At 61.1% G+C, this 56,710-nt stretch carries 55 protein-coding genes (2 of these 55 only partly in view); 25 read left to right on the plus strand and 30 right to left on the minus strand.

The features are described from left to right. A protein-coding gene (gene phaZ, locus ACGKZZ_RS10945; protein WP_411223599.1) for a polyhydroxyalkanoate depolymerase crosses the window boundary here: on the minus strand, positions 1-237 show its start. 1,047 nt of this gene lie to the left of the window's left edge; the window shows 237 of its 1,284 coding nt (coding positions 1-237); its start codon is at positions 235-237; its stop codon lies beyond the left edge, outside the window. Between the two features lie 110 nt (positions 238-347). Between phaZ and ACGKZZ_RS10950 the strand changes: the two genes are divergently transcribed. The 3 genes from ACGKZZ_RS10950 (at position 348) to phaR (ending at position 3,460) form a co-directional block, all read left to right on the plus strand. Beyond that, positions 348-2,141: a PHA/PHB synthase family protein gene (locus ACGKZZ_RS10950; RefSeq protein ID WP_411223600.1), complete on the plus strand. Its 1,794-nt coding sequence runs from the start codon at positions 348-350 to the stop codon at positions 2,139-2,141. Positions 2,142-2,265: 124 nt separating this feature from the next. Next, positions 2,266-2,715 carry a phasin, PhaP gene (locus tag ACGKZZ_RS10955; protein WP_411223601.1) on the plus strand — a complete coding sequence of 150 codons (450 nt, stop codon included), beginning with the start codon at positions 2,266-2,268 and terminating at the stop codon, positions 2,713-2,715. A gap of 184 nt (positions 2,716-2,899) precedes the next feature. Continuing rightward, positions 2,900-3,460, plus strand: a complete 561-nt coding sequence (phaR, locus tag ACGKZZ_RS10960; protein ID WP_411223602.1) for a polyhydroxyalkanoate synthesis repressor PhaR — start codon at positions 2,900-2,902, stop codon at positions 3,458-3,460. Between the two features lies 1 nt (position 3,461). Here the strand turns inward: phaR and ACGKZZ_RS10965 are convergent, their stop codons facing one another. From ACGKZZ_RS10965 to ACGKZZ_RS11030, 14 genes are all read right to left on the minus strand, one after another. Next, entirely contained in the window at positions 3,462-4,766 is a 1,305-nt protein-coding gene (locus ACGKZZ_RS10965; protein ID WP_411223603.1) for an NAD(P)/FAD-dependent oxidoreductase, read from the minus strand. Between the two features lie 74 nt (positions 4,767-4,840). Further along, entirely contained in the window at positions 4,841-6,205 is a 1,365-nt protein-coding gene (locus ACGKZZ_RS10970) for a glutamine synthetase family protein (RefSeq protein WP_411223604.1), read from the minus strand. Continuing rightward, a complete protein-coding gene (locus ACGKZZ_RS10975; RefSeq protein WP_411223605.1) occupies positions 6,202-6,885 on the minus strand; it encodes a type 1 glutamine amidotransferase in 684 nt (227 codons plus the stop codon). The genes ACGKZZ_RS10970 and ACGKZZ_RS10975 overlap by 4 nt, the downstream gene beginning before the upstream one ends. Positions 6,886-6,950: 65 nt before the next feature. Then, the gene (locus ACGKZZ_RS10980) at positions 6,951-8,285 is read right to left on the minus strand and encodes a glutamine synthetase family protein (protein WP_411223694.1); all 1,335 of its coding nucleotides are present in this window, start codon (positions 8,283-8,285) and stop codon (positions 6,951-6,953) included. A gap of 82 nt (positions 8,286-8,367) precedes the next feature. Continuing rightward, positions 8,368-9,174: an ABC transporter permease gene (locus tag ACGKZZ_RS10985; protein ID WP_411223606.1), complete on the minus strand. Its 807-nt coding sequence runs from the start codon at positions 9,172-9,174 to the stop codon at positions 8,368-8,370. Continuing rightward, positions 9,171-10,052: an ABC transporter permease gene (locus ACGKZZ_RS10990; RefSeq protein WP_411223695.1), complete on the minus strand. Its 882-nt coding sequence runs from the start codon at positions 10,050-10,052 to the stop codon at positions 9,171-9,173. The genes ACGKZZ_RS10985 and ACGKZZ_RS10990 overlap by 4 nt, the downstream gene beginning before the upstream one ends. A gap of 81 nt (positions 10,053-10,133) precedes the next feature. Continuing rightward, positions 10,134-10,862, minus strand: a complete 729-nt coding sequence (locus ACGKZZ_RS10995; protein ID WP_411223607.1) for a transporter substrate-binding domain-containing protein — start codon at positions 10,860-10,862, stop codon at positions 10,134-10,136. 17 nt (positions 10,863-10,879) lie between these two features. After that, positions 10,880-11,662, minus strand: a complete 783-nt coding sequence (locus tag ACGKZZ_RS11000; protein ID WP_411223608.1) for an ABC transporter ATP-binding protein — start codon at positions 11,660-11,662, stop codon at positions 10,880-10,882. 147 nt (positions 11,663-11,809) lie between these two features. Beyond that, complete coding sequence (locus ACGKZZ_RS11005) at positions 11,810-12,250, minus strand: TerB family tellurite resistance protein (protein ID WP_411223609.1); 441 nt, start codon at positions 12,248-12,250, stop codon at positions 11,810-11,812. A 44-nt stretch (positions 12,251-12,294) separates the two neighbouring features. Further along, positions 12,295-12,978, minus strand: coding sequence for a hypothetical protein (locus ACGKZZ_RS11010; protein ID WP_411223610.1), 684 nt, complete (start codon positions 12,976-12,978; stop codon positions 12,295-12,297). Further along, positions 12,978-13,742: a 23S rRNA (adenine(2030)-N(6))-methyltransferase RlmJ gene (locus ACGKZZ_RS11015; protein ID WP_411223611.1), complete on the minus strand. Its 765-nt coding sequence runs from the start codon at positions 13,740-13,742 to the stop codon at positions 12,978-12,980. Before ACGKZZ_RS11015 ends, ACGKZZ_RS11010 begins: the two co-directional genes overlap by 1 nt. 452 nt (positions 13,743-14,194) lie before the next feature. Further along, a complete protein-coding gene (locus ACGKZZ_RS11020; protein WP_411223612.1) occupies positions 14,195-15,838 on the minus strand; it encodes a CTP synthase in 1,644 nt (547 codons plus the stop codon). 229 nt (positions 15,839-16,067) lie between these two features. Beyond that, on the minus strand, positions 16,068-16,439 hold the full coding sequence (gene secG, locus ACGKZZ_RS11025) for a preprotein translocase subunit SecG (RefSeq protein WP_411223613.1): 372 nt from the start codon (positions 16,437-16,439) through the stop codon (positions 16,068-16,070). Between the two features lie 88 nt (positions 16,440-16,527). After that, positions 16,528-16,923 (minus strand): DUF6524 family protein, encoded by a 396-nt coding sequence (locus tag ACGKZZ_RS11030; protein ID WP_411223614.1) that lies wholly within the window; start codon positions 16,921-16,923, stop codon positions 16,528-16,530. Between the two features lie 165 nt (positions 16,924-17,088). Here ACGKZZ_RS11030 and ACGKZZ_RS11035 point away from each other — a divergent pair, with 165 nt between their 5' ends. Together ACGKZZ_RS11035 and ACGKZZ_RS11040 are read left to right on the plus strand one after the other, a co-directional pair. Next, the gene (locus ACGKZZ_RS11035) at positions 17,089-18,384 is read left to right on the plus strand and encodes an adenylosuccinate synthase (RefSeq protein ID WP_411223615.1); all 1,296 of its coding nucleotides are present in this window, start codon (positions 17,089-17,091) and stop codon (positions 18,382-18,384) included. Between the two features lie 16 nt (positions 18,385-18,400). Next, a complete protein-coding gene (locus tag ACGKZZ_RS11040; protein ID WP_411223616.1) occupies positions 18,401-18,622 on the plus strand; it encodes a DUF2842 domain-containing protein in 222 nt (73 codons plus the stop codon). 26 nt (positions 18,623-18,648) lie between these two features. Here the strand turns inward: ACGKZZ_RS11040 and ACGKZZ_RS11045 are convergent, their stop codons facing one another. Together ACGKZZ_RS11045 and ACGKZZ_RS11050 are read right to left on the minus strand one after the other, a co-directional pair. After that, positions 18,649-19,233, minus strand: a complete 585-nt coding sequence (locus ACGKZZ_RS11045) for a DoxX family protein (RefSeq protein ID WP_411223617.1) — start codon at positions 19,231-19,233, stop codon at positions 18,649-18,651. Between the two features lie 195 nt (positions 19,234-19,428). Next, entirely contained in the window at positions 19,429-21,714 is a 2,286-nt protein-coding gene (locus ACGKZZ_RS11050; protein WP_411223618.1) for a hypothetical protein, read from the minus strand. A gap of 139 nt (positions 21,715-21,853) precedes the next feature. Here ACGKZZ_RS11050 and ACGKZZ_RS11055 point away from each other — a divergent pair, with 139 nt between their 5' ends. Further along, the gene (locus tag ACGKZZ_RS11055; protein ID WP_411223619.1) at positions 21,854-22,537 is read left to right on the plus strand and encodes a thiamine diphosphokinase; all 684 of its coding nucleotides are present in this window, start codon (positions 21,854-21,856) and stop codon (positions 22,535-22,537) included. Here ACGKZZ_RS11055 and ACGKZZ_RS11060 read toward each other — a convergent pair. Both ACGKZZ_RS11060 and ACGKZZ_RS11065 read right to left on the minus strand, forming a co-directional pair. Beyond that, on the minus strand, positions 22,461-23,405 hold the full coding sequence (locus tag ACGKZZ_RS11060; protein ID WP_411223620.1) for a DMT family transporter: 945 nt from the start codon (positions 23,403-23,405) through the stop codon (positions 22,461-22,463). The genes ACGKZZ_RS11055 and ACGKZZ_RS11060 overlap by 77 nt on opposite strands. A 102-nt stretch (positions 23,406-23,507) precedes the next feature. Further along, positions 23,508-24,881: an L-serine ammonia-lyase gene (locus tag ACGKZZ_RS11065; protein ID WP_411223621.1), complete on the minus strand. Its 1,374-nt coding sequence runs from the start codon at positions 24,879-24,881 to the stop codon at positions 23,508-23,510. A 141-nt stretch (positions 24,882-25,022) separates the two neighbouring features. On the opposite strand from ACGKZZ_RS11065, the gene ACGKZZ_RS11070 reads away from it, so the two are divergent. The 7 genes from ACGKZZ_RS11070 (at position 25,023) to ACGKZZ_RS11100 (ending at position 31,814) form a co-directional block, all read left to right on the plus strand. Further along, entirely contained in the window at positions 25,023-25,262 is a 240-nt protein-coding gene (locus ACGKZZ_RS11070; RefSeq protein ID WP_411223622.1) for a hypothetical protein, read from the plus strand. 112 nt (positions 25,263-25,374) lie between these two features. Then, on the plus strand, positions 25,375-26,163 hold the full coding sequence (gene rpiA, locus ACGKZZ_RS11075) for a ribose-5-phosphate isomerase RpiA (protein ID WP_411223623.1): 789 nt from the start codon (positions 25,375-25,377) through the stop codon (positions 26,161-26,163). A gap of 134 nt (positions 26,164-26,297) precedes the next feature. Beyond that, a complete protein-coding gene (locus tag ACGKZZ_RS11080; protein WP_411223624.1) occupies positions 26,298-27,737 on the plus strand; it encodes an FAD-dependent oxidoreductase in 1,440 nt (479 codons plus the stop codon). Positions 27,738-27,809: 72 nt separating this feature from the next. Continuing rightward, entirely contained in the window at positions 27,810-28,973 is a 1,164-nt protein-coding gene (gene hflK, locus ACGKZZ_RS11085; protein ID WP_411223625.1) for an FtsH protease activity modulator HflK, read from the plus strand. Further along, positions 28,973-30,010, plus strand: coding sequence for a protease modulator HflC (gene hflC / locus ACGKZZ_RS11090; RefSeq protein ID WP_411223626.1), 1,038 nt, complete (start codon positions 28,973-28,975; stop codon positions 30,008-30,010). Before hflK ends, hflC begins: the two co-directional genes overlap by 1 nt. Continuing rightward, entirely contained in the window at positions 30,007-30,198 is a 192-nt protein-coding gene (locus ACGKZZ_RS11095) for a DUF2065 family protein (protein WP_411223627.1), read from the plus strand. The genes hflC and ACGKZZ_RS11095 overlap by 4 nt, the downstream gene beginning before the upstream one ends. A gap of 227 nt (positions 30,199-30,425) precedes the next feature. Beyond that, a complete protein-coding gene (locus ACGKZZ_RS11100; protein WP_411223696.1) occupies positions 30,426-31,814 on the plus strand; it encodes a DegQ family serine endoprotease in 1,389 nt (462 codons plus the stop codon). A gap of 69 nt (positions 31,815-31,883) precedes the next feature. On the opposite strand, the gene prpE is transcribed toward ACGKZZ_RS11100, so the two are convergent. The 3 genes from prpE to ACGKZZ_RS11115 all read right to left on the minus strand — a co-directional run bounded on the left by prpE (position 31,884) and on the right by ACGKZZ_RS11115 (position 34,999). Then, on the minus strand, positions 31,884-33,776 hold the full coding sequence (gene prpE / locus ACGKZZ_RS11105; protein ID WP_411223628.1) for a propionate-CoA ligase PrpE: 1,893 nt from the start codon (positions 33,774-33,776) through the stop codon (positions 31,884-31,886). A gap of 237 nt (positions 33,777-34,013) precedes the next feature. After that, positions 34,014-34,538, minus strand: a complete 525-nt coding sequence (locus ACGKZZ_RS11110) for a peptidoglycan-binding domain-containing protein (protein WP_411223629.1) — start codon at positions 34,536-34,538, stop codon at positions 34,014-34,016. A 59-nt stretch (positions 34,539-34,597) separates the two neighbouring features. Beyond that, positions 34,598-34,999, minus strand: a complete 402-nt coding sequence (locus ACGKZZ_RS11115; protein ID WP_411223630.1) for an OB-fold nucleic acid binding domain-containing protein — start codon at positions 34,997-34,999, stop codon at positions 34,598-34,600. Between the two features lie 169 nt (positions 35,000-35,168). On the opposite strand from ACGKZZ_RS11115, the gene ACGKZZ_RS11120 reads away from it, so the two are divergent. Next, a complete protein-coding gene (locus ACGKZZ_RS11120; RefSeq protein ID WP_411223631.1) occupies positions 35,169-35,492 on the plus strand; it encodes a 2Fe-2S iron-sulfur cluster-binding protein in 324 nt (107 codons plus the stop codon). Between the two features lie 85 nt (positions 35,493-35,577). Here the strand turns inward: ACGKZZ_RS11120 and ACGKZZ_RS11125 are convergent, their stop codons facing one another. Further along, positions 35,578-36,318: a YebC/PmpR family DNA-binding transcriptional regulator gene (locus ACGKZZ_RS11125; RefSeq protein WP_411223632.1), complete on the minus strand. Its 741-nt coding sequence runs from the start codon at positions 36,316-36,318 to the stop codon at positions 35,578-35,580. Between the two features lie 127 nt (positions 36,319-36,445). On the opposite strand from ACGKZZ_RS11125, the gene ACGKZZ_RS11130 reads away from it, so the two are divergent. After that, positions 36,446-37,186: a glutamine amidotransferase gene (locus ACGKZZ_RS11130; RefSeq protein ID WP_411223633.1), complete on the plus strand. Its 741-nt coding sequence runs from the start codon at positions 36,446-36,448 to the stop codon at positions 37,184-37,186. A 39-nt stretch (positions 37,187-37,225) separates the two neighbouring features. Here ACGKZZ_RS11130 and ACGKZZ_RS11135 read toward each other — a convergent pair whose 3' ends face one another. From ACGKZZ_RS11135 to xseA, 3 genes are all read right to left on the minus strand, one after another. After that, positions 37,226-38,941, minus strand: a complete 1,716-nt coding sequence (locus tag ACGKZZ_RS11135) for an SLC13 family permease (protein WP_411223697.1) — start codon at positions 38,939-38,941, stop codon at positions 37,226-37,228. Positions 38,942-39,091: 150 nt separating this feature from the next. Then, positions 39,092-39,904 carry a YmdB family metallophosphoesterase gene (locus ACGKZZ_RS11140; protein WP_411223634.1) on the minus strand — a complete coding sequence of 271 codons (813 nt, stop codon included), beginning with the start codon at positions 39,902-39,904 and terminating at the stop codon, positions 39,092-39,094. Between the two features lie 90 nt (positions 39,905-39,994). Next, entirely contained in the window at positions 39,995-41,545 is a 1,551-nt protein-coding gene (gene xseA, locus ACGKZZ_RS11145) for an exodeoxyribonuclease VII large subunit (protein ID WP_411223635.1), read from the minus strand. 91 nt (positions 41,546-41,636) lie between these two features. Between xseA and purD the strand changes: the two genes are divergently transcribed. The 8 genes from purD (at position 41,637) to ACGKZZ_RS11185 (ending at position 50,013) form a co-directional block, all read left to right on the plus strand. Continuing rightward, positions 41,637-42,899, plus strand: coding sequence for a phosphoribosylamine--glycine ligase (gene purD, locus ACGKZZ_RS11150; protein ID WP_411223636.1), 1,263 nt, complete (start codon positions 41,637-41,639; stop codon positions 42,897-42,899). Beyond that, positions 42,900-43,493: a LysE/ArgO family amino acid transporter gene (locus ACGKZZ_RS11155; protein ID WP_411223637.1), complete on the plus strand. Its 594-nt coding sequence runs from the start codon at positions 42,900-42,902 to the stop codon at positions 43,491-43,493. It begins immediately after the preceding gene. 52 nt (positions 43,494-43,545) lie between these two features. Then, entirely contained in the window at positions 43,546-44,463 is a 918-nt protein-coding gene (locus ACGKZZ_RS11160; RefSeq protein ID WP_411223638.1) for a DMT family transporter, read from the plus strand. A gap of 121 nt (positions 44,464-44,584) precedes the next feature. Further along, positions 44,585-44,782, plus strand: a complete 198-nt coding sequence (locus ACGKZZ_RS11165) for a hypothetical protein (protein WP_411223639.1) — start codon at positions 44,585-44,587, stop codon at positions 44,780-44,782. Positions 44,783-44,869: 87 nt separating this feature from the next. Beyond that, positions 44,870-45,319 carry a methyltransferase family protein gene (locus ACGKZZ_RS11170; protein WP_411223698.1) on the plus strand — a complete coding sequence of 150 codons (450 nt, stop codon included), beginning with the start codon at positions 44,870-44,872 and terminating at the stop codon, positions 45,317-45,319. 136 nt (positions 45,320-45,455) lie between these two features. After that, a complete protein-coding gene (locus ACGKZZ_RS11175; RefSeq protein WP_411223640.1) occupies positions 45,456-47,027 on the plus strand; it encodes a Re/Si-specific NAD(P)(+) transhydrogenase subunit alpha in 1,572 nt (523 codons plus the stop codon). Positions 47,028-47,039: 12 nt separating this feature from the next. Next, positions 47,040-48,536, plus strand: coding sequence for an NAD(P)(+) transhydrogenase (Re/Si-specific) subunit beta (locus ACGKZZ_RS11180; RefSeq protein WP_411223641.1), 1,497 nt, complete (start codon positions 47,040-47,042; stop codon positions 48,534-48,536). A 178-nt stretch (positions 48,537-48,714) separates the two neighbouring features. After that, positions 48,715-50,013: a DUF3422 family protein gene (locus tag ACGKZZ_RS11185; protein ID WP_411223642.1), complete on the plus strand. Its 1,299-nt coding sequence runs from the start codon at positions 48,715-48,717 to the stop codon at positions 50,011-50,013. A gap of 63 nt (positions 50,014-50,076) precedes the next feature. Here ACGKZZ_RS11185 and ACGKZZ_RS11190 read toward each other — a convergent pair whose 3' ends face one another. Then, entirely contained in the window at positions 50,077-51,633 is a 1,557-nt protein-coding gene (locus ACGKZZ_RS11190) for a Ppx/GppA family phosphatase (RefSeq protein WP_411223643.1), read from the minus strand. Positions 51,634-51,841: 208 nt separating this feature from the next. Here ACGKZZ_RS11190 and ACGKZZ_RS11195 point away from each other — a divergent pair, with 208 nt between their 5' ends. Continuing rightward, positions 51,842-51,997, plus strand: a complete 156-nt coding sequence (locus tag ACGKZZ_RS11195) for a hypothetical protein (protein WP_411223644.1) — start codon at positions 51,842-51,844, stop codon at positions 51,995-51,997. Between the two features lie 42 nt (positions 51,998-52,039). Here ACGKZZ_RS11195 and ACGKZZ_RS11200 read toward each other — a convergent pair whose 3' ends face one another. From ACGKZZ_RS11200 to ACGKZZ_RS11210, 3 genes are read right to left on the minus strand one after another with little or no spacing between them, the layout of a single operon-like run. Continuing rightward, positions 52,040-54,217, minus strand: a complete 2,178-nt coding sequence (locus ACGKZZ_RS11200; RefSeq protein WP_411223645.1) for an RNA degradosome polyphosphate kinase — start codon at positions 54,215-54,217, stop codon at positions 52,040-52,042. Positions 54,218-54,252: 35 nt separating this feature from the next. Next, entirely contained in the window at positions 54,253-54,948 is a 696-nt protein-coding gene (locus ACGKZZ_RS11205) for a chromosomal replication initiator DnaA (protein WP_411223646.1), read from the minus strand. Then, the gene (locus tag ACGKZZ_RS11210) at positions 54,949-56,016 is read right to left on the minus strand and encodes an AI-2E family transporter (RefSeq protein WP_411223647.1); all 1,068 of its coding nucleotides are present in this window, start codon (positions 56,014-56,016) and stop codon (positions 54,949-54,951) included. It lies immediately after the preceding gene. Between the two features lie 181 nt (positions 56,017-56,197). Between ACGKZZ_RS11210 and proS the strand changes: the two genes are divergently transcribed. Beyond that, a protein-coding gene (gene proS / locus ACGKZZ_RS11215) for a proline--tRNA ligase (protein WP_411223648.1) crosses the window boundary here: on the plus strand, positions 56,198-56,710 show its start. 840 nt of this gene lie beyond the right edge of the window; the window shows 513 of its 1,353 coding nt (coding positions 1-513); it begins with the start codon at positions 56,198-56,200; the stop codon falls past the right edge of the window.

The raw sequence follows: 56,710 nt of genomic DNA on the forward strand, positions 1-56,710 counted from the left end.
TTCGACGAGGTGATCGCGGTCATCATGGGTAAATGTGCGAATCCCCCAGTCGGGTTTGACAACCATTCTTTCGAACGTGCGTTCGGTCACTTCACCCCACGCGGCCATCCACTGCATGCCGGGGTTGGGCATCATTGCCCATGCAGGGTAGGAAGCCATTGTCCGAGCGGTTGCGCCAAGCCATTGATAAGTATTACGAAAGGTCTCCATGAGATCATATGTCACCATGTAGCGCATTTGGGCGTCTCCTAAATTGCAGCCCACGAATCGAGCCAATTAGTCGCTTTGCCTCCCCGCGCCCGCGACGTTATTCTGCATGGCAGCATAGATAGGGGGGATTAAACGACATGACAACAACCGACGTTGCAACGCCAGAAATGAGCGCAGAACTTGAGGCAAATTTGCAGAAAATCGAGGCTCTGACGCAACGCCTCATGTCCGCGATTTCGAGCAAGAAACAGATCAACCCCGCGCTGCATGGCCCCGATTCGGCGTTGTATGGCAAGGCGATGCAGGCCTATTGGCAGGAATGGCTGCAAAACCCGGCCAAGATCATCGAGCATCAGATCGAGTTCTGGGGCAAGTCGGTCACCCATTATGTCGAGGCGCAACAGGCTTTGGCCAAAGGCAAGTTGCAGCCCCCCGAAAACCCCGGACCGCAAGACAGGCGTTTCAAGAACCCTCTCTGGGACGAGCATCCGTATTTCAACTTCATCAAGCAGCAATATCTGATCAACGCCGACGCGATTCGCAGTTCGGTCGAGAAAATCGAGGATCTCGACGCGACCGAGAAGAAGCGTTTGCGCTACTTCGCCCAGCAGATCGTCGATATGTTTGCCCCGACCAATTTCCTGGCAACCAACCCCGACGCCTTGCAGAAAGCTCTTGAAACCGAAGGCGAGAGCCTCGTCAAAGGGCTCGAGAACCTTGTTGCGGATCTCGAGGCGAACAACGGTGAACTCGTGGTCCGCCTGGCGGATGAAAGCGCGTTCGAGATCGGGACGAATATCGCCACCGCCGAAGGCGATGTCGTCTATCGCAACGACATGATGGAGGTGATCCAGTACAAACCCACCACCGAAAAGGTGCGCGAGACGCCGATCGTGCTGTTTCCGCCGTGGATCAACAAATTCTACATTCTGGATCTGAAGCCCGAGAACTCGTTTATCCGCTGGGTTGTGGATCAGGGCTATACCCTGTTCGTTGTGAGCTGGATCAATCCCGATGAGAGCTACAGCGATGTGGGGCTCGAATCCTATATCGAGGACGGCTATCTGCGGGCGATCGAAGAAGTGAAGTCCATCTGCGATGTCGAGAAGGTCAACGCCATCGGTTATTGCATCGCCGGGACAACGCTCAATCTGACGCTCTCGCTCATGAAGCAGAAAGGCGACAAGTCGATCAAATCGGCGACATTCTTTACCACGCTCACCGATTTCTCCGATCAGGGAGAGTTCACGCCGTTCCTGCAGGATGATTTCATCGACGGGATCGAGGCAGAGATCGGCGAGACGGGAATCCTCAAGTCCTTCATCATGGCGCGCACGTTCAGCTATCTGCGCTCGAATGACCTCGTCTATGGACCTGCGATCAAAAGCTACATGATGGGGGAAACTCCACCCGCGTTCGATCTTTTGTACTGGAACGGGGATGGCGCGAACCTTCCGGGCAAAATGGCGATCCAGTATCTGCGACGCCTGTGTCAGGACAATCAATTTGCCGAAGGCGGGTTCGACCTGATGGGCCACACGCTCGATCTGAAGGATGTCGACGTGCCGATTTGTGCAATCGCCTGCGAGACCGATCACATCGCGGCATGGAAGGATTGCTATCGCGGCGTGCAGAAGGCGGGATCAAACTCAAAGCAGTTTATCTTGTCCGAGTCGGGCCACATCGCGGGGATCGTCAATCCGCCGACCAAGAAAAAATACGGTCATTATACCAACGACGACACCTCGCTGGCCGCGGATGACTGGCTTTCAAGCGCCGATTACACCGAAGGCTCATGGTGGCCGCGCTGGGAGTCCTGGATTGCCAAACGGTCAGGAAAGTGGGTCAAGGCACGGGAAACCGGGGATAAATCGCATCCATCACTTGGTCCGGCGCCCGGAACCTATGTTTCCGTAAAGGCCTCGGCCTGATCTTCCGGTAAAAATTTGCTGCAGTGCAGAAAAAAGACTTGAAATGCCGCACTGCAGCATGTAAATACTCCTCATCTGCAAGACACAGCGGGGTGGGCCCGCAAAGCAGGAAAGGATTTTTACAATGGCTAAGACAAACGACATGACCGCGACCCTGAAAGAGATGATGGGTTCCTTCCCGGTTGACACGAAGTCGATGGAAGACGCATTCAAAACAACGGCAACTCTGAACGAGAAGCTGTCGAACGTGGCTCTGGAAGCTGCTGAGAAATCGTCCGAGATTTCCTCCAAGTGGACAAAAGACACGCTGAACAAGATCGCCGACATGAACAAGGCAAAAGCAGAGCCGGCCGATTACGCAAAGGCGATCACCGATTTCGCTTCTGCCCAGGCTGAAGTTGCTGCCGAGAACATGGCCGCTTTCGCTGAGATCGCGAAAAAAGTCCAGATGGACACAGTTGAGCTGATGATGGCTGCTGGCAAAGACCTCTCCGAGGACGCGACTGCCGCTGTCAAGAAAGCAACTGCCGACGCGACAACAGCTGCCAAAAAAGCGACTGCAACTGCAAAGTAAGTCGTAATAGTTTAGCGTTCTCTCCTCCCAATCAGGAACGCTATTCTTGGGCCGGATCCGCAAGGGTCCGGCCCTTTTTCGTGCGGTAAGGGCTGGCGCTGCGATCACGTTCCATGAACGCTTTCATTTTGCGCGACATGGGCTTAAGCTGCATTGCAGCAAAGTCATCCCCAAGGAGGCCAGTGTGGCCGAAGAACCAAAACCGCTCCTGATCAAGCGCTACGCGAGCCGGCGGCTCTACAACACCGAAACATCCGATTATGTGACCTTGGAGGATATCGCCCGTTTCATCCGCACTGGGCGGGAAGTTCAGATCGTGGACCTCAAATCGGGGGATGATCTGACACGCCAGTATCTCCTCCAGATCATCGCCGAACATGAAAGCCGCGGTGAAAGCGTCCTGCCCACAAATGTGCTGAACGATCTGGTGCGCAGTTATACTTCGTCGGCCACCAGTGCCGTGCCACAATTCCTTGCCGCCAGTTTCGAGATGTTCCGCGACAGCCAGTCCAAGTGGATGGAGAAAATGAACAAGGCCAACCCGATGACGGGGATGCCGGGGTTCGACGCGCTTCAGGCGCAACAGGACGCGTTTCTCAAAGCGATGACCGGGGGCATTGCGCCGCCGTTTCCAACGTCCGACGCCCCCGATGCCGACGCCGATCCGCAAGACAGCGACGATCTCGATGCGATAAAAGCTCAGCTGGCCGAATTGCAGAGCAAGCTCTCAAAGCTCGACAAGTAAGCTAGACCCCCAAGCGGTCGCGCATCGCGTACCAAGACATCGCCAACGTCAGCAGTGGTGTGCGGAACATGCCACCACCGGGGAAAGCGGAATGTGGAATATCGTTGAACGCCGCAAACCCTTCCGACGGGCCGCGCGTGGCTTCGGCCAGGAGCTTGCCCGCTTGTACCGCGTTTCCGACGCCGTGTCCTGAATAGCCCGAGGCCGACCACACGTTGGGCCGCACCCGCGCCAGATATGGCATCCGCTTCATCGTGATCGCCAGCGTGCCACCCCACGCGTAGTCGATCTTGACGTCTCGCAGATGGGGGAAAACGGTTGTCATCGGCTTGCGAACAAGGGCTGCGATATCGGATGGAAACCGATAGCCATAACTCTCACCGCCACCGAAAAGCAGGCGCTTGTCATGGCTCAGGCGAAAGTAATTCACCACAAATCGCGAATCCGCGACCGCGACATCTCGGCTCAGAACCTTTGACGCGTCCTCTCCCAATGGCTCTGTGGCGACGACATAGTTGTTGATCGGCATGACACGCGACGTGACGGTGCGATCCAGCCCGCCCAGATAACCATTGCCTGCCAGGATGACCTGATCGGCGATGACATGACCGGCGTCGGTGCGCACGGTTGCCTTGTCGCCATGCGCGATGTGATGCACATGACTGCGTTCATGGATGCGGACCCCGGCCTTCTCCGCCGCCTCGGCCAGCCCCAGGGCAAGGCGCAAGGGATGCAGATGTCCGGCCCCCATATCGAGGATTCCGCCCTTATAGTCGGGTGACGGGCACAGCGCGTGAAACGCTGTTTCGTCCAATGACTCTATCTCGCAATAGCCATAGCGCCGGGCCAGATGGGCGGCGTATTCGTGCAGATCGCGCACGTCCGATATGCTTGATCCCGACCAGGCCAAGCCGTCTTGCAGATAGCAGTCGATCCCATGCCGCGCGATCAATTCGCGCACCAGCGCCTTTGCATCCTCGCCAAGATCCCAAAGACGGCGCGCGGATGTCGATCCCAACATCTTTTCCAGCGCGATCTGATCCTGCCGCTGCCCGGACCCCAGTTGCCCGCCATTGCGACCAGACGCCCCGAATCCGACGCGGTGAGCCTCAAGCAGAACCACATCCGCGCCCATTTCCGCCAGATGCAGCGCCGCCGACAAACCGGTATAGCCCGCGCCGATGACACAGACATCCGCCGTGGTCGCGCCCTCGAGCGGTGCGAACGGCGCCAGGGGTTCAGTGGTCGCGGCGTACCAGCTTTGCGGATACGTGCCCCGTTTATCGTTGCTGAAGAGCAGGTTCAATTCTCGGCTCCTGTTTTCATCTTGCCGGATAAACTCCGGGGGTTTGGGGGCTGGCCCCAAAAGGCTGACTTGGTCTAGACGTTCAGCAAAAGATGTTCGCGCTCCCACGGGCTGATGACTTGCAGGAATTCCTCGTATTCCGCGCGCTTGACAATGGAATAGACGCGGCAGAATTCCGGGCCAAGAACTTCGTGCAGCGCGCTCGCCTCGTCGAAAAGATCAAGCGCGTCACCCAGAACCTGGGGTATGTCGCCGTCGCCCTCATAGGCATCGCCCTTGAACTGTTTTGAGGGCCATTGCTCGTTCATCAACCCCAGATACCCGCAGGCCAGAGACACCGCGATCCCGAGATACGGATTGCAATCCATTCCCGCCAGACGGTTTTCCACCCGGCGGCTTTCGGGGCCGGACAAGGGGATGCGGATGCCGGTGGTGCGGTTGTCGCGCCCCCATTCGAGGTTGATCGGCGCGGCGTTGTCCTTGACGTAACGGCGATAGCTGTTGACGTAGGGCGCAAGCACCGCGATCGCTGCCGGCAGGTGGGTTTGCAAACCGCCGATAAAGTGGAAAAACGCATCCGTTTCGCCGCCCTGCGGGCCGCTGAAGATGTTGCGGCCGGTCTCGATGTCCATGATCGACTGGTGAATGTGCATGGCACTTCCGGGCTCGTTCTCGATCGGCTTGGCCATGAAGGTGGCGAAACAATCGTGGCGCAATGCGGCCTCGCGGATCAACCGTTTGAAATAGAACACCTCGTCGGCAAGTTTGATCGGGTCGCCGTGCTGCAGGTTGATCTCAAGCTGTCCGGCTCCGCCTTCCTGCGTGATGCCGTCGATCTCGAATCCCTGCGCTTCGGCAAAGTCGTAGATATCATCAATGACAGGACCGAATTCATCGACGGCGGTCATCGAATAGGCTTGTCGCGCGGCGGCGGGGCGGCCCGAACGGCCCATCATCGGCTCGATGGGCTTGGCCGGATCGAGGTTCCGCGCGGTCAGGAAAAACTCCATCTCCGGCGCGACGATCGGCTCCCATCCCTGATCACGGTAAAGCTGGACCACCCGTTTGAGCACATTGCGCGGCGCGTACGGAACCGGGCGGCCCTTGCGGTCATAGGCGTCGTGGATCACCTGCAAGGTCCAGTCGCCTGTCCAGGGCGCCGCAGTGGCGGTGCTCATGTCGGGCTTGAGGATCATGTCGCGTTCGATGAAGCCGCCATCCTTTTCGTCCGCGGCTTCACCCCAATCGCCGGTGATGGTCTGGAAGAAGATCGAATCCGGCAGGTGAAAATACTCCTGACGTGCGAATTTCGACGCGGGAACCGCCTTGCCGCGGGCGATGCCGGGCAAATCGGCGATGATGCATTCGACCTCGTCCAGACGCTTGCCCTCAAGATACAGCGCTGCCGGTTCGGGCAATGTGGCGGTCCATTCGGTCATGACAGGCGTCCTTCGCGGAAAAATGTGGCGAACTGTTCGGCCATGCGTTCACTGTCGAGTGGCCGGCCCATGCGCGCCGAGGCCTCGTTCAACAGCGGATCGGGAACAAGCCCCTTGCCGCGCGTCTCGATCAGGCCTTGAATGAAGTCGTCGCCGTATTCAGGGTGCGGCTGTACGGTATAGGCCTTGCCCGGATAAAGCAGAGCCGCGTTGGCGCAATAGTTGCTGGTGGCGACGACCTGGGCGCCTTCGGGCGCGGTGATGACCTGATCCTGATGCCACGCGTTGATCGTCATGGTTTCGTCACCGAAGGTATAGTCGTGCTGGCCCACGACCCAGCCGCCCTCGAATTTATTGACCTTGCCACCCAAGGCCTGCGCAATGATCTGGTGGCCGAAACAGACGCCGACCAGCGGGCGACCGGCGTCGATGATGTCGCGGATCAGCTGTTCCAGCGGCGGTATCCAGTCGTGATCCTCATAAGCGCCGTGCCGCGATCCGGTGATCAACCAACCATCGGCATCTTCGGGCCCGTCCGGAAATTCATTGGTGACGACCGACCAGCTTTGAAAGTCAAAGCCCTGACCGTCGAGCAGCCGTTCAAAGAACTCCGGGTATTCGCCGAAGGTCCCTTTCAACTCGTCAGGGGCCAGCCCGGTTTGCAATATTCCGATTTTCATGAAGCACCGATATTTGATTGGTTTGATCATGCTACGCCGCCCACTCGAAGCGGGCAAGGCGACGCTCAGACCGTGTCGAGATAGATTTCCACGCGCTCGGCCGGCGTCAGGTCTTCCATGTAGCGGATTTCCTGTTTCTTGGTGAGAACGAGGTTGCGGATCAACTCGGCCGGAAAGATGCGTGGCATGATCGTGCTCTGCTCAAACGCGGCCACGGCTGTGGGCCAGTCGCCCGGAATTTGCGGCAGATCGAGCGCATAGGCATTGCCGCGCACCGGTTCGGGCGGTTCGACCGCGTCTTCGATGCCGACCATTGCCGCACCCAGAATGGCGGCAAGCGTCAGATAGGGGTTCACATCTCCACCCGCGACGCGGTGTTCGATCCGGCGCGCCGCCGGACTTCCCGATGGCACGCGAATGGCCGTGGTGCGATTCTCGTAAGCCCATGCAATGCCGGTCGGCGCATGTGCTTCGGGCACCAGCCGTTCATAGCTGTTCAGATGGGGGGCAAACAGCAGAGTGCTGTCATGCATCGCGCTCAGGCAACCCGCGATGGCATGGCGCAACATGTCGGTGCCCTTGTCGCCACCATCGTCAAAGACATTGTTGCCGTCCTCGTCCAGAACCGAGAAATGCGTGTGCATGCCCGAGCCGGAATAGTCGGGGTAGGGCTTGGCCATGAAGGACGCCGCAAAACCGTGGCGGCGCGCCAACCCCTTGACCAGCATCTTGAAAAGCCACGCATCGTCAGCGGCGCGCAGGGCGTCGTCGCAATGCATCATGTTCATCTCGAATTGGCCCAGACCGGCCTCGGAAATGACCGTGTCGGCCGGAATGTCCATGGCCTCGCAGGCGTCGTAGAGATCGGTAAAGAACCGGTCGAACTGGTCGATCAAACGCACCGACAGGATCTCGCCCGCCTTGCGCCGCTTGCCGGATCGGGGCGACGCGGGCACCTGAAGGTTGCGGGTGCTGTCGTCGATCAGGAAGAATTCCAACTCCATCGCCACCACCGGCGTCAGGCCGCGCGCCTTGTAACGTTGCACAACATCGTTGAGCGCATGGCGCGGATCGCCCTCATAGGGTTTGCCGTTGTCGCGGTACATCCACAGCGGCAACAGCGCGCTTGGCGCTTCGAGCCACGGCATCGGCACAAAGCCCCGTTCGGTGGCGCGCAGCACGCCGTCGGCATCGCCGGCATCGAACACCAGCGGGCTGTCGTCGATGTCTTCGCCCCAGATATCAAGGTTGAGGACCGAGAGCGGAAAGCGGGTTCCGCCCTCGACCGCCTTGTCGGCGAAACGAGTCGGGATCCGCTTGCCGCGCGCCTGACCGTTGAGATCGGAGGCGGCCACGCGGATGGTCCGCACTTGCGGGTTTTTTCGAAGCCAGTTTCGGATTTGCGCGTCCATCGGGGTCACTATGCCAGAATTTGATCAAATTCAGAGATAGTCGGGACGACCCCGATTTAGCAAGGAAAATTCAACGGATCAGGTTGAGTTTCAGCCTCATCCGGCCCCGCACATCGCTTGGCAAATGCCGGTTCAGGCGGCGATTTATCAATCCGAAGATGCTGATGATGACCAGCGTCAGAAGGATGAAATAGAAGGCAAGGATGGGGTAGGGGATGAATGGGTTGAACGTCTTGTCGGCAAAGTAATTGGCATAATAAAGCGCGTCGCCACGTTGCTGCCAGGCGGGAAACCCCGAAAAGTAAACCAGCGTCGTGGCGTGAAACAGGAAGATCGCCTCGTTCGTATAGGCCGGCCAGGCGAGCCGCAACATGGTGGGCCACGTGATCCGCCGGAATCGCGTCCAGCCGGACATGCCATAGGCATCCGCGGCGTCGATATCGCCCTTGGGCACCGATTGCAGCGCGCCATAGAAAATCTCGCCCGAATAGGCGGCTGTGTTGAAAAACAGAACAACCAGCGCGCCGAGCCAGGCGGATGTGAACGGATCAAAGACCGACGAGACAGGCTTGAGCGCGACGAACAGGAAATAGGCAAAGAAGAACTGGATGAACAGCGGTGAGCCGCGAAACAGGAAGATGAACCACGCGCTTGCCTTGCGGATCACCGCGTTGCGTGACGCCTTGCCCAAGGCGACTGCGGTTGCCAGAAAAAACCCAGCAGTCAGGGACAGGACGCCGAAATAGATGTTCCAGATCATCCCCGAGCCGATCAGCGTGAATTGCTGGCAGGTCGTGAAATTGTCACGTGGCAGCAACCGCTCGCCAATCCCGACCGAGCGCAGCGCGTAATCTGCGATGGTCTCCCAGCAACTCATGCCGCTTTCCTTTGCGCGTCACCGCCCAGCGTTGCCTGACCCCGCGTGAGCCGCGTCATGAGTTTGTCCAGAATAACCTCGGACAGCCGCGTGAACGCCAGATAGAACACCAGCAGCGCAAGAAAGTACCACACGCGCCAGTCGCCATGCGGATAATCGGTGAATCGGGGTGTCTTGGAGCCACCCAGTTCGCGCGCCCAATACACGATGTCCTCGACCCCGAGCAGGAACAGCAAAGGCGTCGCCTTGATCAGAACCAACCAGAGGTTCGACAGGCCGGGCAGCGCAAACACCCACATCTGCGGCACGAGAATGCGCCAATAGACCTGCCTGCGATTCATGCCGTAAGCCTCGGCGGTTTCAAGCTGTGCGCGGGGCACTGCGCGCATCGCGCCGTAGAGTACATTCGCCGCAAACGCCCCGAACACGATGGAGAACGTCAGGACCGCCAATAAAAAACCGTAGGTTTCGTGGATCCATTGCGGCGCATTGCCCATCGGCAGCTTCGCGATATCGCAGACGACAAAGTCGTTTCCCTGCCAGATGTCGTCTTCCCAATCGGGGCATTTGATCTCGTGGCGGATCCATTCGAAGAGGATGTCGAGCGCCAGAACGAAGAACAGGAAAAACGCGATGTCGGGCACACCGCGCACGATCGCGATATAGGTCTTGCCCAGCCACCGGATCGGCGCAATGCGCGAACGGGCCATAGATGCGCCGCCGAACCCGAAGGCCAAGGCCGTCGGGGCGGTGATCGCGAGCAGCAACAGCACGGTGCCGAACGACCAGTAAAACCCCATGTGTTTGCCGGTCGTGAGATAACACGCCATCCAGCGGAAGGTGTCGAGCGTGTCCGGGTCTGTGCAAAAGCTGAAAATGGCGCGCCTCTGGTCGGCTTGGGAAAATCGAGTATTTCGAAAGAGAAGAAGGGGGCAGGTGGGCTGCCCCCTTCGCGGCTCTTAGAAGGTTGCCGAACCCGGAAGCCATTTCTTGATGAGCTCGTTCAGCGTGCCGTCTTCCTTCATGCTCTCGATGGCCGCTGTGAACTTCTCGCGCAGCTCGGTGTCGCTCTCGCGCACACCCATGCCGATGCCCCCGCCGAGCAAGACGTCTTCGCCCACAAGCGACACGTCCGCATTCTCTTCGGCGATGGGTTCAAGATAGGCCTTGTCGGCCAGAACCGCGTCCGCCTCTCCGGCGCGCACGGCGGCCACGGTTTCATCCGGCGTCGCGAATTCGACCAGCGTGGCCCCGGAAGAGGCCACGTGAGAGGCCTGGATCGTGCCGGCCTGCGCCGCGATCACGCCATTGGTCAGATCGACGTCGGCGCCATCGAGGGCAAGGTAGGAAGACGGGTCGGGTTGTGTGTAGTTGGCCGTGAAATCAATGACTTCATCACGCTCTTCGGTGATCGACATGCCGGCGATGATGGTGTCGTAGTTGCCGGCGACGAGGTTGGGGATGATGCTGTCCCACTCGTTCGTGACCCATTCGCAGGTCAGTTCGGCACGTTTGCAAAGCTCGTCGCCCAATTCGCGCTCGAACCCGTCCACTTCGCCGGCATCGTTGAGGAAATTGTACGGAGGGTACGCGCCTTCGGTGCCCAGACGTACGACCGAGTGGCTTTCGGCAAAAGCGATTGTCGCGGTGAACGCCAGTGCGGCGGTGCCGAGAAGGATGGATTTCATGTTGGATACTCCCTGTTTTAGTGTGGTTGGTCGGCCATCGTGGAGGACAGAAACCCCCTGAGCCGCTCTGATTTGGGCGCGCCGAAAAGGGATTCGGGCGGGCCTTCTTCTTCGATCAGGCCCTGGTGCAGAAACACCACGTGATCGCTCACGTCGCGGGCCATTTTCATGTCATGGGTGACGATCAGCATCGTGCGCCCCTCGGCGGCCAGATCGCGGATCACCTTGACGACTTCCTGTTCCAGCTCCGGGTCAAGCGCCGAGGTCGGTTCGTCAAACAACAGCGCCTCGGGCTCCATGCAAAGCGCCCGCGCGATCGCGGCGCGCTGTTGCTGTCCGCCGGACAGCTGCGCCGGGTAGGCATCGCATTTGTCGCCGATCCCCACCTTGTCGAGATACTCACGCGCCGCGTTATCCACCTCGGCCCGCTCACGCCCCAGCACCGTCACGGGTGCTTCCATCACGTTTTGCAGAATGGTCATGTGGGACCACAGGTTGAACTGCTGGAACACCATGCTGAGGTTGGTTCGGATGCGCAGCACCTGTTTCGGATCTGCCGGGTGACGATTGAGGCCGCTGCCCCTCCACGTCACCGCCTCGCCCTTGAACAGAATATCGCCCTGCTGGCTGTCCTCGAGCAAGTTGGCGCAGCGCAACAGCGTGGATTTGCCCGACCCGGATGATCCGATCAGCGACACCACGTCTCCGCGCCGGGCAAGGATGTCGACGCCCTTGATGACTTCGAGGTCACCATACTGCTTGTGCAGGTTGCGAATTTCAAGGACGGGGGTGTCTGTCACGGGCCAGTCTAGTTGATTTTACCAAGGTCGAAGCGAAACATGACGGCAAAACGCCCTGTTATGCAACGTTCAAATCACGAAAGCCGTGGGTTTCGGGTTCGATGACCTTGCGTCAATCGCTGGCCTGACAATCGGTTCCGAGCCGCTTCAATCCGCTCTGTCGACCCTTTGGCGGGCCAGTGCGCTGTCGCGATCATTGATCCCCAACAGCTTGGAGACCAGTCGCAGCACGGCATCTTCCTCCGGTTCGCGGCTGCCATCTGCCAGTGCGACCTGCCAAAGCGCCTCGATCACCGCGATCCGATCCTCGAACGGAACCGCATCCTTGATGGCCGAGGTAAAACGCACCGTGTCCGGCGCCTCGGCCTCGAGCAACTCGGCCTCGCTGCGCAGTTTCGTGGCTTCGAAGGGCGACAGTGAATATCGCGATGCGGCAATCTTGTCGATCCGCGCCTTCTCGGCATCGTCGTAAACGCCATCGGTGCGCGCGACGCGGACCAAGAGCGCGGTGAGGGCAAGACGCGCGTCCGTGGCGGGCAACGGCGCGGGATCGGACTCGGTGAGCCGCTTGAGGAAATCTGCAAACATGAGGAGTGATATATGGCCTGCAAACGGTTTCGCCAATGGCAAACTCATCCTGCCAGATCTTCCACCTCGTAAAGAATATCGTCAATCGCGATGCCGCCGGGGTCGGTGTTCTCGATCGTGACGGCGGCCACACCGTATCCGCTGCGCCAGGCGAGGGACATCACGCCCCGATCCAGGGGCAGGACAAACCGTGCAATGATCCGGGCGCGCACATCGTAAAACGCGACCTGCGCGGCGCGCGGCATCGGGCGCTGGCCAAGCGGATCGGGGTATTCGGCGTGAAGGCGAAGGCCGAATGCGAATTGCGGATCATCAAAGGTGAACGCGACACTGCCTTCGCCGCGACCCTCGGCACTGGCATACCCGGCGGGACCGATGGGGAACAGCGCGTTCGAGCCAAAGCCGTCGTGATAGGCAATCGTGAAACTCTGACCGGGTTCGCCCGGCACGACCCTTGGCGGCGCGCCCGGCACACCTGTCAGCGTGTCAAAGCGGCCATGCTCGGTTTCGCTCTCGCGCACGTCCTGTCCCAACAGCTTTTCGCCAATCGACAGCCCCGGCGCGCGCCAATGCTGATCGAAGTTGATGCCCGGCTCCGAGACTGTGGGCAGCGCATCGAAGGTCTCGATCCGGTGCGGCTGACCGCGCAATGTATCATAGGGAACCTTGCGCAACTCGCTCGCACTTCCAGCGGCAGGCAGAGCCAGCAGGAATACCAGCGCGCGCATCATGGCGCGTTGAAAACGCGGGACAGGGTTTTCAACGCGGCCTGCATGGCGAAGGGAGGGTTCACGATGAACAATCCCGATCCGAGCATCCTGTGGCCTGCGCGCGCTGGCGGAAAGCGGACCTCATGCGTCAGCGCGTCGGGATGGCCCGATTTCAGCGCTTTCAGCATCGGCGCATGGCTGGCCGAACTGAGAATCGGATACCAGATCATCACCACGCCGACATTCCATTTCCGCGTGATCCCGCCCAGCCATTTGGGCAATTGATCGTACTCGGACTTCACCTCGTAGGAGGGATCAACCAGCATCAGACCGCGCCTTGGATCGGGCGGGCACAGGCTCTGGGCGAGGGCGAGACCGTCCTGCTTGTAAACGCTCACGCGCGGATCGCGCAGGTTCGTGCGCAACGCCTGAAATTCCTGGGGGTGAAGCTCTGCAAGGTGGATCTTGTCGCTCTCGCGCAGCAGGTGTTGGGCAATGGCGGGAGAGCCGGGATACTGCGTCCCGGGCATCGCGGCGAGGGCGCGGCGATAGGGATGATCGGGCGGAAATGCGGCCTTCAGAAGGGCAATGCCCTGCGCCGCTTCGCCGGTTTTCAACGCTTCGGGCGCGGCCAGATCGTAAAGCCCACGCCCGGCATGCGTCTCGATATAGGTGAGCGGTTTTGGCTTGACCGTCAGATAATCGAGAGCCACCGCAAGTGCGGCGTGCTTGTGAACATCGGCGGCATTTCCGGCGTGATAGAGATGTTGGTATGACAGCATGGCGCGAGGGTATCGGAGAACCTAAGGGGAGGGTAGGGGTCTCAAAGTCAACGTTTTGCTTGTTGGAGAAACTGGAAATGATGCCAGTTAACGCCAAGGGCCACATACCAAGAAGCTTGACGAAAGCCTCTTAGTGATAATGATTAATAATTGGTTAACGAGGATCGAAGTTATGAGAGTTTTACTTTTGGTGAGCGGCATTGTTTTTGGAACTACAGGAATGGGTGCAGGCGCCGCTCAAATTTCCGGATCGTGGATTGAGTCGCATATCCAAGACACAACGTCCCACGGTGGGGGGTGCCGTAAAAGTTCACCGCCGGGCAAATGTTGTCACATGCAGACCAGCACCGGCACAGTGCATTGCCATTGACCCCTTAGCGTTTAAGTGCAGACGAGTTGACAAACCTGTGAAATCTAAGTCGCGTAAATAGCGGCGATGGCGCCGCTATTCCTTACACCAACCTACTCACATCCTTCGCCGCCCGTACAAAATCCTTGAACAACGGATGCGGATCGAACGGTTTTGACTTCAGCTCCGGGTGGAACTGAACCCCGATGAACCACGGGTGGTCGGGCCACTCGATGATCTCGGGGAGGCGGCCGTCGGGGCTCATGCCGGAGAAGCGCAGGCCGGCTTTTTCAAGCGCGTCCTTGTACTTGATATCGACTTCGTAGCGATGGCGGTGACGCTCATCGATGGTGGTGGTGCCGTAGATGCCTGCGACGCGGCTGCCTTCGCTCAGAACCGCGTCGTAGGAGCCAAGGCGCATGGTGCCGCCCTTGTCATCCAGAACCGAGCGGTTGACCTTTTCATTGCCCTGCACCCATTCCTTGAGGTGATAGACAACGGGCGTGAACCGCTTTTTACCGGCCTCGTGGTCGAATTCCTCGGATCCGGCATCGGGCAGTTTGGCGACGTTGCGCGCCGCTTCGATCACCGCCATCTGCATCCCCAGACAAATGCCCAAATACGGCACATTGTTTTCGCGCGCAAATTGCGCGGCCTTGATCTTGCCTTCGGTGCCGCGTTCGCCGAACCCGCCGGGCACCACGATGGCGTGGTAGCCTTGCAGGTGCTGGCCGGGGTCTTCGCGCTCGAAGATCTCGGCATCGACCCACTTGACGTTGACCTTGACGCGGTTCGCCATACCGCCGTGGGTCAGCGCTTCGGCAATCGACTTATAGGCGTCTTCGAGCTGGGTGTATTTCCCGACGATCGCCACTGTCACGTCGCCCTCGGGATTGTGGATGCGGTCGGCCACGTCATCCCACTTGGCGAGGTTCGGCTTGGGGGCGGGGGTGATCTGGAAGGCATCAAGCACGGCCTGATCCAAGCCTTCGCGGTGATACACCAGCGGCGCTTCGTAGATCGAGTTCAGATCCTGCGCGGCAATCACGCTATCGGCGCGCACGTTGCAGAACAGCGCCAGTTTCTCGCGCTCTTTCTTCGGGATCGGGCCTTCGGAGCGGCAGACGAGGATGTCGGGGGCGAGACCGATGGAGCGCAATTCCTTGACCGAGTGCTGCGTCGGTTTGGTTTTCAACTCGCCCGATGCCTTGATGAACGGCAACAGCGTAAGGTGCATGAAGATGCACTGCCCGCGCGGCTTGTCTTGCGAAAACTGGCGGATCGCCTCGAAGAAGGGCAGACCCTCGATATCGCCCACCGTGCCGCCGATTTCACACAGCATGAAATCAACCTCGTCTTCGCCGATCGAGATGAAATCCTTGATTTCATCGGTGACGTGCGGGATCACCTGAATGGTCTTGCCAAGATAATCGCCGCGCCGCTCTTTTTCGAGCACGTTCATATAGATACGGCCCGACGAGATGCTATCGGTCTTGCGAGCCGGCACGCCGGTGAAGCGTTCGTAATGGCCGAGATCCAGATCGGTTTCGGCGCCGTCGTCAGTGACAAACACCTCGCCATGCTCGAACGGCGACATGGTGCCGGGATCGACGTTCAGATAGGGGTCGAGCTTGCGCAGACGCACCGAAAAGCCACGCGCTTGCAACAGCGCGCCAAGGGCGGCAGAGGCCAGACCTTTGCCAAGAGAGGACACCACGCCGCCCGTGATGAAGATAAAGCGTGCCATAGGGTGAACTCTCCCGCGATATGTCTGCAAATCAGGCGAACCGCGCGGCGTAAACTGCGCAGTATCACGGGATTTGACCGGTAAGGGATTCGGATGCAAAAGGCAAGCCGCGCCCCAGATGATGTTGGGTGTGATTTAAGCGCCTCAAGGGATTGTAGCCCCCAAGGCTTCGTTCTTTCAAGAAAAGCGCAGCAGTTTGAACAACCGCACCTGAGCCGGCTGATTTGCCTCAGTCCGCGCTGGGCACGAGCGGCATGTTGGGATCAATCGAGCTTGGCGGAGGCAAGAGACCGTCTGTGTCGATCTCGTCGCTGCTTTCCTCGGTCGCGCTGCCGCTACTGGGGCTGAGACGATCCATGATCGAGGACCCGGACGCGTTCTGCGCCGCAATCACCGTGAGCGCGATGGACGTGCAAATGAACGCTATCGCCAGAATCCAGGTCAGCTTGCCAAGCCCGGTCGACTTGCTGCGCGCGCTGACAGAGCCGCCGCCACCGCCGCCCATCGCCCCAAGACCACCACCGTCAGAGCGCTGGAGCAGCACGACGCCGATCAGCGAAAGCGCGAGGAGAAGGTGGATGATGAGAACGACGTTTTCCATGACTGTCCCGGATGCCTTGGTTCAATGGGGGCTATCTAGGGACATTGGGCGCGCCGCGCAACCCGTGATGCGGTGGCTGATCGCGGTGTCATTCGTCAACGTCATCGACATCCGCCTGTCCCGACAGCTTGCGCCGCACGATGGACCAGCTGAGACCGATTCCCAGTACGGTGGCGAGCGCCATGATGCCGATCCAGACGCTGAGGTCGCGGTTTTGCAAATCGAGCAGTCCGATATCGAACAACACCCAGAGCAGCGCACCCACCAGCGCCAGAACCAACACCATGCCAAGCGCCCCGATCGAGCGCAGCGTGGCGCGCAGGTAGACGACATATGCGACCAGCAGGATCAAACCGGCGAGCACCGTCACAGAGAGACGCTCTTGCCCATCCGTCATCGCCCAACGGGTGAAATTGTAAGGCGTCGGGTTATAGGTCGCCGCAATGAGGGCAAAGGCAAACAGCCAGCGAAGCAGAAATCCCATGAGATGTGGCCCTTGTTGTCGTACCGGTGTCGCTCCGGCCGGCAGATGGCCCGAATGGCGCGCATCTGTCCAGAGGGCGCGTCACTTAAGAGGTTTCGCCTGTTGCCTTCGGGCGTTATACGGGCGCGGGTTTGCATATCGAAATTCAGGACAAAGGTCTCCAACATGGCGAATGTAGTGGTCGTGGGCGCGCAGTGGGGCGACGAGGGCAAGGGCAAGATCGTGGACTGGCTGTCGGAGCGTGCCGATGTGATCTGCCGCTTTCAGGGTGGCCACAACGCGGGCCATACGCTGGTCATTGACGGCAAGGTCTACAAGCTGCACGCGCTGCCATCCGGCGTGGTGCGCGGTGGCAAGCTGTCGGTCATTGGCAACGGTGTTGTGCTCGACCCGTGGCACCTGATGCGCGAGATCGCCACCATCCGCGAACAGGGTGTCGAGATCACGCCCGAGACTTTGATGATTGCCGAGAACACACCGCTGATCCTGCCGATTCACGGCGAACTGGACCGTGCACGCGAAGAGGCCGCGAGCAAGGGCACCAAGATCGGCACCACCGGGCGCGGCATCGGGCCGGCCTATGAGGACAAGGTGGGCCGGCGGTCGGTCCGGGTGGCCGATCTGGCCGATCGGGCGACGCTCGAAGCTCGTGTGGACCGCGCGTTGCAGCACCATGATCCATTGCGCAAAGGGCTGGGGTTCGAACCGGTTGACCGCGACGGGCTGCTGGCGCAACTGACCGAGATCGCGGAGCATATCCTGCCCTTCGCGGCACCTGTCTGGAAGGTGCTGAACGAAAAACGCAAAGCTGGCAAGCGCATCCTGTTCGAGGGCGCGCAAGGCGCGTTGCTCGATATTGATTTCGGCACCTACCCGTTCGTGACATCGTCCAACGTGATCGCCGGTCAGGCCGCCACCGGCGTGGGTCTTGGGCCCGGAGCGATTGAATATGTCCTGGGCATCGTCAAAGCCTACACCACGCGAGTGGGTGAGGGGCCGTTTCCCACCGAACTGGACGACGAGGATGGTCAAAGGCTGGGCGAGCGGGGCCATGAGTTCGGCACCACCACCGGGCGCAAGCGGCGCTGCGGCTGGTTCGATGCCTGCCTCGTGCGCCAGACCTGCGCCACCTCGGGCGTCAATGGCATCTCGCTGACCAAGCTCGATGTGCTTGACGGGTTCGAAACGCTGAAAATTTGTGTTGCCTACGATCTCGATGGCACGCGGCTGGATTATCTGCCGACTGCGGCCGATCAACAGGCGCGCTGCACGCCGATCTACGAGGAAATGCCCGGCTGGAGCCAGTCCACCGAAGGCGCGCGCTCCTGGGCGGAGTTGCCCGCCGAAGCGATCAAATACGTGCGCCGGGTCGAGGAATTGATCGACTGTCCGGTCGCGCTACTCTCCACCTCACCGGAACGGGACGACACGATCCTCGTCACCGATCCCTTCGCAGATTGAACTGGAAAGGGTGGATATGGCATTGAGTTACAAGGCGCGCAGACGGTGGTCTCTTGTGATCCTGCTTGTCGGCCTGCCGCTCTATGTGATTGCCTGCGTGACGGTGCTCAACTGGCTTGACCGCCCCCCGTTCTGGCTGGAGCTTGTGGTTTACGTCGCGCTCGGGGTCGTCTGGGCGCTGCCGTTCAAATTTGTCTTCAAGGGGATCGGACAGCCCGATCCAGACGCCGAGGAATAGGACACGCTCTGACAGTTTCGGAGCGGTCAGAACTCCTTGCGCATCAAGAGCCGGTCGACGGAAAACGCGCCACCGCCAAAGGCTGCGATCAGGGCCGCACCCGCCGTCCAGAACAAGGAAGTCCATTCGGCCTTGAGTTGCACACCGGTCGGCCCTGCCAAAAACGCCGCGCCACCATCTGTCAGCAAACGCCTCTGACCGGCGGGCGTCAGCAAGTCCTTATTCTCATTCAGATACGCGATACCCTCTTGTGTGAGAAATGCGTCGCCATACGGGTGCGTGACGTGAAACCAATACGTTGTCAGCAATACCAGCGCGCTTGCCAGAGCTGCCGGACGCGTCAGAAAACCGATGACGATCAGCAAGCCGCCAAAGAAGTTCACAAACGCGAGCAATGGCGAGAAGAACCAGCCCGGTGCAAAGCCGATCATTTCGACAAACCCGGCTTGCGCCATCGGACGCTGAATCTTCTGCCATCCTTCCAGCATGAACAAACCGCCGATGATGATACGGAACGCAAGCCATCCTACGGGCTGGGCGAAGCTGGCGTAGAAGCTGGAAAGGAAGGGTAGAAACAGACGTTCGCGCGGCGTTTCGAAATAGTCTGGCATGGTGTTTCCTCCCCTGTATGATTGTGATCAGGCAACGAGACGGGTTCATGATGACATGAGACTTGGCTATGCCCTATGTGGCATGTTCGCGCCAACTCAAGCGCTTTCACGGGGCTGGCCTTCAGGGCCGGCGATAGGGACAGCGAAAAAAAAGGGGCCGGCTGGCCCCTTTTCCTCATCTTTTCCCGGTCGTTTTTATCCGGCGGCGCGGGAACTCGGCTTGAAGCCGATACTGTCGGAGGCAGTGAACCGTCCGCCCCCTTTCTTTTCGATTTTGCCGTCGCGCAGCAATTGGCCAAAGCTGCGCAAGCGTTCTTCCCGGGAACTGGCTTCGCCTTCGGCCTGAAGCAGTTTGGTCATCAGTTGAGGGCGCGAGAATTGATCGCGGCCTTCGACGAACGACATGTACGAGGCCGCGGCTTCGAGCAGTTCGGGCAATGTATGTGCACCCGCTCCTTCTGCGAATTCGGCAAAGCCTGCGTCATCCGAAATATCCATTCCCTCCGAAGGCTCCATTGCGTCGGCACTGCGCAACACGCGGCGCGGACGGACCGGGGTCACGCCATATGTCGCCGTTTCGACGTCCACGCGCTGCTCGGCCACCAGTTTGAGCGGTGCAGGGCGGACCGGCGCCGGGCGTTCGGAGCGTGCCTGTGCGACCGTGGGGCGGCGTGGGCGAACCGCGTCGGCCAAATCCTCGCGGTAGGGCTCTTCCTCGTCCTTGACCTTCTTGCCCCGACCCAGCAGCCGGTCGGCCTTGGTCGCGGCGACGGCGGCGCGCAGATGCGCAATGGCGCTGCGCCGGCGATTGCCTTCGGGTTCGTCCATTTCGGTTTCGGCCTGGTCGATCAAGCGATCAACGGAGGTGTCGTCTTCTTCGATCGGGGTGTCGGTCAACATCGCGCGACCGGGGCTGGTCATCTTGACCGCCTTGCGGATATTGGCGTCGGCCTCGTCTTCAAGGTCGTCCAGATCATCGTTCTCGAACTCTGACGTATCGGCACGGGTATCGTCGTCCTCGTCGAAGTTCCAGTCGTCGTCCTCGTCAATCTCGGCCTGCAACTCCGCGAGTTCACGCGCCAGTTCCGCTTCCTGCTCGGCCGAGAGGGTACTGTCCTGCGCACCGGACACGGACGGGGCTTCAGACGCCGTTTCGGTGTCGTCATCTTCGTCATCGTATTCTTCGATCGTCCCGGCGGCGAGGGCGGCGTCCACATCGCTGCGCTTGGCCTTGCTGACACGCGCGACGAGAGGGCTGGTGTCGTCTTCGGAGGAGTCCGGAGTTTCCGGCTCTTCGGTTTCCAAAGTCTCGGGCTCTTCGGTGTCAGGAATGCTCTGCTCGGACGCAGCGGCGGCCTGCGCTTCGAGTTCTGCAATCTTGGCGCGCAGAACCTCTATCTCGGCTTGCGTATCCTCGGCCTGACTATCCGGGGCCACGTCGCCAGAGGCATCCGCTTCGTCGTCGTCATATGCCACGTCGGGCAGGATTTGGTCCTCGTCGCTGTCTTCCTCTTCAATCCGGTCGTTCACCAGCGCAGCGATGGTGTCGGTGAAAAGGTTGTCGCCGGTGTCGTCGAGCTCTGCGACCGGTGATTCCTGGTCCTCGGTGGTGTCGTCTTCCGGATCAAAGCCGGGAAGATCGCGCTCCATCTCGATGGCGTCGTTTTCCGCATTGCCATCGCCGTCCGGGCCGGACATGGCATGTTCGTCTTCGGTGTATTCCGGCTCTTCCTGCGAGCGGGACGCGACAACCGCGCGGATGCGTTGCAACTTGTCAGCCACGCTATCAGCGGCGATGGGTGTGGGAGCGGTGTCGTCCAGCAGTTCGGCGTCGGCCTTTCGCGCCATCGCGGTCTGTGCGGCGATGAGATCGTCCAGGCTCAATTCTTCGGGAAGGTCCTCTTGCGACGTCAGCATCGGCGCGTCCAGATCAACATCGTCAGACTCGTCGGTAATGTCGAGGCTGGAGAGGTCGATCTCCGTGTCTTCGAGTTCGGCACCGTCAAGATCGGCACCGTCAGGCTCGGAATCATCCAGCGATAGGGCGACGATGTTTTCCTCAGCGGCTATGTCGTCATCCGCTGTCGGCGCGTCCTCAGTCTCCATGTCCAACCCGGATGTGTTCGCGACAGCCGAAGCAATGGCAGTCGCTCCGGCTGTCGCGTCCACGGTGCTTGCATCCGATGACTGCTCCGGCGCGACATCCCCATGCGGCGGCTCGGCGTCGTCCGTCGGGCGCAAAACCAGACTTCCCTTTTCAAACCGGGCCTCGACCCGGCGTTCGATCTCGCGCTCGGCAATCCGGGCGAGCATTTCGGCGTCAGGGGTTGGCGGTTCGGCCCCGAAATACCGGTCGTCCTGTGCCAGATCGCGAAAATACTCCGCAATCGCCTTCATGGTGTCGAACGAGCGATCAAACCCTTCGAGCGTACATGAAAATGTGCCATAGGATACCGTAAGTATCTTGTTGGAACTGATCATAACAACACCCGCTTTCCAAAACTCTGCGACCGTCTTGCTAGCACGTTTACCAAGACCAAAGCGTATCGAATCTGTGCCTTTGACGGTATCATTTCATGGCCTGATTGTGGTTTGTTTCGCAATTCGCCATTAATCGGCCATGAATGACGCGATTGTTTTCTCGAACACGCCTGTTTTACTGGTTGGTGGCGCGGTTGGCGACAATGCCCAGCTTTGCGCGATATTGAACGACGTGGACTGCGTGGTCGCTGCCGATAGCGGCGCTGACTGGTTGCGCGCCGCTGGGCGATTGCCGGACGCTTTAATTGGCGACCTGGATTCGGTGTCCGACGCCACGCGCAACGCCATCGCCTCTGATCGCGTGCACCGTATCGAAGAACAGGACAGCACCGATTTCGACAAAGCCTTGCGCTCGATTGACGCCCCCCTGGTGATCGGTATCGGATTCCTCGGCGGGCAGGTGGATCACTTGCTGGCGGCGATGACGGTTCTGGCGCGCCACCACCACCGCGCCGTTGTTCTGGTTGGCGCACAGGACGTGGTCGCACATCTGCCGCCGAAGCTCGACCTGCCGCTGAGGTCGGGCACCCGCGTGTCGCTTTATCCCATGCGTGCAGTGCAAGGCACCTCGACCGGGCTGCGCTGGCCCATTGACGGATTGACCATGTCGCCCGTCACGCGAACGGGTACGTCGAACGAGGCAGAAGGCGCCGTGCGCCTGACGATGCGCGATCCGGGGATGCTGATTATTCTGCCGGTGTCCCAGCGGGTGTTGTTGCAAGAGGCTCTGGCACGCTGCGGCGGCTGGTGGCCTGTTCCTTGAAGACGATATAAAGGCCCGACGCGATGGTGACAGTGATGCCAATCGTTGCCAGTCCGTTGGGCAGATCGCCGAATACCGCAAAGCCGACGACCGTCGCGACCGGAATTTCGAGGTATTGCATCGGCGCCAGCGTCGCCGATGGCGCATAGCGCAACGACCATGTCATCAACAGATGCGCGAGCGTGCCGGAGAGGCCGATCGCCACAAGAAGAAGCCAGGCCGCAGCCCCCACGCCTGTATTCCATTCCAGCAGCGGCAGCGCTGTGGTGGGCAGGAAAAACATCGCCGGTGTCAGGATTGCGATGGCCATGACGCCAGAGACCGCCTGAAGCCCGATGGGATCGGTCTCCTTGGCGATCCGACGCGTCACCAGCATGAAGAACGAGAAATTCAACGCGACCCCCAACGGCAGGAGAGCGGGCCAGCCGACTTGCTGGAACGAGGGCTGCACCACCAGCAGCGTGCCCGCAAAGCCGACCGCACAGGCAACCAGTCGCTGCGTGCCAACCACCTCTCCGAGAACGTAATGGCCAAGGAGGAGCATCATGAAGGGCATGACAAAAGCGATCGCGACGGCATCGGCCAAGGGAAGATAAATAAGCGCCGTGACCATCATGCCGATCCCGGCCATGTGCATGATCGTGCGCAGGAAGGTCAGGGACAGCACCCGTCCCGACATGCGCCAGGCGCGGCCTGTCATGGCGATAATCGGGATCAGGACAACCGCCTGCACGCCGAAGCGCACGAACAACAACTGCCCGAGTGACACCTGTTCCGACAGGATTTTGGCCAACGCATCACCGACGGGGGCTGCGATGCAGAAACCGAGCATCAACAGGATGCCTAGGATGGGGCGGTCTTCGGTCATTGCGAAACGCTACCCTTGGTTGTGTCAGCCTGTCAACGCTCTCCTTTGTGCAAATTTAACGGATGATCCCGGCGTTGAAAATGTCTGTGATTTTCGGCGCTTTCAGCAATTCGGGACGTTGACGGCCAACCCGCCCAGCGACGTTTCCTTGTATCTTTCGTGCATGTCCATACCGGTCTGACGCATGGTTTCGATCGCCGAATCGAGCGGCACAAAATGCGAGCCATCGCCCCGCAGCGCGAGGCTGGCGGCCGAAACGGCCTTGATCGCACCCAGCCCGTTGCGCTCGATGCAGGGCACCTGAACCAAGCCCTTGACCGGATCGCAGGTCATCCCGAGGTGGTGTTCAAGCGCGATTTCCGCCGCGTTTTCAATTTGTTCCGGCGTTCCGCCCATGACGGCGCAAATACCTGCCGCGGCCATCGCGCTGGCGCTGCCGACTTCGGCCTGGCAGCCGGCCTCGGCACCGCTGATGGATGCGTTGAATTTCACCAGCCCGCCAATCGCCGCGGCTGTCAGCAGGAATTCGGGGATCCGCGCCTTGGTCGCGCCCGGAACGTGGTCGAGCCAGTAGCGGATCGTCGCCGGAACAACTCCAGCGGCTCCGTTTGTTGGCGCAGTCACCACCTGGCCTCCGGCCGCATTCTCCTCGTTGACGGCCATTGCATAGACACTCATCCAGTCATTGATCGTGTGAGGCGGGCTTTGGTTCAGGCCGCGTTCGGCCAGCAGCTTGTCGTGAATTCCTTTGGCCCGACGTTTCACCGACAGGCCGCCGGGCAGGATGCCACCGGTCTCGAGCCCTCGGTCGATGCATTCGTTCATCACCGTCCACAATCGCTGGATGCCGTCGTCGAGAGCCGATGCATTGCGCCGCGACAACTCGTTTGCGCGTTTCATCCCGGCAATCGTCAGGCCCGACTCCGACGCCATCCGCAGCATGTCGGCTGCCGACTTGAACGGATAGGGCACCGGCGGGCCATCGTCGGTGTCCTTGCCGGCGGCCAGTTCCGCCTCGGTCATCACAAAGCCGCCGCCGATGGAGAAATAGGTTTCCTGCGCGATCACGTCGCCCTGCTTGTCGGTCGCGCGCAAGATCATTGCGTTGGCATGGCCGGGCAGATTGGGGCCGAAATCGAAACGCAGGTCAGTTTCGGGATCAAATCCAAGCGGGTCGAGCCCGTCGGGATGGATGGATCTCGTCTCCCTGATGCGCGCCAGCGTCGCTTCGGCGTGGGCATGGTCATAGGTTTCGGGAACAAAGCCGGCCAGCCCGAGAATGGTGGCCCGATCCGTGGCGTGCCCGACGCCGGTAAAAGCCAGCGATCCATGCAGTGTCGCATTGACGCCGGACGCGCTGAACGGGGCGGCGCGCAAACGGTCCAGAAACCGTGCCGCAGCAACCATCGGGCCCATCGTGTGCGACGACGACGGGCCGATGCCCACTTTGAACATATCGAAAACAGACAGAAACATCGGTGATCCGTACTCCTTATCGGATTGCATAGAGCAGGTCTTGGGTGGGTTTGGCTAGACCATGTCGGGTTGGAGGGCGCGTCGGACAGAATAAGGGTCAGTTTAACGGAGTGTTTACCGATCTCTGGTCAGGATGGGGCAATGTTACTTGCCTTGGGGGCGATCATGACGACCAATACCGACATCCTGGCGTGGCTTGCCGCCGCGCTGACAGTTCTCGCCTGGGCTGTCCTGCCACAGCTTGCTTTTGCCAAACCGGTGATGTGGCCTGACGTGCCGCCGGTGGTGACGACCATTCTTCCGCCTCAGGGCGCGCCTGTCGAGGGGGACAAGCGTCCTGGGACTGTCGCGGCACCGCGCGCACCGGTCGCACCTCCGTAGAAGCCGCCTGTCAATGGCGGTCCGCCTTAGCCGCGCGTCTTTTGCAATTCGGTCTCGCCCCTTGCGTCACGAGCGCCTATAAGACGGCCAGAACTGCCCAAGGAGCTGTCCCATGACCGGAGAACTGTCGCCCATCGACAAGGCCAAGTATGTCGCCGCGAAACGTGCCGCCGACCTGGTCGAGGACGGAATGCGCGTTGGATTGGGCACCGGCTCGACAGCGGCCTGGCTGGTGCGCCATCTGGGCGAGAGGGTGCGCGATGACGGCTTGCGCATCAAGGGAGTGCCGACCTCGACGCGCACTGCGGAATTGGCGCGCGATGTCGGGATCGAGGTTATCACTCTGGACGAAGCGAAAACGTTGAACCTGACCATCGACGGCGCGGATGAATTCGACGCCAATCTGAACCTGATCAAAGGCGGTGGCGGCGCGTTGTTGCAGGAAAAAATCGTCGCGGCCGCCAGTGAAGAGGTGGTGATCATCGCCGACGCTGCAAAGGAAGTGGGCACGCTCGGAGCGTTTCCGCTCCCGATCGAGGTGATCCCGTTCGGTTGGACCACGACACAGATGCTGGTGGAAGAACTTTTGGTGTCAGCGGATGTGATGGGCCGCAAGATCACGTTGCGCATGAACGGTGACAAACCCTTCCGAACCGACGAGGGCAATCACATTCTCGATCTGCATCTGAGCCGAATCGGCAACGCCCGACAACTCGCGATGGCGCTCAATCAAATGCCGGGCGTGGTCGAGAACGGTCTGTTCATCGACCTGTGCGACAAGGTGATCATCGGCTACGGCGATGGCCGGGTCGAAATGCGCGACATCAACGAAGGCACTGTCAGCGAGGACCGGATCAACCTTGTCGAGGGCGACAATCTATTCTCGGACCTTGGCGATTGAACATCGCTCACCTGCTCGATTTGGCTGGCACTCCGGCGGCTCACGAGCCTTTGGCGCGGATTCTCTGCCCTCTCCGTCTGGCCTTCCAGGGTTGCCTGTGAAATAGCTCTGCGCGACGATCTAAGGAGCAGACCATGAGCGAGTTCGACTATGATCTTTTTGTCATAGGGGGCGGATCGGGTGGCGTTCGTGCGGCCCGCGTCGCGGCAGGCGAGGCAGGCGCCAAGGTCGCGTTGGCCGAGGAAGACCGGTACGGCGGCACCTGCGTGATCCGGGGATGCGTCCCCAAGAAGCTTATGGTGTTTGCCAGCGGTTATAGCGAAATGGCCAACGAGGCCGCGAGCTATGGCTGGAACATGACAGCCGGACAATTCGACTGGCCCGCTTTTTCCAAACGCCTCAACGCCGAGCTGGACCGGCTCGAAGGGGTTTATCGCAAGCTGCTGTCCGGGTCCGGTGTCACCACCTATGATGCCCGCGCGCGCCTGAAAGATCCCCACACGGTCACGCTCTCGACGGGTGAGACGGTGACGGCCAAGCACATTCTGATCGCAACTGGCGGCCGGCCGATGCGACCCGAAATGGACAATGCGGATCTGGGCATCGTATCAGACGACATCTTTCATCTGAAGGAATTGCCCAAGTCGATCCTGATCGTTGGCGGCGGATATATCGCCTGTGAATTTGCGTGTATTCTTAACGGTCTGGGCGTCGAGGTGACGCAGTATTACCGGGGCGCGCAAATTCTGCGCGGCTTTGATGAGGAAGCACGCGGTCTGATCGCGAATTCCATGTGCGAAAACGGCATCGACCTGCACACCGGCACGAACATCGTCGAAATGCACCGTGTTGCCGACGTCATGGGCGACGACATGGGCGGCCCTGTCGAGGACGTCCAATATGGTGGCACGACCAGGGACACCGCTGGTGGCGGGCCGGTTCGGGTCAAGGCAACCAACGGCACGGTCACCGATTTTGACGTGGTGATGTTTGCCACAGGCCGCAAACCCAACTCTGATGATCTGGGTCTTGAATCGCTTGGGGTATCTCTGGGGCGTGCGGGGCAGATCGAAGTTGACGAATATAGCCAGACCGGCGTGCCCTCGATTTATGCCATCGGCGATGTCACCGACCGCGTGAACCTGACGCCAGTCGCGATCCGCGAAGGCATGGCGTTTGTTGAAACGGTCTTCCACGGCAACCCGACGCCGATTGATCACACGCTGATTCCGTCGGCGGTGTTTACGCAGCCCGAATTCGGCACCGTGGGTCTGAGCGAGGAAGCTGCACGCGATCAGGAGCCGATTGAGGTGTACTGCACGTCGTTTCGCCCGATGCAGACGGCATTTGCCGAAAAGCCGGATCGCGTTTTGATGAAACTGGTGGTCAGCGTGGAAACCCGCAAGGTTCTGGGCTGCCACATCGTCGCTCCGAACGCAGGTGAAATGATCCAGATGGCGGGAATTGCGGTAAAGATGGGGGCGACCAAGGAGGATTTCGACCGCACGGTCGCCGTTCACCCGACCATGTCGGAAGAGATAGTGACGATGCGCAAACCAACGCGCACAGCTTGAATTTCCGACAATTACACACAGCTTAGAGATTGAAACACACCAAAGATGACTTCCGAGAGGGGAAAAGACCAGATGGCAGGCAACAGTGGCGGCCCGTGGGGCGGCGGCGGCAGAGGTGGTGATGACCGTGGGGACGATCGTCCGCGTGGTGGCGGCGGTCGACGCCCCGAAGACAACCAGCCGCAGATCCCGGAAATCGACGAACTGATGAAAAAGGGCCAGGAGCGTCTCCGGGTTCTCATGGGCGGTCGCGGTGGCACCGGCGGCCCCAACGGGTCTGGCGGAGGCGGCGGCGGCGGGTTCAAGCTGACGCGCGGCACGATCGGCATCGCCGTTCTGCTGGCCGTGGCGCTTTGGGCCTTTTCGAGCTTTTACACGGTGCGCCCCGAAGAACAGTCGGTCGAACTGTTCCTTGGCGAATTTTCCTCCACCGGCAATCCGGGTCTGAACTTCGCACCCTGGCCGTTCGTGACCGCCGAAGTGGTCAACGTCACGTCCGAGCGGACCGAGAACATCGGCAGTCGCGGCAGCGCTGGCGGTGATGGCCTGATGCTCACGACGGACGCCAATATTGTCGACATCGATTTCCAGGTGGTCTGGAACATCAGCGATCCGGCCAAGCTGCTGTTCAATCTGCGCGACCCGCAGGTCACGGTGCAGGCGGTCTCGGAGGCTGTGATGCGCGAGATCATCGCGGCCACCAACCTTGCACCGATCCTCAACCGCGATCGCGGCCTGATCGCCGACACCGCGCGCGAGAATATTCAGGCGACGCTTGACGAATATGAAAGCGGAATCAGCATTGTGCGGGTCAACCTCGACACTGCGGACCCGCCCAGCGAAGTGATCGACGCGTTCCGCGAAGTTCAGGCCGCCGAGCAGGAACGTGACCGGTTGCAGCGTCAGGCCGACGCCTATGCAAACCGCGTTCTCGCCGAGGCGCGTGGTTCGGGTGCTCAGATTCTCGAGGAGGCCGAAGCGTATCGAGCGCAGGTCGTCAACGAAGCCATCGGTGAAGCCAGCCGCTTTATCGCCGTATCACAGGAATTCAACGAGGCACCCGAAGTCACGCAGCGCCGCCTCTACCTTGAAACAATCGAACGGACATTGGGTGACATGGACAAGATCCTGCTAGACGAGACGAGCGGAGACGCATCCGGGCAGGGTGTCTTGCCCTACCTGCCGCTCAACGAATTGCGCCGGTCCGGTCAGACCGAAACAGGAGGGTCGAACTGATGCGTAAAGCTGCTTTTCTTTTGCCGGTCGGCGTTCTTGCACTCGTGGGCTTTCTGTCGTCGATCTATATCGTTGATGAACGCGAAAACGCCCTCGTGCTGCAATTTGGCCAGATCAAGCAGGTCGTCGATGAACCCGGCTTGGGGTTCAAACTTCCGATCATTCAAGAGGTTGTGCGCTACGATTCCCGTATTCTGTCGCTCGACACCGACGCGATCGAGGTCACACCATCCGATGACCGCCGTTTGGTGGTCGATGCCTTCACCCGCTACCGGATCGCCGATGTCGTGCAGTTCCGTCAGGCGGTTGGCGTGGGGGGTATCCGGGTTGCCGAAGACCGCCTGTCATCGGTCCTGAACGCCCAGATCCGCGAAGTTCTGGGTGCCGATCAGGTGACATCCGACACGATCCTGTCGCCTGAGCGTCGTGATCTGGCATTGCGTATCCGTGCGCAGGCCCGCACCAGTGCGGCCGGTCTCGGTCTTGAGATCGTGGACGTTCGCTTGAAGCAGACCAACCTACCGCAACAGAACCTCGATGCGACCTTTGCACGGATGCGGGCCGAGCGTGAGCGCGAGGCTGCGGACGAGATCGCCCGCGGTAACGAAGCGGCGCAACGTGTGCGCGCGGCGGCGGACAGAACCGTGGTGGAAACTGTCTCGAGCGCCGAGCGCGAGGCTGAGATCGCCCGCGGTGAGGCGGATGCGGAACGCAACCGGATCTATGCGCAGGCCTTTGGGAACAATCCCGAGTTCTTCGCCTTCTACCGGTCGCTCTCTGCGATGGAAAAGTCGCTGAACAAGGACAATTCAACCTTGGTCTTCTCACCCGAGAGCGGCTTCCTGGGTCAGATGTTCGACGTGATCCGTGCCGATGGTTTAGGCAAGGTCGCTGTCGAGGATTTCGATATCGAGCAGCTGCGCGAAATGGCGCCGGAAAGCGAGATTTCCCCCGACCTGCCCGAAGCTGAACGCAGGCTTCTCGAAGAGCAGCAGGAAGAGCAGAACGCGCCGTCGAATGAGGACGCGACCAATTGATCGAAACGATCCTTTCCGGACTCGCACTTGTTCTGATCATCGAGGGGCTGGCCTATGCGCTGGCCCCTTCGCTTGTGGAGCGTATGCTGGCTTCGGTGCGGGACATGCCGATTGATATGCGACGTCTCGTCGGAATCAGCGCAATCGCCGCCGGAATCGCGATCTTGTGGGTGCTGCGGCTGTTTTGACCCCGCGTGACATGGCGTGGAAATTCACGATCAACTCACATCCGCTTGAACTGTGACATTCTTAATTGCGTGTTGCGTCAGCGCACCTACATTGGGCGCATCAAAACGCAGGTGATGGGCCAGACCCGTCACCAATGACGAAGGAGCTTCCCTTGACCACACAGGCAACAACATTCGAACGGGACCGGACGACGCCGCTGCGCATGTTCTGGCTGGCCTCGCTTTCGATGATACTTATCATGGCGCAATCGCTGAGCGCCCAGTCGCAGGAGAGCTTTGCCGATCTTGCGGACAAGATCAGCCCGGCGGTTGTCAACATCACCACCTCGACCACGGTTGCAGGGCGCACCGGCCCGCAAGGCATCGTCCCGCCCGGATCGCCGTTCGAGGATTTCTTCCGTGAATTCCAGGACCGTGGTGGCCAGGGCGACCGGCCGCGCCGGTCCTCAGCGCTGGGTTCGGGCTTTGTCATCTCTGAAGACGGCTATGTTGTCACCAACAACCACGTCATCGAAGGCGCCGATGAAATCCTCATCGAGTTTTTCGGCGGGTTCGAACTGCCCGCGACCATCATCGGCACCGACCCCAACACCGACATCGCACTGCTCAAGGTCGAAAGCGAAGAGCCGCTGGGCTTTGTCAACTTCGGCGACAGCGACACCGCGCGTGTTGGCGATTGGGTTATGGCGATGGGCAACCCGCTGGGGCAGGGCTTTTCCGTCTCGGCCGGCATCGTGTCCGCCCGTAACCGCGCGCTGAGCGGCACCTATGACGACTACATCCAGACCGATGCCGCCATCAACCGGGGGAACTCCGGTGGCCCGTTGTTCAACATGGATGGCGACGTGATCGGCGTGAACACCGCGATCCTGTCGCCCAATGGCGGCTCGATCGGGATCGGGTTCTCGATGGCATCGAACGTGGTGACGCGGGTGATCGACCAGCTCAAGGAATTCGGCGAAACCCGCCGCGGCTGGCTGGGCGTGCGCATTCAGGACGTGACCGACGATGTGGCCGACGCGCTGGGGCTTGAAGCCGCCAAGGGCGCTTTGGTGTCCGACGTTCCCGAAGGTCCGGCGATGGAAGCGGGTCTCGAAGCGGGCGATGTCATTCTCAGCTTTGATGGTGTGGATGTAGAGGATACGCGCGGCTTGGTCCGTCAGGTTGGCAACACCGCCGTCGGCAAGGCCGTGCGCGTCGTGATCAACCGCAATGGTGAGACGCAGACACTTCTTGTGACGCTCGGTCGCCGCGAAGAGGCCGAAGCCGTTCCGGCAGCACAGACCTTGGACGAGGATGGCGCGTCTTCGAGCATGGACCTGATGGGCCTCACGCTCAGCCCGCTCAACGCGGAGATCCGCGAGCAACTGGAGCTGCCAGACAGCGCCAAGGGGCTGGCGGTCATGGATGTCGATCAAACGTCTGAAGCCTTTGAAAAAGGTCTGCGTGCCGGTGATGTCATCACCGAAGCCGGTCAGGCTCAGGTTCTGGCATTCGGCGATCTGGAAGACCGGATCGATGAGGCGCGCGAGGCGGGCCGCAAGTCGATCTTGCTGCTGGTACGCCGGGGTGGCGATCCGCGGTTCGTGGCCCTGTCCATCACCGAAACCGAGTAAGCAGCGGTTTCACTGACATGACAAAGGGGCGTCCTGCCGGACGCCCCTTTTTTCGTGTGCCAGCACCGATCAGGAATTGGCGTATCCCAGCCGCTGCAACGCGGTTTTGATCTCGTCCAGAATGGCCGGATCGTCAATCGTCGCAGGCGGCTTGAACTGCTCGCTATCCGCGATCTTGACCATCGTCGCCCGCAGGATCTTGCCCGAACGGGTCTTGGGCAGACGATCCACAACCGCGCACAGCTTGAAAGCGGCCACGGGTCCGATCTTTTCGCGCACCAGCGTCACACATTCCTTGACGATGTCTTCATGCGTGCGGGTGACACCGGACGTCAGGCAGACAAACCCCATCGGCAGCTGACCTTTCAACTGGTCGCTCACGCCGATGACGGCACATTCGGCCACATCCGGATGTCCGGCCAACACCTCTTCCATGCCGCCGGTCGACAGGCGGTGGCCGGCGACGTTGATCACGTCATCGGTGCGCGCCATGATGTAAAGGTATCCGTCCTCGTCCATCATGCCTGCGTCCCCGGTTTCGTAATAGCCGGGAAAGTGCGACAGGTATGATTTCCGAAACCGCTCCTCGGCACTCCACAGGTTCGGCAAGGCGCCGGGTGGCAAAGGCAGTTTGATCGCGATCGCACCCAATTCGCCCGCCTTCACAGGATGGCCCGCCTCGTCGAGGATATGCACGTCATAGCCGGGCATCGGCACCGCCGGTGATCCAATCTTCACCGGGAGTTTTTCGATCCCGACCGGATAGCCTGCGATGGTCCAGCCGGTTTCGGTTTGCCACCAATGATCGTAAACCGGCTTGCCGCTGACCTTCATCGCCCATTCAATCGTGTCGGGATCGGCGCGCTCGCCCGCGAGGTAGATCGCATTGAGGCTTGAGATGTCGTATTTCTTGACGAACTCGCCTTTCGGATCATCGCGCTTGACGGCACGGAATGCTGTGGGCGCTGTAAAGAAGCTGCGCACCTTGTGATCGGCGATCACCCGCCAGAATGTGCCGGCATCCGGTGTGCCCACGGGCTTGCCCTCGAACACGATGGTGGTGTTGCCGTGGATCAGGGGCGCATAGCAGATATAGCTGTGCCCGACGACCCAACCCACATCCGACGCCGCCCAGAACACATCGCCCGGATCGACATTGTAGATGTTTTTCATCGACCAGTTGAGCGCAACCAGATGGCCACCGGTGTGGCGGATCACCCCCTTGGGCGCGCCGGTGGTGCCGGAAGTGTAGAGGATATAGGCCGGATGGTTGCCCTCGACCGGCACGCAATCCGCTGGTTCCACGCCGTACTGAAAGCCGTGCCAATCGACATCGCGGCCTTCTTCGAGGCGCGCAACCTCCTGTTCGCGCTGAAAGATGACGCAGAAGTCGGGTTTGTGGGTGGAGCGATCAATCGCGCCATCCAGCAGCGGCTTGTAATGCACCACGCGTCCCGGCTCGACACCGCAGGAGGCGGCGATGATCGCCTTGGGCGTGGCGTCGTCGATCCGCACCGCGAGTTCGTTTGACGCAAAGCCGCCGAACACCACTGAATGGATCGCGCCGAGACGTGCACAGGCCAGCATCGCCTCCAGCGCCTCCGGCACCATTGGCATATAGATGATGACGCGGTCGCCTTTCTCGATACCCTTGGCGCGCAGCGCGCCCGCCAGCCGCGCCACGCGGTTGCGCAGTTCGGCATAGGTGATCTTGTGCAATGTGCCGGTGATCGGGCTGTCGTGGATGATGGCCACCTGTCCGCCGCGCCCGGCCTCGACATGGCGGTCAACGGCGTTCCAGCAGGTGTTGGTCAGACCGTCCGCAAACCATTCATAAAGATCGTCCCCGGCCTTGGTCAGTGCCTGCGTCGGCGCGCGATTCCACTCAATCGCCTGCGCCTGCTCCATCCAGAACCCCTCCGGGTCGGCTTTCCAGCGTTCATAGACCTCTTTGTAGCCCATCCCGATCTCCTCCGTTTGACATTTGTGATTTGCCTAGGGCGCTGGCGTCGACGCGGCAAGTCTCTGGCGCGGACGCGCGGCAGATGGCCGCAAAAACTTTGCAGACGAGGCGGTATCGACCTGCAAAGTTTTGCAAACTGCCTTCATTCATGCAAATGGTGGCGTCGCGAAGTGTAAATTTGCAAACTTGCAAACTCATCGGTGCAAACCGTCCGACTCACTTTGCCCGCGACTCCGCTACAACTGATCGCGCGGCGTCGCGAGCAAACCCAGCGTGCGCGCCGACTGGATCGAAAGCAATCCGCTGGGCAGGCGGCTGGCGCTTTGATACCGGCGCACGGCAAGCCGCGTGGGCACGTCCATCGTGCCGGTGATCGCGCCCCGGTACAGCCCTCGCGCCTCAAGCGCGCGTTGAAGCGTTGAGACGAGTTCGGGGGTCAGCGCATCGGGGCAGGGCGTCTCGAAGATCAGTTCCTGACGTTCGCGCACGATCACCTGCGCGATCTCGGTGCGATAGCGCGCCGGGTTGATCACTTGCCCGTCCGGCGTGGTCTGAACCGGGGCAACCTCGATCTGGCGGGTCACGGTTTCGATCTCGGCAGGCGCCACATCGCGCACCCAGCAGCTCTCGGGGCTGACGCCCGCTGGCGGCGCAATCCGGGCAGAGGTGAAATCGGGCACGGCGTTGCGGGTCGCGTCTCCATAGGAACCGCCACAGCCCGACAGAGCGGCCAAGGCCACGGCCCACATAGCCCGGATCACTGACGGGAGAGGGGTCACGAGAATTGTGCGCCTGTTGCCTGTTGCTGCTCGGGCGCAGTCTAGCCTGTTTGCGTCACTGGCGAAAGCGCCTCTGGCCCGGTGGCCAAAAGACGATCCAGCATGGCAGAAATATCCTCGATCTCTTCGGCGATGACGTGAATCACATCACCTTCGCTTTGCACCCGTCCGATCACCCGCAGCATCCGCCCGGCAATTACCGCGCGACGGAAGCGTTCATACATCTTGCGCCAGACAATGACGTTCACCGTGCCGGTCTCGTCCTCCAGAGTGAGAAAGATGACCCCTTTGGCAGTGCCGGGGCGCTGTCGCAGGATCACCAGCCCGGCCACCGCGATCCGCGCGCCATTGGGCGGCAGGCGCAGTTGGGATGCGGTGAGACACGAGGGCGGGCGGGGCCAGTTACGGTGTTCGCCGGCGGCGGGGATGGGAAGAACCTGCATGAGAACAAATATAGAACACGCACCGTTCAGCGCAAGCGTCATGCACCTCCTGCCGCCTCCGCGCAGGTCACAAAACGTGACCAACCGCTCCGCCGGTCCAGAAAGGGGTTGGCAGACCGGCGTGGCCCGGATTAGGTATACCCGCGATCAGGATACGGAGAGCGCTGGAATGGCAAAGATCACTTATATCGAGCATGGCGGCACCGAGCATGTCGTCGACGTGGCCAACGGTCTGACCGTGATGGAAGGCGCGCGCGACAACAACATCCCCGGCATCGAAGCCGATTGCGGTGGCGCCTGCGCCTGTTCGACCTGTCATGTCTACGTGCACCCCGACTGGGTGGAAAAGCTGCCCGCCCGCGATGACATGGAAGAAGACATGCTCGATTTCGCGTTCGAGCCTGACCCGGTGCGCTCGCGCCTGACCTGTCAGCTCAAGGTGTCCGACGCGCTTGACGGTCTGGTCGTGCAAATGCCTGAAAAACAGATCTGAGACAGACCAATGACAGCTTCAGCCCGGTTTCTTTGGGCCTGAAATACCTCGGGGGGCTTGGGGGGCTGGCCCCCCAAACAACCGCCTAAAGCTGCGCCATGACCTCGTCGGAGGCCTCGAAATTGGTCGTCACGCGCTGCACGTCGTCATCGTCTTCCAGCGCATCCACCAGCCGCATCAGCGACGTCAAGCCATCCAGATCAAGCTCCGTAGTCGTCGTCGGGCGCCAGACCAGCTTGGTCGAATCGGATTCACCGAGCTCGGCTTCCAGCGCGGTGGCCACGTCGTTCAGATCGGTATCCGCGCACCAGATCACATGACCGTCCTCGGTGGATTCCACATCCTCGGCGCCGGCTTCGATCGCCGCCATCATCACCGTGTCGGCATCGCCCACCTCTGCCGGATAGGTCACTTCGCCCTTGCGGTCGAACATGAAGCCCACCGATCCGGTTTCACCCAGATTGCCACCGTTCTTGGTGAACGTGGAGCGCACGGTCGAAGCCGTACGGTTGCGGTTGTCGGTCATCGCCTCGACAATCACCGCAACGCCGTTCGGGCCGTACCCCTCATAGCGGATTTCCTCGTAATCCTCACCCTCGCCACCGGACGCTTTCTTGATCGCGCGTTCGATGTTGTCCTTGGGCATGGATTGCGATTTGGCTTCCTTGATCGCCAGCCGCAGACGCGGGTTCTTGTCCGGGTCGGGATCGCCCATCTTGGCTGCAACGGTGATTTCCTTGGAGAATTTGGAAAACAGCTTGGCGCGCATCTTGTCCTGACGGCCCTTGCGGTGTTGGATGTTTGCCCATTTGGAATGGCCGGCCATGATGATCCTTTTTCTGAATGTCGTTTGATGGAGATATGGACGTGTCTTTACCGCACAAGGCGGGGCGGGAACAAGTGGGCGCGTTTTGCGCCTTGCACGACGGGGGCGGTTGGGTATGACGGTTGCCATGAAACGGTTCCTGCTTTTGCAACTGCGCCCCGAGGCGGATGCCAGCGATGGCGAATACGCGGCCTTTCTGGCCAAGGGCGGTTTGACGGACGCCGAGGTTCACCGTGTCTGTCTGGACCGCGAGCCGTTGCCGGAAGATCTTGCGCTTGGCGATTATGCCGGAGTGATCGTCGGCGGCGGGCCGGGCTGCGTCTCGGACGCACCGGACAGCAAAGATGCGACCGAGGCAAAGATCGAGGCGGAAATCCTGTCGCTGATGCCGCAGATCACCGAACAGGACGTGCCGTTCATGGGGTGTTGCTATGGCATCGGTATTCTCGGCCATCATCTTGGTGCCGAGGTTTCAAAGCGCCGCTACGGTGAGCCGGTCGGGCCGGTGTCCTGTCGGGTGACGGATGCCGGTGCGGATGATCCCCTGGTGGCGGGATTGCCGGGACGGTTCGATGCCTTTGTCGGACACAAGGAAGCGGTGCAGACCTTGCCCGAGGGATGCGTGCACTTGCTGGCGTCCGATCCGTGCCCGTATCAGATGATCCGCTATGGACAGAACGTCTATGCCACGCAGTTTCATCCCGAAGCGGATGGCGACGTGTTCGAGGATCGCATCAGGATCTACCGTCACCGCGGGTATTTCGACCCCGAAACCGCCGACGACCTGATCGCCATGTGCCAGGCGAGCGATGTGACCGTGCCTCAGCAAATCTTGCACCGCTTCGTCGCGCGGTATTCGGGCCGGTAACGCGGCGGTGACACCACTTCACTGACCGGCGCTGGAGACCTAGAGCGGCCAGATCATCGGAATGAGGGCGGACGCAAGTATGCCGACACTCAGGTTGAGCGGCACGCCGACCTTCAGAAAATCCGAGAAGCTGTAACCGCCGGGGCCGTAGACCAGCGTGTTGGTCTGGTATCCGATGGGCGTGGCAAAGGCGCAGGACGCCGCCACCATGACCGCCACGACAAGCGGGCGCGGATCGAACCCCATCGTCTGTGCCAGTCCGATGGCAATCGGAGTTACCACCACCGCCACCGCGTTGTTGCTGACCAGTTCCGTCAGCACGCTGGTCAGCAGATAGATCGCCCACACAATGGCCCAGGGCGGCAGGTCGGTCAGGATGGGTGCCAGCGACTCCACGATCAGGGTGACCGCTCCCGACGCTTCCAGCGCCGCCCCGATGGCGAGCATGGCGAAGATAAGCGCCAGCAATTGCCCTTCGACAAAGGAAAACGCCTCTTCCGAATCGACACATTTCGTCAGAAGCACAATCGCCACCGCGATGATCGCGAGGGAAAGTATGGGCGCGACGCCAAGGGCCGCGAGTATCACCAACCCTGCCAACGCAGCAATCGCCACGGGCGCGTGACTGCGCCGGTAGGCGCGTGCAGACGGCCGGCCGACATCCACCAGATTGAGTTCGTCGGCCATGCGCTGAATATCCTCCGGCGCGCCTTCGAGCAGCAGCGTGTCGCCGACGCGCACCACCAGATCGTCAAGCTGGCGTCCGATGTTCTGGTTCCGCCGGTGGACCGCGAGTGGATAGACGCCATAGCGGCGACGCAAACGCATCGCGCCCAGCCGGCGTCCGATCATTTTGCAGACCGGCGTGATCAGCACTTCGACCGTTGTCGTCTCGACCGCCGACAACTGGTCCACGCGGCGCAGTTCGCGATTGTTCTGCAAGCTCAGGAGTTCGGAGATTTGCGTGCGCAGGACCACCCGGTCGCCCACTTGCAGGGTCACCCCTTCGAGGTTGCGCCGAAGCGACGCATCGCCCCGGATCACGTCGATCAACCGCACGCCCTCGCGTTTGAAAAGCTGGACGCTCAGAACCTCTCGGCCGATCAGGTTGCTGTCGGGCGGGATCACGGCTTCGGTAAAAAACTTCATCTTGGAGCGATCCGACAGCATGGCCGCCATGCTTGTGCGTTCGGGCAGCAGATACCGGCCAAAGGCCCACAGGTAGAACATGCCCCACGCGATCAGCACCACGGCCAGCGGCGTCACCTCGAAGATGGTGAAGGGCGCAAGACCCTTGGAGCGCGCAACCCCGTCGACAAGCAGGTTGGTGGACGTGCCGATCAGTGTCAGCGTGCCACCAAGGATCGCGGCATAGCTGAGCGGGATCAGCAGCTTGGACGGCGACACGCCCAGGGTTTTGGAGAGTTGCACGAAGAGAGGCAGCATCACCACGACCACCGGCGTGTTGTTCATGAACGCCGATGCGAGGATCACGACGCCCAGAATACCCCCCATGGCACGCTTGGGGCTTCTTTCGGCGGCTTTCTGAGCCTTTGTGGTAAACGCCTCCAAGGCGCCGGTGCGCACCAGAGCGCCCATCACCAGAAACATCGCCGCGATCGTCCAGGGGGCCGGGTTGGACAGGACCGCCAAGCCGTCCTTGTAGGGCAATACCCCCGTGGCCAACAAGAAACCGACGCCGCCGATCGCCACCACTTCGGTTGGGTAGGTTTCGCGTACGAACAGGATAAACATCACGACAACCGTGCCCAGCGCGATAGACGCGTTGGCCGTCTGGCCGAGGTCGAGATACGTGTTCAGCACGGAAGCGTCATCCTCATCGCTGGAGCGTCACTGTGACCGTCTTGGCAGGGGGGCACAACCGGCCATCGCAAGCACGTGGCTCTAGGGGCCGCTGGATTGCAACCGCCCGCCATCGCGGATCATGTGGATCGCAGTGGCGCGGCCGGTCCTGTCGTCGGTCTCGACCAGCACACCCGACAATGTGGCTTCTTCAAGCGCGGGTTGGAAACGGTTCTTGCCCATGCCGGTGACGAACCGTCGCATAGGTTCGGTTTTTTCCATGCCGATCACCGAGTTGTAATCGCCGCACATGCCCGCATCGGTCAGATAGCCGGTACCACCGGGAAGGATCTGAGCATCACCGGTCGGAATGTGGGTGTGGGTGCCCACAACCAAACTGGCACGGCCGTCGCAATAATGGCCCATGCCCATTTTTTCGGATGTCGCTTCGCAATGAATATCGACAAGGATCATCTGCGCCTGACCGCCCAACGGATGGGCGCGCAGAACAGCGTCAACGGCCGAGAACGGATCATCGAAGGGGCGTTTCATGAACACCTGCCCGAGCGCCTGAAGCACAAGGATCTTGCGCCCCCGCGCATCGGTGAACAGACGATGTCCGCGCCCCGGCGCCTGCTTGGCATAGTTCAGCGGCCGCAGGATGCGCGGTTCGCTGTCGATGAAGCTCAGCATGTCTTTCTGGTCGAACGCATGATCGCCAAGCGTCAGGCAATCGACCCCTGCGTCGAGCAGTGCCTTGGCGTGCGGTCCCGACAGGCCGACGCCGCTCGAGGCGTTTTCTCCGTTCACCACGCAGAAATCCACACCAAGCCGCGCGCGCAGCGGTCCCAGACGGTCCCGGATCGCTGTGCGGCCCGCGCGGCCCATGATGTCGCCTAAAAAGAGTGTTCTCATGGGCCTAGGGATTAAAAGCCAATCGAGCGAAAGCAAAGAGCGAAAATCGACCCTGCGCGCCCAAACCGCTTGCACGCGGCTTGATCCCGATCAGAACAGCGATCCCTGTTCGGGCGGTTTTCGCTTTGTCCTGATGCCGGGTTTGGCCGCACCGGCGCCGACAACCAGCCACCCATCGGCAAATTCGATCTCCAGCACGCTGGCGTCCTTGGCCGCGGCCTGAGTTGTCACGACCTCGCCGTCGCCGCGCACCACGGCATAGCCGCGCTTGAGCGTTTCGCGGTAGCCCAAGGTTTCGCGCAACCGCTCCAGCCCCTCAAGGCGAATGGTCCAGCCTCTGATCTGGCTCTGGCCTGCCGCCGACAGCCTGCGTGTCACGGCATCGAGACGGTCGCGTTTGTTGGCAAGATCGCGTTCGATGGGCTTTAGCGTCAACCGATCCGCCCGTCGCGCCAGTGCCTCGCGTTTCGTGTCGACCACGCGGCACAATCCGGGGGAAAGGCGCGAGCCCGTGTCCTGGAAGCGACGTCGTTGCTCGGCCAGGGCGCGTTGCAACAGCGAAGGGCGCAGGGACGCAGAGGCTTCGATCAACCGTCCGCGCCGCAGATCGACAGAGCGGATCAATCCGCGCGGCAACCTGTCCGCCACGAGATCCAGCCGTTGTGTGGGGCCTGACAGCAGTGCGTCGGGGCGGGGCAGCGCGCGCGCAAGGTCGCGGAGACGCTGGCTGCGCGTTTCCATCCGTTGCGACATGGCGCGCGACATGCGGGCTTGGCTGTCACCCACCCATCCCAGCAATTCAAGCCGCACGGGCACCGCAATTTCGGCTGCCGCCGTAGGTGTCGGCGCCCGCTGGTCAGAGACATAGTCGATCAGCGTCGTGTCGGTCTCGTGGCCCACCGCCGAGATCAGCGGGATCTGTGATGCCACAACGGCGCGGGCGACGATTTCCTCGTTGAACCCCCACAGATCCTCGATGCTGCCACCACCGCGCGCCACGATCAGCAGATCCGGGCGCGGCAACGCCCCGCCGGGTGACAGCGCGTTGAAACCGGCGATTGCGCGCGCCACTTCCGCTGCGCAACTCGCGCCCTGCACGGCAACGGGCCAGATCAGCACCTTGCGAGGGAACCGGTCGCGCAACCGGTGCAGGATGTCGCGGATCACCGCGCCCGAGGGTGACGTGATGACGCCGATCACATCCGGCAGGTATGGCAACGGCCGTTTGCGTGCAGGATCGAACAAGCCTTCGGCGGCCAGTGCCTTCTTGCGTTTCTCCAGCATCGCCATCAGCGCGCCTTCACCCGCAACCGTCACCTCGTCGACATTCAGGTTGTATTTCGACTGCCCGCCAAACGCCGTCATGCGTCCGGTGACGACAACTTCCAGCCCTTCTTCGGGGACCACCGACAATTGCGAGACCTGACCTTTCCAGGTGGTGCAGGCCAGAACGTTGCGGTCGTCCTTGACGTCATAATACAGATGACCCGATCGGGCAGTGAACACGCGCCCGACTTCGCCGCGCACCCGGATGCGGCCGAAGGTTCCTTCGAGCGTTTTCTTGACCGCGCCGGACACCTCGGAGACGGTGAATTCCGGCATGTTTTGCCCCGGTCTCGGGTCGTCGATCAGATCGGACATGGTGCCTCGCTTGCTCTTGCCTGCGCGCGACCCTAGAACGCCAGCGCGAATAGATGAAGTACCGAACCGAACTCAGCAAAAGGGCGCGCGCATGAATATCCTGATCCTTGGCGGCGGCGGGCGTGAACACAGCCTTGCGTGGGCGGTGGTGCAGAACCCCAAATGCGACCGGCTGATCGTCGCTCCGGGAAATGCCGGCATCGCGCAGATTGCGGATTGTGCAGCGCTCGACATTGAAGACGGCAGCGCGGTGGTCGATTTCGCGCAGGCCCACAGCATCGACTTCGTCATCATCGGTCCCGAAGCCCCGCTGGCCGCCGGTGTGGCGGATCGTTTGAGTGAAGCGGGTTTTCTGGTGTTCGGACCCTCGGCGGCGGCGGCGAAACTGGAAGCCTCCAAGGCATTCACCAAAGAGATATGTGCCGCTGCGAACGCGCCAACCGCAGCGTATGGCCATTTCAGCGATGCCGCTTCGGCCAAGGCGTATGTGCAGGCCCAGGGTGCTCCCATCGTGATCAAGGCCGACGGTCTGGCGGCAGGCAAAGGCGTGATCATCGCCGAAACCCTGGCCGAGGCCGAGGCGGCCATCGACGACATGTTCGCCGGAGCCTTTGGCGGTGCCGGGGCCGAGGTGGTGATCGAGGAATTCATGACCGGTGAGGAAGCGTCGTTCTTCGTTCTCTGCGATGGCACCGACGTGCTGCCTATCGGCACCGCGCAGGATCACAAGCGTGTCGGCGAGGGCGACACCGGGCCGAACACCGGCGGCATGGGGGCGTATTCGCCCGCGCCGGTTCTGACGGACGCGATCGCGCAGAAGGCATTGGAGCGGATCATCAAGCCGACGATGGCCGAAATGGCGCGGCGCGGCACGCCTTATAAAGGCGTGCTCTATGCTGGGCTGATGATCGAGGATGGCGAGCCACGGCTGGTGGAGTACAACTGCCGCTTTGGTGATCCCGAATGTCAGGTGCTGATGATGCGTCTCGGGGCACAGGCCTTCGATCTGATGCACGCCTGCGCCGAGGATCGGCTGGCGGGCGTGCGGGTCAACTGGGCCGACGATCACGCGTTGACCGTGGTTCTTGCCGCCAAGGGGTATCCGGGAGCCTATGAGAAGGGCACGGTGATCCGGGGTCTCAGGGATTTCTCCGATGACAGCTTTCAGATGATGTTCCACGCTGGCACAACCGAGTCCGGCGGTCAGATTACTGCCACAGGGGGCCGGGTGCTGAATGCCACGGCACGCGGCGCGACGTTGCAGCAGGCGCGCGATCGCGCCTACGCGCAGGCCGAGAGTGTTGACTGGCCGGACGGGTTCTATCGCTCCGACATCGGCTGGCGAGCGCTCTGAATGGCAACGGCGCTTGCCGGTTTCGCGCTTGGCTTCTCGCTCATCCTCGCCATTGGCGCGCAAAACGCCTTTGTGCTGCGGCAGGGTTTGCTGAAATCCCATGTTTTCGCGGTCTGCCTGACCTGCGCGCTGTCGGATGCGCTCTTGATTGCTGCCGGGGTTGCGGGGTTCGGCGCACTCGCGCAGGCGATTCCGGGTCTGGAACTTGCGATGCGCCTGTTGGGGGCGGCCTTCCTGATCTGGTACGGCGCGCGGACGTTTCTCAGCGCTTGGCGCGGTGGGCAGGCGATGCAGGCCGGGCAGGCGGCGGGGTCATTGCGCACGGCACTGCTTACTTGCCTCGCGCTGACATGGCTCAATCCGCATGTCTATCTCGACACGGTCGTTCTGCTGGGCGCCGTGGCGGCGCAATATGACAACCGGCTGAACTTTGCGCTGGGCGCGATGAGCGCCAGCTTCGTGTTCTTCTTTGCGCTCGGGTATGGCGCTCGGCTTCTTGCGCCGCTGTTTGCCAAACCAAGGGCGTGGCAGGTCCTCGATGTCGTCATCGGGCTGGTCATGTGGGCGATCGCTGCCAAACTGCTGCTGATGTAAACCGCATGGGCCCGCCCTTGCGTTTCGCACCTACATCCGTTCCAGTGCAGCCATGACAACATCCGCCCCACCCGTCACAGCCAGCAACCCGCTCAAGGGCATCCTCTGGATGGTGGTGACGGGCATCTGCTTTGTTGCCGTCACGGCCTTGGTCAAGACGTTGGGCGGACGGGTTCCGGCGGCGCAATCCGCGTTTCTGCGCTATCTGATGGGGCTGGTCTTTCTCGCGCCGGTCTGGCGACAATTGACCCAGGTGCGGCTCACGCCGCGCCAGCAGCGCCTGTTTGCCGGACGCGGGGTCGTGCACACGCTTGGCGTGATCCTGTGGTTTTACGCCATGAGCCGCATCCCCATCGCCGAGGTCACGGCGATGAATTATCTCAACCCGGTTTATGTCACGATCCTTGCGGTGTTCGTGCTGGGCGAAAAGCTGGCCCTGCGCCGGGCGATGGCTGTTGTGGCCGCGCTCATCGGGGCGTTGATCATCCTGCGGCCCGGTTTTCGCGAACTTGATCCGGGCCATATCGCGATGCTCGTCACGGCATTGCTGTTCGCGTTCAGCTATCTGACGACCAAGATCCTGTCCGACGAGGTGCCCGCTACGGTGATCGTCGCGGTGCTCTCGATCACCGTGACGATTGGGCTTGCGCCATTTGCGGCCGCCGTCTGGGTCGCACCGGGACTGTGGGATATCGCCATTCTCGCCGCTGTTGCCTGTTTCGCAACAGCGGGGCATTTCACCATGACGCTGGCCTTTGCCGCCGCCCCCGTGACCGTCACCCAGCCGGTCACGTTCCTGCAATTGATCTGGTCCGTCGCCATCGGAGCGCTGTTTTTCAGCGAACCTGTGGACCCTTGGGTGATCCTTGGCGGCACCGTCATCATGCTTGCCGTGGCCTTTATTACATGGCGCGAAGCGGTGTTGCGGCGGGCGCGCATCACTCCGGTCGTTAACGAAGCCAAAGGCTGAATGCGGAGTCACCTTTTGGCCGCAATCACTGTTTCCATTCCGGCAAAAAACCTCTGTTGTTGCTCATTTCGGCCGTACTCTGCCGCGAAAAGGTAAACTGGTAACGTACGAGGAGACACCCATGTTTGCTGAAATGAACACACCCACCGATCTCGGTGAATTGCGCCACTTTCTTGTGGCCGAGCGCCAGAAAACACTGTCGGATACGGAATGGAAATTCCGCCTGCGCGGCTACGGCTTCCACGTCAAGCGCGTCTCGGACGGCGTGATGGTTGCGCGTATTCCGAAGAACGAAATTCTCGGCTGCGTCAAAATGTAAGACGACAGGCTGCCGGGACACGGCGGCCTTTTTTGCATCACTTGCGGCTCGCACCGGGCGCGGAGCTTTGCTATAGCGCGCGCCATGATGAGATATATCGACATTCCGCCGATCTGGCTGTTCGCGGCGCTGTTGCTGGCATGGCTGCAAAAGACATATGCCAGCTTTGGTCTGAGCTTCGGGCCGGTCTGGGCCGATCTGCTGGGCGGGCTGCTTGTCGGGGCCGGGCTGGTGCTGATGGCGTTGGCGGTTTACGAGATGCGCCGTCACCGCACGACGATCATGCCTCATCAAGATGCCTCGGCGCTTGTGACCTCGGGCATCTACTCGCGCAGTCGCAACCCCATCTACGTCGCCGATTCGCTTATTCTCGCCGGAATGATCCTCTATTGGGACGCCGTGTTGTCGCTCCCGTTGATTCCGATTTTTGTCTGGTGGATCGAAAAGCACTTCATCCTCGCAGAGGAAAAGCGCCTGCGGCGCAACTTTCGTGCGGATTTTGCCCGATATGAGAAACAAACGCGCCGCTGGCTCTAGCCGTCTGCGACCAACTGTTCTAAACGGACGGCTGGCAGTGCGCGCTTATTGTGCGTTTTAGGTCAGGACTATAGACCCATCCACGGAAAACATGCCGCTACGGCACGTCGCAACGAAGCATAGGGGGACGGCTCAGGTGAAAATCGGGACGCCAAAAGAAGTGAAGAAGGGCGAGGCACGCGTTGCCATGACCCCGGATTCCGCCCGTCAGCTGCAAAAGCTGGGGTATGACTGTATCATCGAAAGCGGCGCGGGTGACGCGGCGGGATATAACGATGCGGCGTATAAGGACGCTGGCGTCGAGATCGCCAAGACCGCAGCGGCGCTTTGGACCGCGTCCGACGTGATCGCCAAGGTCGCCCCTCCCACCGATACCGAGGTCAAGCGCACCCGCGACGGGCAGTTGCTGATCTCGTTCTTCTACCCGGCGCAGAACGAAAAGCTGATGAAGCAGGCCGCCAACAAAGGCGCCAGCGTGATCGCGATGGACATGGTGCCGCGCATTTCGCGCGCCCAGAAGATGGACGCGCTGTCCTCGATGGCCAATATCGCCGGCTACCGCGCGGTGATCGAGGCCGGCAACAATTTCGGACGGTTCTTCACCGGACAGGTGACTGCCGCCGGCAAGGTGCCACCCGCCAAGGTTCTGGTGGTCGGTGCAGGCGTGGCCGGTCTTGCCGCGATCGGTACGTCCACCGCCCTTGGTGCCATGACCTACGCGTTTGACGTGCGCCCCGAAGTGGCCGAGCAGGTCGAATCGATGGGCGCGGAATTCGTCTTTCTCGACTTTGACGAGGAGCAGCAGGACGGCTCTGCCACCGGTGGCTATGCCGCCGTCTCCAGCCCTGAATTCGCCGCGGCACAACTGGCCAAGTTCCGCGAACTGGCGCCCGAGATGGACATCGTGATCACCACCGCGCTGATCCCCAACCGCGAGGCACCCGAGCTTTGGACCAAGGATATGGTCGAGAGCATGAAGCCCGGTTCGGTGATCGTTGACCTTGCCGCAGAAAAGGGCGGCAACTGCAAACTGACCGTGAAGGATGAAAAGATCGTCACCGACAACGGCGTGACGATCATCGGATACACCGATTTCCCGTCGCGTATGGCGACGCAATCGTCCAACCTTTACGCCAACAACATCCGCCACATGATGTTCGACCTCACGCCCGACAAGGACGGTCAGGTCAATCACAACATGGAGGATGATGTCATTCGCGGTGCAACCATCGCCCATGACAACGCCGTGACCTTCCCGCCGCCGCCGCCGAAAATCGCGGCAATTGCGGCCAAGCCGAAGGAAAAGGTCAAGGAACTGACCCCGGAAGAGCGCCGCGCCAATGAAGTGGCCGCGTTCAAGGCACAGACCAAACAGCAGGTCGGCCTGCTTGCCCTTGGCGGCGCGCTGGTTCTGGCCGTCGGCCTTGTCGCCCCGGCCAGCTTCATGCAGCACTTCATCGTCTTCGTTCTGTCGGTCTTCATCGGCTTCCAGGTGATCTGGGGCGTCGCGCATTCGCTGCACACGCCACTGATGGCGGTGACGAACGCGATCTCCTCGATCATCATCCTCGGAGCGCTGATCCAGATCGGATCGAACTCGTGGCTGATCATGCTGCTGGCCGCGCTGGGCATCTTCATGGCCGCGATCAACATTTTCGGCGGCTTTCTCGTCACGCGGCGCATGCTCGCCATGTTCCAGAAATCCTAAGGAGGCCGCATCATGGAATTCGGATTCACCATTGCGGCCTATGCGGTCGCTGCTGTTCTCTTCATCCTGTCGCTGGGCGGGCTGTCCAACCAGGAAAGCGCCAAGCGCGCGGTCTGGTACGGCATCGTCGGCATGGCCATCGCGGTTCTGGCCACGATATTCGGGCCGGGGCAGGGGCTTTGGGTTGTCTCGCTGGTGCTGATCGCGCTGGGCGCGGCAGTGGGCTACCAACTCGCCACGCGCGTGCAAATGACCCAGATGCCCGAGCTTGTGGCCATCATGCACAGCCTCGTCGGCCTGGCTGCGGTGTTTGTCGGCTTCAACGCCGATCTGATGATCAACCACATCGCGGGCGTCTATGAAGCCAACGCGCTCATTCTCGGTGCCGTCGGACCTGACGGCTACACGGCCATCGGCCTGCCAAGGGAAATCTATGACGGCCTGTCCTCCTTCGGAAAGCTGATCGCCAAGAAATCCTCGGTCGAGATCACCATTCTGCGGGTGGAACTGGTGCTTGGCATCTGGATCGGTGCCGTGACGTTCACCGGCTCGGTGGTTGCCTATGGCAAACTGGCCGGCAAGGTCGACACCTCGGCCAAGAAACTGCCGGGCGGGCACCTCCTCAACGCCGGCGCTGCGGCGCTGTCGCTGATCCTGGCGCTGATGTATCTCGGCGGCTCCGGAAGCTGGACGTTGATCCTGTTGACGCTTCTGGCCCTGTTTATCGGTTACCATCTGATCATGGGGATCGGCGGCGCGGACATGCCGGTCGTGGTCTCCATGCTCAACAGCTATTCCGGCTGGGCTGCTGCGGCCATCGGCTTCAGCCTCGGCAATGATCTTCTGATCGTGGTCGGTGCGCTGGTCGGCTCCTCGGGTGCGATCCTCAGCTACATCATGTGCAAGGCGATGAACCGGTCGTTCATCAGCGTGATCCTTGGGGGCTTTGGCGGCCCCGCGGGCGAACAGATGGCGGTCGAGGGCGAACAGGTTCCCATCGACGCCGACGGCGTGGCGCAAGCGCTCGACGAGGCCGACAGCATCATCATCATCCCCGGCTACGGCATGGCGGTGGCGCAGGCGCAGCAGAACGTCGCCGAACTCACCCGCCGTCTGCGCGCCAAGGGCAAATCGGTGCGCTTTGCCATCCACCCCGTCGCGGGCCGCTTGCCCGGTCACATGAACGTGCTGCTGGCCGAGGCGAAGGTGCCCTACGACATCGTGCTGGAGATGGACGAGATCAACGATGACTTCCCGAACACGGATGTCGCCATCGTCATCGGCTCGAACGACATCGTGAACCCGGCCGCACAGGACGATCCCAACAGCCCCATCGCCGGGATGCCGGTCCTCGAAGTGTGGAAGGCCAAGCAGGTCTTCGTCTCCAAGCGGGGGCAGGGCACCGGCTATTCCGGCATCGAGAACCCGCTGTTCTTCAAGGACAATACGCGGATGTTCTATGGCGATGCCAAGAAATCGCTGGACGATCTGCTGACCCGGATCGACTAGGACGCACCCACATCCTGCAAAGCCCCGGCCTTGTGCCGGGGCTTTTTTTGTTGGCGCTGCATGCTGGTTCCCAAGTCTGCATACCAATGTGCACAACTAACATTCTGATAACAAACCAACTTTTTCTTTACTTGGCGCGGTCGCGCCCGTATTCCGGCGCAAAGCCCGGAGTGCGCCGATGTCGCCCATTCAAGATCACCCGTTGCGATACGCCCTGTCCAACGAACTGCACGCGCGGCCCTTCCCGTCGCTTGAGGCTCCCTGTCGCGCCGTCTACCTCGCGGTCAAGCAACCCAAATCCGCCGCCGCACGCGACAAATCCCGCGATCTCGATCACCTCAAGGCGCTGCTTGACCGCTATGGCACCGCGCATCCGCAACCCGGCGCCACGCATTTTTCAGGCCGCATCGGGCAGCACGTTCTCAAATGGGAACAGCATACCGAATTCGTCACCTACACCGTTTTCATCAATGGTCTGTCGAGCCGTCCCTTCGACCCCGCCGACATGGACATCTTCCCAGAAAACTGGCTGGCGAGCGCACCCGGCGTGCGCATTACCTCGGCCCTGATCCGGGTCGAGGATCGCCCGGACGAGGCGCGCATTGCACACAACCTTTCCGACTGGTTCGTTCCAGAAAGCCTTGCCGTCAGCCGGGTGCTCGATGACGAGGCCATCGTGGCGGGCGATTTCCGCATCGACCCGGCGGGCCACCTGCGCTTTGGCGTCTTCGTCAATCCCGGCATCGGCCGCCGCCGGGTGGGGCGCATCGTGCAGCGCCTGTGCGAAATCGAAACCTACAAGACCATGTCGATGCTCGGCTTCACTAAGGTACGTGAAATCGGCCCCCGCATGGGCGAGATCGACAACGAACTGACCCGGCTGATGGCCGCCATGACAAATGGGGACGGGCAGGAGGAAGACCGCCTGAAAGCGCTGCTGTCCGTTTCGGCGGAACTGGAATCGCTCTCCGCACAAACCTCGTTCCGCTTCGGGGCCACCGGTGCCTATGAAGCCATCGTCGCGCAACGCGTTTCTGTGCTGCGCGAGACCCGCTTCGAGGGTCGCCAGACCTTCGCCGAATTCATGACCCGACGCTACGATCCCGCGATGCGCACGGTCAAATCCGCCGAAAACCGGCTCTCGGCCATGGCCGCGCGGGCGGTGCGCGCCGGCGATCTTTTGCGCACGCGGGTCGAGGTCGCGCGCTCCGCGCAGAACCAACAGCTGCTTGAAGGCATGAACCAACGCGCCGACCTGCAATTGCGCCTGCAAAAAACCGTCGAAGGTCTGTCGGTCGTGGCGATCAGCTACTATGCGGTGTCTCTGGTGGGCTATCTGCTCTACCCGATCGCCGAACCCATCGGTGTCAGCAAGGGCACACTCACGGCGCTGGTGACGCTGCCGGTCGTCGGTTTGGTCTGGCTCGCCATGCACCGCATCCGTCGCAGCGTCGAAGCAAGCGGACCGGAAACCTGAACCGGCCTCTCTGGTTTCAAAATACCTCGGGGGAGCGCGCACCGCGCGCGGGGGCGGAGCCCCTCACTCCGATTTCCGGCGCACCACAACGTCGGTTTCGGCGCCGAGCGAGGCCGCCAGAGAGGCAAACCGCGCTTCCGCCACCTCGCCATAAAGCGGCGCCGATCTCGGGGTCAGCTTGAGCCGCAACAGCTTCTTGCGCGGGTGCCAGTGCAATGCGGTTCCATCCGCGCTCGCATCCGACATCCAGAGCATCGCGCCGAACCGCAACGCCTTGCCCAGAACCTCCGCTTCCTGGGTTTCCTTCGCGGAAATCAGCCCCTCAAGGTCTTCAAACCGCGTGCCCTCGCGCTTGTTCTTGTAACGGTGCAGCAACGCCAGCCCGAGAAACACCCGTTCCGAGTGCTTCAACCCACCCAGATTGGCGCGGGTGGCGTTGTCAAAGCAGGTCTCGGCACGGTAATCGGGATGTGCGCGCCAGCTGACATCGTGCAACAGGCACGCCGCCTTGACCAAGCGGATGCGCGCGCGATCTGTTCCGGAAAACAATGGCAAGACAAACCGGTACAGCTTTTTACCAAAGCCCGGCAAACGCGCGTCCTTCGCCTCTGCAAAGCGGCAGGCTTCGATCAGGGGATCGCGGTCGCGCAGCTCCTGCGGCATTTGCTCGTAGAGCAGCCCTTCGCGGATACCATAGCTGGAAATCGCGATATCCTTGGGCCGGAATGTGTGCACCAGCCGTTTCAAGACATCGGCCGCATAGGGCACTAGGCTCATCCGGGCGTTGGAAATGCCACATGCCTGTCGCAAGGCCTCCAAGTCCGTGGTCTTGATGAACTTGACCGTCTCGCCAACCGATTTCTTGTCCATCCGGTATTCGTGCAGCACGTGCAACGGGTAGCCGCGACGCAACATGTCAACGCGCGCAATCGCGCGCCATGACCCACCGACCAGAAACAACCGGTCGGGTTGCGGCCCCATGTGCTCCGCCAGTTTGTCCATCACGGTCTTGATGTGGGTGTCGCGCCCCTTTTGTCCGCCCGGCAGATCGCGCAGTTTCAGCGGCCCCAGATTGGAACTGATCCGGCGGCCCACGCGACCCTCGGCCATCTCGGCAAGTTCCATGGACGACCCGCCGATGTCGCACACCAGACCATAGCTTCCGGGCCAGCCCAACAGCACACCCTGAGCCGAGAGCCGCGCTTCCTCTTCGCCCCCGATCACCCAGATGCGCAAACCCGTCTCGCGCAACACATCGGCGCGAAACTCCGGCCCGTCCTCGGCTTCGCGCACGGCTGCCGTGGCCACGACGGTCAGCGGCGAGAGCTTCATGCCGTCCGCCAGAGCCTGAAAGCGCATCAGCGCCTTCAAGGCGCGTGCGCGCCCTTCGGGGTTCAGTCGTCCGGTTTCGGACATCCCGGCGCCGAGGCCACACATCAGTTTTTCGTTGTAGAAATACGCAGGCGAGCGTGCGGCGCCGTCAAACACCACCAGTCGAACCGAGTTCGATCCGATGTCCACCACCCCGACGCGGCTGAGCGCACGCGCCTTGGGGCCATCGAACAGGGGTCGGCCAAACGGGCTGATCCGGTCTTGCTCGGCTTGCGATAGTTCGCCCATCTGGCCCTCCGGTCACGTTGCGCGCACCGTGTCAAAGGCGGCTGCACAGGTCAAGAAAACTTGGCCTGTTTTCCGCGCGATTGTCGTGGCGTCCCCAAGACACCGCTGCCCGGGCGGATGATCGGCAGGATCAAAACAAGCAATTGCCAAGCGCGTGCCGGGATGCTATCAAATAGGCATATTCAATACCTATTAAGGGGTAAATCCGATGACGCTGTCCGAAGCATTTCTCTGGCCGGGAACCAAGGTATGTGAGCGGCTCGGGGTTGATCCCGAAGGCGAGGCGGGGTTGATCCGCTGGATGATCAACACGTTGGTCTATCTTGTGGTCAGCCTGATCGTCGTCTGGATCATCGTCGTTTGACAATTAGACAGGCGGGTTGATCCAAAAAGCGAAAGCGCGCGGCTATTCGTCGGCGGTATGCGTCAGCTTGGGCACATCCGAGGCACCGGCCGACCCGCGACCCGAGAGTGACGGGTTTTCCATGAAAAAGCGGTGACAGTTGAAGACAAACTCGCCTTCGTCCCAAGTGGTGCGCACAAACCGGCCATCGGGTTGCATGATCCAGCTTTGCGCCACGTCGGCCAGGTTGGCAGCCATGATCTGGCTGACGATCTGCGCCTTGACGGTGGCGTTCTCGATCTCGACCAATGTCTCGACACGTCGGTTCAGGTTGCGTCCCATCCAGTCGGCGGATGACATGAACACCCGTGCTTTCTTGTGCGGCAGCCCGTGTCCGTTGCCAAAGCAAATGATCCGCGAATGCTCCAGAAACCGGCCGATGATGGATTTGACGCGGATATTTTCGCTCAAGCCCTCGACACCGGGGCGCAAGCCGCAAATGCCCCGGATCACGCAGTCAATCTTAACCCCGTCCTGGCTGGCGGCATAAAGCGCGTCGATCATGTCCGGCTCGATCAGTGAATTCATCTTCAGCCAGATATGCGCCGGCTTGCCCGCCCGCGCGAATTCCGACTCTGCCGCGATCATCTCCAGCATTTTCGGCTTGAGAGTATGGGGCGAGATGCTCAGGTTCTCCAGTCCCTCGGGCTGCGCATAGCCCGACAGGTAATTGAATACCTTGGTGGCATCGCGCCCCAGCTTGTCGTCACAGGTGAAAAAACTCAGATCGGTGTAGATGGTCGCGGTGATCGGGTGATAATTGCCGGTGCCGTAATGGGTGTAGGTCACCAGGCGGTTGCCCTCGCGCCGCACCACGATGGAAATCTTGGCGTGTGTCTTCCATTCCAGAAAACCGTACACCACATGTGCGCCCGCGCGTTCCAGACGCCGGGACTGGCGGATATTGGCGGCTTCGTCGAACCGCGCCTTCAACTCGACGAGGGCGGTCACCGATTTGCCATCCTCGGCCGCTTCGCAAAGAGCGGCCACAATCGGCGATTGGCGGGATGTGCGGTAGAGCGTCTGTTTGATCGCCACCACATCTGGATCGCGCGCAGCCTGGGCAAGAAACCGGACGACCATGTCGAAGGTTTCATAGGGGTGATGCAACAGCATGTCCTTCTGGCGGATGGCCGCGAACATATCGCCGTCGAAATCCTGTACCCGTTCCGGTACGCGCGGCGAAAACGCCGGCCAAAGCAGATCGGGGCGCGCGTCGAGCACAAGTTGGCGCAGATCCGCCATGCCGATCATTCCGGTCAGTTCGATCACATCGTCGTCGCGCACCCGCAATTCATGCATCACGGTTGCCCGCAACCGTTCGGGGGCGCCCGCGGATACCGTGAGGCGCACCACTTCTCCGCGCCGGCGCCGCTTCAAGGCCACCTCGAATTCGCGGACCAGATCCTCGGCTTCCTCCTCGACCTCGATATCGCTGTCGCGCAGCACCCGGAAACCAAAATGGTCGCGCAGCTTGTAGCCCGGAAACAGCCGGTCGAAATGCAACAGCAAAACCTCTTCGAGAAAGATGAACCGGTCTGTGCCGCTTTGCGCGGGCAGCGCGATAAACCGCTCGATCTGTGCTGGGATCGGCAGCAGCGCTTGCAGCCCGGTCTTGTCCTTGCGTCGTTCCAGCTGAAGGGCCAGGCAATAGCCATTGTTGGCGATAAACGGGAACGGATGTGCAGGATCGACGGCCAGCGGCGTCAATACCGGGAACACCTGATTGAGAAACACGTCTTCCAGATAGGCCCGATCGTCGTCGTCCAGATCGTCCCGATTGAGAATCGAGATGTTCTCGGCCTCCATCTGCTCGCGTAGATCGGCCAGCACGCGCTGCTGAGACGCCATCAGATCCCGGGCATCCGCGTTGATCAGCACCAGTTGCTCGGCCGGGGTCAGCCCGTCGGCGGCTGGCGTGACGTTGCCCGCCTGCGCCAGTTCGCGCAAACCGGCGACGCGCACGGTGTAAAACTCATCCAGATTGGCCGCCGAGATCGACAGGAAACGCAAACGCTCGAGCAAGGGCACGCGCGGGTTTTCAGCCTCTTCCAGAACCCGCCAGTTGAACCCCAGCCAAGACAGTTCGCGATTCACAAAGCGTCCGGGGCCGGTCAGATCGACATCACTCACCTCCGCCGGAGCAGCAAGCGGTGCGTGCAGAAAATCGGCGCGATTCATCGGAAATCCCTTTTGGCGGTCATGCGGCGGTTGAGTCAGTCTGGCGCGGTTTCCTCGGTAAATTCAAGCTCTGCCATTGCTTTGCGTGCCAAACTGCGCGTCACGCCCTTGGGCGTTCCCAACGCCTCGCGGTCCAGATGCGCGACGATCCGTCCGGCGGCATCGAAGGACCGCGGCATGCGGCGCACCAGATAGGGGATGACATCGGCCATCGGAACGATCTGTCGATCCGCAAACAGCTTTGCCACCACCGCCGATAGCAACAGATCATCCGGTGCCGCCATCTTGGCGACTGCGGTGCCTGCCATCCGGCTTGCCAGATCGGGCAGGGACAGCCCCCACCGCGCCGGCGGCAACGTCGCCGTCATCAACAAGGTGTGGCCATTGGCAAGAACCAGATTGTGCAGGTGGAACAACGCGGTTTCCAACGCGGCATCACCTGAGATCCGTTCGACATCCTCGATGCAGATCGACGATGCAGCAAGCTCGGGCACGTCGGATTCGCGCAGATCGGTTGCCGCAACCATGCGACCGCCGCTTTCATTGCACCAGACGTGAACCAGATGGGTCTTGCCGGACCCGTGTGGCCCCACCAAAGCCAGTTTGCCGCTTGGCCAGCCGGGCCACATGTCGATCAGCCCCAACGCCACCGCATTGCTTTCGGTGATATAGAAATCGCCGCGCCCCAGCGCGGGTCGCGCGGGGATGTCGAATTTCATCTGATGCGGCATTTATCGCGGATCCTGATCGCTTGCGCCACGGTACAACTGGCTGCTCAGATATTGGTCGGCCGCAAAGCGCGTCACCACTCCGATGACCGCCGCCAAGGGCACCGCCACCAACATCCCGACAAAGCCGAACAGCGTGCCGAAGATCGCCAGCGCCAGAAGCAGCCAGACGGGGTGCAGCCCGACCGATGAGCCCACAAGCTTGGGCGTCAGGAAATTGCCCTCGACCACCTGTCCGACCACGAAGACGCCTGCCACCAGTCCGATGGACACCCAGTCGCCCCAGAACTGGAACAGCGCCAGACCTATCGCCAGTGCCCCACCAATCAAGGCGCCAAGATAGGGAATGAACGTCACCAATCCGGCGATGAACCCGACCACAAGGCCGAATTGCAAGCCGATAAGCATCAGTGCAACTGCGTAGTAGGTGCCCAAGATGATGCAAACCGTGCCCATTCCGCGTATGAACCCGGCCAAGGTCGCGTCGATGTCGCGTGCCAGTTTGCGAATGGTCGGCGCATGGTCGCGCGGCAACAGCCTGTCGACCCGAGCCACCATTCTGTCCCAATCAAGCAGCAGATAGACGGCAACGACCGGAACGATCACGAACAGCATGATCACATTGATCAGTCCCGCCGCCGAACTGAGGATGGTGTTCAGCAATTCACCGCCCTTGGCCTGGATCGTTTCTCCCATCGACACGAGCGACTGGCGCAGGGCACTTTCGGAATTGACCAAATCGGGGAACCGCTCGGCAAGGAAGTCGCGCAAGCGGTTGAACAGCGCCGGTGCGACCTCGAAGAGTTCGACCGCCTGCCGGATCAGTGTCGGGATGAGGAACAGGAGCATCACCGTGAAGGCCAATATCCCGACCACCGTGATCAGCGCCGTGGCCGCGACGCGCGACAGTCCCAGTCTTTCCAGACGGTCCGCCGCCGGATCGAGGAAATACGCGATTGCGCCGCCCAAAACGAACGGCAGCAACACATCGCCAAGAAACCAGAGCACGACCACGAACGCGATCGCGGCAATTCCCCAATATTTCAATTGCTCCCGCGCGGTAAGCGCCATGGCACACGCCCTTATATTTGCGCCCTTCATCGCCTTTCGGACCCCGGGATTCAAGAGGCACGCGCCTTCGCATCGCGTAATCGCGAAACCTTGCAAAAGCCGGTTATTGATCGCGCGGCTGTCTTGCCGGTCCTGATCCAACCGGATAGGACGGCGCAAACCACCCTGAAGAGGTCCAAACATGCGCCTGTCCCGCTATTTCCTGCCCGTGCTCAAGGAAACCCCCTCCGAGGCCCAGATCGTCAGCCATCGCCTAATGCTGCGGGCGGGGATGATCAAACAGGCCAGCGCCGGGATCTATTCGTGGCTGCCCATGGGCTACAAGGTGCTGCGCAACATCGAAAATATCGTTCATCAGGAGCAGGCGAGGGCAGGCCATCTCGCAATGCTGATGCCCACGATCCAGTCCGCCGACCTTTGGCGGGAAAGCGGGCGATACGATGCGTATGGCGAAGAAATGCTGCGCATCAAGGACCGCGGCGGGCGCGACATGCTGTTCACGCCCACGGCCGAGGAGCTGATCACGGATATCTTCCGCGCGCATGTCAGCAGCTACAAGGACTTGCCTCTGACCCTCTACCAGATCCAGTGGAAATTCCGCGACGAGATTCGCCCCCGCTTCGGCGTCATGCGCGGTCGCGAATTCCTGATGAAGGACGGCTACAATTTCGATTTGACCAAGGAAGATGCGCTG

Source organism: Marivita sp. S2033 (assembly GCF_046592965.1).
In the GTDB taxonomy this organism is placed as follows: Bacteria; Pseudomonadota; Alphaproteobacteria; order Rhodobacterales; family Rhodobacteraceae; genus Marivita.

Bases quoted from the DNA above. Each gene is read 5' to 3' on its own strand.
- ACGKZZ_RS11015 (WP_411223611.1), bottom strand. From the start codon at position 13,742: ATGCTGTCATACCAACATCTCTATCACGCCGGAAATGCCGCCGATGTT.
- ACGKZZ_RS11180 (WP_411223641.1), top strand. From the start codon at position 47,040: ATGGAATTCGGATTCACCATTGCGGCCTATGCGGTCGCTGCTGTTCTC.
- ACGKZZ_RS10955 (WP_411223601.1), top strand. From the start codon at position 2,266: ATGGCTAAGACAAACGACATGACCGCGACCCTGAAAGAGATGATGGGT.
- ACGKZZ_RS11115 (WP_411223630.1), bottom strand. From the start codon at position 34,999: ATGCAGGTTCTTCCCATCCCCGCCGCCGGCGAACACCGTAACTGGCCC.
- ACGKZZ_RS11195 (WP_411223644.1), top strand. From the start codon at position 51,842: ATGACGCTGTCCGAAGCATTTCTCTGGCCGGGAACCAAGGTATGTGAG.
- ACGKZZ_RS11210 (WP_411223647.1), bottom strand. From the start codon at position 56,016: ATGGCGCTTACCGCGCGGGAGCAATTGAAATATTGGGGAATTGCCGCG.
- ACGKZZ_RS11140 (WP_411223634.1), bottom strand. From the start codon at position 39,904: ATGAGAACACTCTTTTTAGGCGACATCATGGGCCGCGCGGGCCGCACA.
- ACGKZZ_RS11185 (WP_411223642.1), top strand. From the start codon at position 48,715: ATGTCGCCCATTCAAGATCACCCGTTGCGATACGCCCTGTCCAACGAA.
- ACGKZZ_RS11065 (WP_411223621.1), bottom strand. From the start codon at position 24,881: ATGTTTCTGTCTGTTTTCGATATGTTCAAAGTGGGCATCGGCCCGTCG.
- ACGKZZ_RS11055 (WP_411223619.1), top strand. From the start codon at position 21,854: ATGAATGACGCGATTGTTTTCTCGAACACGCCTGTTTTACTGGTTGGT.
- hflK (WP_411223625.1), top strand. From the start codon at position 27,810: ATGGCAGGCAACAGTGGCGGCCCGTGGGGCGGCGGCGGCAGAGGTGGT.
- ACGKZZ_RS10970 (WP_411223604.1), bottom strand. From the start codon at position 6,205: ATGACCGAATGGACCGCCACATTGCCCGAACCGGCAGCGCTGTATCTT.
- ACGKZZ_RS11160 (WP_411223638.1), top strand. From the start codon at position 43,546: ATGACAACATCCGCCCCACCCGTCACAGCCAGCAACCCGCTCAAGGGC.
- ACGKZZ_RS10950 (WP_411223600.1), top strand. From the start codon at position 348: ATGACAACAACCGACGTTGCAACGCCAGAAATGAGCGCAGAACTTGAG.
- ACGKZZ_RS11100 (WP_411223696.1), top strand. From the start codon at position 30,426: ATGATACTTATCATGGCGCAATCGCTGAGCGCCCAGTCGCAGGAGAGC.
- ACGKZZ_RS11005 (WP_411223609.1), bottom strand. From the start codon at position 12,250: ATGTTTGCAGATTTCCTCAAGCGGCTCACCGAGTCCGATCCCGCGCCG.
- xseA (WP_411223635.1), bottom strand. From the start codon at position 41,545: ATGTCCGATCTGATCGACGACCCGAGACCGGGGCAAAACATGCCGGAA.
- ACGKZZ_RS11040 (WP_411223616.1), top strand. From the start codon at position 18,401: ATGGCATTGAGTTACAAGGCGCGCAGACGGTGGTCTCTTGTGATCCTG.
- ACGKZZ_RS11045 (WP_411223617.1), bottom strand. From the start codon at position 19,233: ATGCCAGACTATTTCGAAACGCCGCGCGAACGTCTGTTTCTACCCTTC.
- ACGKZZ_RS11010 (WP_411223610.1), bottom strand. From the start codon at position 12,978: ATGCGCGCGCTGGTATTCCTGCTGGCTCTGCCTGCCGCTGGAAGTGCG.
- secG (WP_411223613.1), bottom strand. From the start codon at position 16,439: ATGGAAAACGTCGTTCTCATCATCCACCTTCTCCTCGCGCTTTCGCTG.
- ACGKZZ_RS10975 (WP_411223605.1), bottom strand. From the start codon at position 6,885: ATGAAAATCGGAATATTGCAAACCGGGCTGGCCCCTGACGAGTTGAAA.
- ACGKZZ_RS11020 (WP_411223612.1), bottom strand. From the start codon at position 15,838: ATGGCACGCTTTATCTTCATCACGGGCGGCGTGGTGTCCTCTCTTGGC.
- hflC (WP_411223626.1), top strand. From the start codon at position 28,973: ATGCGTAAAGCTGCTTTTCTTTTGCCGGTCGGCGTTCTTGCACTCGTG.
- rpiA (WP_411223623.1), top strand. From the start codon at position 25,375: ATGACCGGAGAACTGTCGCCCATCGACAAGGCCAAGTATGTCGCCGCG.
- purD (WP_411223636.1), top strand. From the start codon at position 41,637: ATGAATATCCTGATCCTTGGCGGCGGCGGGCGTGAACACAGCCTTGCG.
- ACGKZZ_RS11135 (WP_411223697.1), bottom strand. From the start codon at position 38,941: ATGTTTATCCTGTTCGTACGCGAAACCTACCCAACCGAAGTGGTGGCG.
- ACGKZZ_RS11170 (WP_411223698.1), top strand. From the start codon at position 44,870: ATGAGATATATCGACATTCCGCCGATCTGGCTGTTCGCGGCGCTGTTG.
- ACGKZZ_RS10995 (WP_411223607.1), bottom strand. From the start codon at position 10,862: ATGAAATCCATCCTTCTCGGCACCGCCGCACTGGCGTTCACCGCGACA.
- ACGKZZ_RS11125 (WP_411223632.1), bottom strand. From the start codon at position 36,318: ATGGCCGGCCATTCCAAATGGGCAAACATCCAACACCGCAAGGGCCGT.
- ACGKZZ_RS11200 (WP_411223645.1), bottom strand. From the start codon at position 54,217: ATGAATCGCGCCGATTTTCTGCACGCACCGCTTGCTGCTCCGGCGGAG.
- ACGKZZ_RS11080 (WP_411223624.1), top strand. From the start codon at position 26,298: ATGAGCGAGTTCGACTATGATCTTTTTGTCATAGGGGGCGGATCGGGT.
- ACGKZZ_RS11050 (WP_411223618.1), bottom strand. From the start codon at position 21,714: ATGATCAGTTCCAACAAGATACTTACGGTATCCTATGGCACATTTTCA.
- ACGKZZ_RS11035 (WP_411223615.1), top strand. From the start codon at position 17,089: ATGGCGAATGTAGTGGTCGTGGGCGCGCAGTGGGGCGACGAGGGCAAG.
- ACGKZZ_RS11070 (WP_411223622.1), top strand. From the start codon at position 25,023: ATGTTACTTGCCTTGGGGGCGATCATGACGACCAATACCGACATCCTG.
- prpE (WP_411223628.1), bottom strand. From the start codon at position 33,776: ATGGGCTACAAAGAGGTCTATGAACGCTGGAAAGCCGACCCGGAGGGG.
- ACGKZZ_RS11165 (WP_411223639.1), top strand. From the start codon at position 44,585: ATGTTTGCTGAAATGAACACACCCACCGATCTCGGTGAATTGCGCCAC.
- ACGKZZ_RS11155 (WP_411223637.1), top strand. From the start codon at position 42,900: ATGGCAACGGCGCTTGCCGGTTTCGCGCTTGGCTTCTCGCTCATCCTC.
- ACGKZZ_RS11030 (WP_411223614.1), bottom strand. From the start codon at position 16,923: ATGGGATTTCTGCTTCGCTGGCTGTTTGCCTTTGCCCTCATTGCGGCG.
- ACGKZZ_RS11205 (WP_411223646.1), bottom strand. From the start codon at position 54,948: ATGCCGCATCAGATGAAATTCGACATCCCCGCGCGACCCGCGCTGGGG.
- ACGKZZ_RS11190 (WP_411223643.1), bottom strand. From the start codon at position 51,633: ATGGGCGAACTATCGCAAGCCGAGCAAGACCGGATCAGCCCGTTTGGC.
- ACGKZZ_RS11130 (WP_411223633.1), top strand. From the start codon at position 36,446: ATGAAACGGTTCCTGCTTTTGCAACTGCGCCCCGAGGCGGATGCCAGC.
- ACGKZZ_RS10985 (WP_411223606.1), bottom strand. From the start codon at position 9,174: ATGAGTTGCTGGGAGACCATCGCAGATTACGCGCTGCGCTCGGTCGGG.
- ACGKZZ_RS11120 (WP_411223631.1), top strand. From the start codon at position 35,169: ATGGCAAAGATCACTTATATCGAGCATGGCGGCACCGAGCATGTCGTC.
- ACGKZZ_RS11060 (WP_411223620.1), bottom strand. From the start codon at position 23,405: ATGACCGAAGACCGCCCCATCCTAGGCATCCTGTTGATGCTCGGTTTC.